Here is a 47,328-nt window from a genome sequence, read left to right as displayed (position 1 = left end):
GCCGCGGCGACGCCGGCGAGCGTGATCCGGCGCGAACCGGACAGCGCGGCCTCCAGCGGCGCGAGCGCGAGCCAGGGCAGCGCCGGCGAAGCAAGCCCTCCGGTCGCGGCGGCGACGCCCGCAATCAGGCCGGTCAGCGCCAGGGACGACAGAAGATGCGCGCGGGCGAGGTCGCCGGTCGCAGAGAGCCTGAGAGCGATCACGATCGGCGCGACCAGCCAGGCGAGGACGCCGAGCTCCAGCGCGCCCGGGGCCCCGGCGAGCGCGAGCAGCATCGGCAGCGCCGCGAAGGGCAGCACGCCGGCGGCCATATGGGTGGCGAGGAAGGTCGCGTGCCGCGTCAGCGCAGCCGAATCGTCGGACGCCGAAGGATGGACCTTCGCGGCGACGTGCCCAGCCAACGCCTTGATGGAAGCGACCTGAAGCACGCGCTTACTCCAACGGCCGCGGCGCGCCGGAGCGCATCGCGGAGGCCGCCCCGCAGGGCGACCGACACTCAATTCACGATCCGCAGACTGGCAGCGCAGGCTTAAGCGAACGCTAAAACGGCGACGCGCGGCTGTCGCCAAATGCAGTCGGCGAAGCCTGCGCGCAGCGCGCCGCCTCATACATTGACGAAAGCTTGATGAAAACTTTCGAAGGTCTGAACTGCTCCGGTCGAATGCAGCGCTTCCGGTTCAACGCGATTTAGGCGGGCGGTGCTAGCGTCTGTTCTCGACGCGCCGCAGGACGGGCGCGGGACGCGAAGTCAAGGTCTACGACGATGATGTTTCTTCTGCGAGCCGCCTTCTGGATCTGCGTGACGCTGATGATCCTGCCGGTCGCGGGTCCCAGCGCCGACGGCCCCACCGCTTCCGACAAGGCTTCGATCGACGCGCTGTCGGCGCTCGCCGCCGCCGGCGCCACCGTCTCCGACGTGAAGGGCTTCTGCGAGCGTCAGCCGGGCGCCTGCGACGTCGGCTCCCAGGCGCTGAAGCTGATGGGCGAGCGCGTCGGCGCCGGCGCCGCGATGCTTCAGGACTATCTCGGCGGCGAGGCGCCGACGGGAGCGGCCGCGACGCCTGCGGCGAAGCTCACCACGCCCGCCCGCGACACGCTCACCCCCGCCGACCGCAAGCCGGCCTGGCGCCAGCCCGCCGGCGCGCGCGCCGCCTGACCGCTTGCGCGACCGCCGGAAGCGACGGATCGGGCCCCGTCGCAGCCTTTTCCTTTGCAGCGGCGGCGCGAACGACTTACCTCGCGGGGGACAGCGAGGACGCCATGGCCGCCGGTATTGACGAGATCGTCGAGGGCTTCGAGTTCATCGACGACTGGGAGGAGCGCATCCGCTACCTCATCGAGCTCGGCCGCGAGCTCGAACCCCTGCCCGATTCGGCCCGCACCGCCGCGAACAAGGTGCAGGGCTGCGCGAGCCAGGTCTGGCTCGAGACCACCGTGGGCGACGGGCCCGACCCCGTGCTGACGTTCCGCGGCGACAGCGACGCCCATCTCGTGCGCGGGCTGGTGGCGGTGATGATCGCGCTCTATTCGGGCAAGCGCGCGGGCCAGATCCTCGCGACCGACGCCGGCCAGTTCATGGACCGCATCCAGCTCCGCGAGCATCTGACGCCGCAGCGCTCCAACGGGCTGAAGTCCATGGTCGAGCGGATCAAGCGCGAGGCGGCGGCCGCCGCCGGCGTCGCGTCCGGCGCGGCCTGAGCTAGCCGCCCGCCGTCTCAGGCCAGCCGACGATCCGGCCGCTCCGCTCCGGGCCGGCGGCGCTTTCGCCGTAGCCGTAGTGCCGCGCGAGGCTCGCGAGCGCGAGCCCGAGCACCAGCTTGCCGCCACGGGCCGGCCATCCGCGTTCGCGTTCGACGGCCTCTATGCCCTTGAGAAAGCAGCAGACGTCGAGCAGCGCGCCGGACAGCTCCGGCCCGACCGCCTGCAGCGCGCGCCCGACGCGGTCCCGCGCCGCGAGCGCCGCATCCGTGACGTCCGCGCCAGCGCCCGCGCCGCCCCGGTGCGGGCGGTCCGCGGCGACGTCCCAGTTCGCGGTGACGCGCGGGCTCATCTGGCCGCGGGAGAAGTCGGCGCGCAGGCGCTCGCCGGCCAGCACCTCGTGGGCCGCGAGCATCGGGCGGCCGTCGCGGCCCTTCCGCCTGGCGAGCCAGGCGAGCGGGCTCTCGTCGAGATTGACCAGCGCCTCGGCGGTTTCGCCGTCCACCTCGACGGCGCGGCGCTGCAGCGCCTGATGCTGCGCCCGGAAGCCGTTTTCGCCGCCCGTCTCGCGGGCCGCCCGGGCGCGACCGAGGGCGGTCGCGACGACGCGGCCGTCGGGCCGCCGCGCGATCAGCCCGCGCCGCGCGAGCGCCGTCGCGGCCGCCTCGACGACGTCGGCCGCCAGACCGCCGGGGCCGGCGGCGAGAACCCGGCGCAGCAGCCGCCTCTCCCCGGCCTCCAGTCGGACGGACGACCCAGCGGCGACGGGACGGCTCGGCGGCATCGGCGTTCTCCACAATCTATAAGCTATTATTCCTTTATAGGATTATATTCTGAAATCGACAAGATGACCACTGAGGCTCGCGCGCCAAACAAAACGCCGCCCGGACCCGAGGTCCGGACGGCGCGGCGCATCCGTCGTAAAGATTGGTCGCCGAGGGCGGCGACCCCGCGGTCAGCCGCGCTTTCCGCGCTGCTGGCCGAGGCCCATCTTCTTCGCCAGCTCCGAGCGGGCGGCGGCGTAGTTCGGCGCGACCATCGGATAGTCGGCGGGCAAGCCCCACTTCTCGCGGTACTCCTCCGGCGACATGTCGTACTGCGTGCGCAGATGACGCTTGAGCGACTTGAACTTCTTGCCGTCCTCGAGGCAGACGATGAAGTCCGGCGTCACCGACTTGCGGACCGGCACCGCGGGCTTCGGCGCCTCCGCGACCGGCTCGGCCTCGCCCTCGGAGACCCGGCTGAGAGCCACGTGCACGTCCGCGATCAGCGCGGGAAGGTCGGCCGCCGGAACGGAATTGTTGCTCACATAGGCCGACACGATATCGGCGGCCAGTTCAATGTAATTCGCGGTCGTCGCGTTCTCGCTCATTAAAAACCCCAAATCCGTCCGTTTGACCGAGCCGGAGGCTCCGCCCACAGAACCATCCGTTCCTTGAAATGACGCAAGCATCTTTTGCAGGATGCCGCACTACGACAGCATTCCCCAATCCGGGCACGCTGCATTCCTGCCTTACATAGCCAGAGATACAAACGCCGGCAAGTTGTCCTTATGCACGGCTCCACACTTATTGCGCATGACCGCGGGAACATTGGCGCATTTCGCCCGGGCGACCGCGCGCGGCTCAAAGTCGCGGCCGGAGCCCGGGCGTTCCTTGTGGCCGGAGCGGGCGCTGTCTAACGTCCGCCTCCCGCCAACGCACGCCCCGGAGCGTCTCGCCTGATGGTCGCCGCCCCCCTGCCCCCGCCGCCCGTGGCGGAACGCCGCCCGCACGTGACCGCCGCGCATGGCGTCCGCCTCGAAGACCCTTACGCGTGGCTCAGGGCGGACAACTGGCAGGAGGTGATGCGCCGACCGGAGACCCTGCCGGCCGACGTGCGCGCCTATCTCGAGGCCGAGAACGCCTACGCCAAAGCGCTGCTGGAGCCGCTCGATCCGCTGAAGGCCGCGCTGGTCGCGGAGATGCGCGGCCGGATCAAGGAGGACGACTCCACCGTTCCGACGGCCTACGGCCCGTTCGCCTACGCCGTGCGCTTCCGGACGGGCGGACAGCATCCGATCGTGGTCCGGCGTCCGGCGGACGACCCGTCCGCCGACGAATCCGTGCTGCTCGACGGCGACGGGCTGGCGGAGGGCCACGCCTTCTTCCAGCTCGGATCGTGGTCGCCCTCGCCCGACCATCGCCTGCTCGCCTGGAGCGCCGACGAGGCCGGCTCCGAGTTCCTGACCATCCGCGTGCGCGATCTCGCGACCGGCGAGGATCTGGCCGACGCCGTCCCCGACGCCACCGGCGCGGCGGTCTGGGCCGAGGACGGCTCGGGCTTCTGGTACGTGCGGCTCGACGCCCAGCACCGGGCGCTGGAGGTCTACCGCCACCGCCTCGGCGACGATCCCGCGGCTGACGAACTCGTGTTCCGCGAGGCCGAGCCCGGCTGGTTCGTCGGCGTCGACCGCACGCGCTCCGGCGCCTTCTGCGTCGTCACCGTCTCCGACCACGACACCTCGGAGGCCCATCTGATCGATCGCGCGACGCTCGACGGCGCGCCCCGGCTGGTCGAGGCCCGCAAAGCCGGAACCCGCTACGACGTGGACCACCACCCCATGCTCGAGGGCCGCTCGACGCTAATGCTGCGCACCAACGCGGACGGCGCGGTCGACTTCAAGCTGACGCTGAAGCCGGTCGACGGCGGACCGGAAAGCGACCTCGTTCCGCACCGTCCGGGCGTCTACGTGCTCGACCATGCGGTGACCGCCCGCCACGTCACGCGACTGGAGCGCGAGGACGGCCTGCCCCGAATCGTGGTGCGGGAGCTCGCGACCGGCGCCGAGCACGCGATCGCCTTCGCGGAGGAGGCCTACGCGCTCGGCATGGACGCGGGCCCGACCTTCGACACCGACCTCGTCCGCTTCGTCTACTCCTCGCCCGCGACCCCGTCCGAGACCTGGGACTACGACCTCGCCACGCGGGCGCGCACGCTGCGCAAGCGGCAGGAGGTGCCGTCGGGCCACGACCCGGAAGCCTATGTGGTGCGGCGCCTGCAGGCGCCGGCTCCCGACGGCGCGCTGGTCCCGGTCACGGTGATCCACAGACAGGGCCTCGCCCTGGACGGCCGCGCGCCCTGCCTGCTCTACGGCTACGGCGCCTACGGCATCTCGATGCCGGCGTCGTTCTCCGGCGGCCGGCTGTCGCTGGTCGACCGCGGCTTCGTCTACGCAATCGCCCACATCCGCGGCGGCGCGGACAAGGGCTGGGGCTGGTATCTCGACGGCAAGCTGGACAAGAAGACGAACACCTTCAGCGACTTCATCGCCGCGGCGGAGACTTTGGTTAATGAAAACTTCACATCGGCCGGCCGCATCGTGAGCCATGGCGGCTCGGCGGGCGGCATGCTCATGGGCGCGGTCGCGAACCTCCGGCCGGACCTGTTCGCGGGCGTTCTCGCGGAGGTGCCCTTCGTCGACGTGCTGACCACGATGATGGACGAGAGCCTGCCGCTGACTCCGCCGGAATGGCCGGAATGGGGCGATCCGATCCGCGACGCCGAGGCCTTCGCGCGCATCCGGAGCTACAGCCCGGTCGACAACGTGGCGCCGCGGCCCTACCCCGCGATCCTTGCGCTCGCCGGCCTGACCGATCCGCGCGTCACCTACTGGGAACCCGCCAAATGGGTCGCGCGCCTGCGCGCCGCGACCACGTCCGGCCGCCCGATCGCGCTCAGAACCAACATGGACGCCGGACACGGCGGCGCGTCGGGCCGCTTCGACCGGCTCGAGGAGGTCGCGCTCGCCTACGCCTTCGCGCTTGCCGCCGTCGGCCATCCCGACGCCGCGGCCGCGCCGCCTGCGTTCGGCGCCCCCGGCTGAGGCGCGGAGCGCGGCGGCCTCAGCGCGGCGTGACGGACGGGCGCCCTTCAAGCGCCGCAAGCGCGGCCTCGAATTCGTCGTCGCCGGCGAGCTTGGGCTCGGAGGCCGGCGTCGGCTCCGGTTCGGGCCGGGGTTCCGGCTCCGCATCCGGCTGGGGCTCCGGTTCAGGAGCCTCCGCCGGGTCGACCAGTTCGGCGGCGTCCTGGCCTGCGGGAGCGCTCTCCGGCTCCGCAGCCGCCGCGGGCTCGTCCGTCGTCCCGGTCGGCGCGACGTCCGCGTCGTCGTCCTCGTCGAGGCGGCCGCGCGCCGCGATGATGGTGGCGCGCAGTTCCTCGATCGAGGCGAAGCGGCGCGCGCCATGCTCGCGCTGGGCCTCGATGGAGCCGTCGGCGAAGAACCGGTAGTAGACGCCGTTGTGCTCGCCCTCGCGCACCACCTGCCGCGACGGATCGGTCTCTTCCGTCCCCTCCGAGAGAGGCGCGTCGTCAATCTCGATTTCGCGGGTCTCAGCGGTCGCCTCCGCAGCCGGGGCCTCGGGCTCGGCGGCTAGCGGCTCGTCCGCGACCTGCGGCGCCGGCGCGTCGTCCTCGACGGGCCGGGCGTCGTCGTGGTCAGGCTGGACCTCCGACTGCGCGCGCGCTTCGCGGCGGGCGCGGGCGCGGGCGAGCCATTCCGGAACGCGAGGCTCAGGCTTCTCCGGCTCGGGCGCCGGAACGGGCTCCGGCTCGACGTCCTCCGCCGTGGGTTCGAGCGGCTCCGTATCCGCCGGAGGCTCCGGCTCGTCGGCTTCGTGGCGGATTTCGTCCTGACGGTCGCGCTCGGGGCTCGTCAGCGCGCCGGCGCCATAGGCCGCGGCCAGCACGCCGCCGCCGAGAATCGGCGCCACGACGGGAGGCGTCTCAACGACGGGCGCGGCCGGCTCCGCAGGCTCCGCCGCCCTTGCGGGCGCCTGAACCCTCGGCGCGGGCTCCGTCACGCGCGGCGGCGACGGCTCGCGCCGCGAGGGAGGCGCGACCGGCTCCAGCTCCGGTTCGTGTCGGGACAGGTCGCCAAAGGCGGGCTCGGGACGCGGTTCTGCGACCGGTTCGGCCGGCGCGGCCGCCGGCGCGCGCCGAATGAACGGCAAGGCAGGGGCCTCGGACGGTGCCTCGCCCGAGCGGCTGGCGACGGCGCGGGTAAGGCGCCCGATCGCATCGGCCACCGCGCCGAGGCCGATCGCGAACGCGCCCGACCCCGCGAGATTGGCGGCGATGTCGAGCGTCGCGATCATGTCGCCGGTGACGAGCAGGAAGCCGCTCCACAGCAGCAGCAACACGCCCAGGGCGTAAAGAACGACGGACATGAGCGGCGATCCCTCGTCGTCCGGACTGATTCCAGCGGGCATGGTGCCGCCGTCGTGGTTATTAGAGCGTAAAGCCTCGAATTCTACGGCTCGGGAACGGCGAACAGCCGTTGTCCCGGCCCGAATGCGGGCCTATGTACCGCAAGCACGCCGTCCGCCGGCGCGGTCGGCTCAAGAGACATCCGTTCTGGAGATTTCCATGTCGTTCAAGCTGCCTGACCTGCCCTACGCCTACGACGCGCTCCAGCCCTACATGTCTAAGGAGACGCTGGAGTTCCATCACGACAAGCACCACAACGCCTATGTCGAGACGGGCAACAAGCTGCTCGAGGGCTCCGGGCTCGAGGGCGCGACGCTCGAGGAAGTGGTGAAGCAGAGCCACGGCAAGAACGCGCCGCTCTTCAACAACGCCGCCCAGCATTACAACCACATCCACTTCTGGCACTGGATGAAGCCGAACGGCGGCGGCGCGATTCCGGGCGCGCTGGAGAAGAAGATCGCCGAGGACCTCGGCGGCGTCGAGAAGTTCAAGACCGACTTCCAGGACGCCGGCAAGGGCCAGTTCGGCTCCGGCTGGGCCTGGCTCGCCCTCAAGGGCGGGAAGCTCGAGATCCTCAAGACCCCGAACGGCGAGAACCCGCTGATCCACGGCGCGGTCCCGCTGCTCGGCGTCGATGTGTGGGAGCACTCCTACTACATCGACTACCGCAACCGTCGTCCCGACTACCTCAAGGCGTTCATCGAGAACCTGGTGAACTGGGAATACGTCGAGAAGCTCTACGACGAAGCGAAGTGACCTTCGGAAAGGGCGGGCCGCCGCGGCCCGCCCTTTCCGGCACGATCACCGGTCGACGACGCAGACGTCCCTGTAGCGGTCGATCGGCAGGGTCCTGAAATTGACCGCCGCGCGGTAGTTTTCTCCGGGCTCAACCGCCCCCTCGTAGAGCATGCCAAGCAGCTTCGGCGCGATCTTCGCGAGGTCGCTGTAGCCCGCGGCCTTCGGGTCGATCAGGCAGGAACTCCAGGTGCGGCCGGAATCCTGGCTGACCGAAAGCGTCATGTCCTTGCGGTCCCGGCTCTTGGCGCGGCCGTTGGTCGGGTTGTCTGAGACCGGGTGCGTCATCACCCATGTGTCGCCGGCGATCGACAGGCCGGGCTGCAACGGCGGGATCGAGAGCCGTTCGTCGGTCGTGACGGTTTCGTACGTCTCCCCGCCGTCAGCGCTGACCGCCTGGATACGATAAGGCCTCCCGTCGCCACGCTCCACAAAGGCCGCCCCTCGGGGCCGCAGGCTCGCCCAGATGCGGTTTCCGCCAAGCGAACCAATCACGGTTTCCCCGCCCTGCAGCTCCGTGTCGCGCCCCTGGGTCGTCGCGCCCTCGCGCCAAGTGCGGCCGTCGTCGTCCGACAGCAGCAGCTTCGGGTAGGCCGGCACGACGATGCGGCCGCTCTCGAGCGTCAGCCCGTGCCCGGGACCAGGCTGCTTGAGCCGGGTCGATTTGCCGGGGAAGTTCATTATCTCCGGCTTCGCCCAGGTCGCTCCGCCGTCGCCCGAGCGGGTGATGTAGAGCGCGTGGTCGGCCTGCGCGTCGCAATGCTGCCGGTCCTTCTGCCCGAAGCGCACGCAGCGCACGCTGTTCTCGCCCGACACCGAGCGGTTCACGGAGAACAGCAGCAGGATTTCGCCGCCCCGGCGCACCAGCGTGGGATTGCCGGCGAGCGCTTTCGAAAAGTTCGGCGCGAGCAGATCGCGGTGATCGACGATCGTCCGTTCCGGGCTCCACGTCTTGCCGCCATCGCTCGACAGGCGCGCGACGAGGTCGATCGATCCGGAATCCGAGCAGCGGGCGATCTTGTGGTGCAGGTCGCTTTTCTTCGCCGCCGCCGCGACGAGATCCGGATACCCGTAGCGCTTCTCGACCACCGCGATCAGGACGCCGCCGTCGAGGCTCGCCAACGCCGGCGTGCGGTAGCAGGCGTCGAAGGTCGCTCGGAAAAGCGGCTTCGCCTCATCGGCCCGGACGGGCGACGCAGCCGAGAAGACGGTGATTGCGCCCATGACGAGGGCGGCGAACGCGAACCGCCCCTTGCGACGGATTGCGCCGCGGTATCTCGCTCCAGTCGCCAACCTTCGCTCTCCCGGTTCGTCGGTGCGCGCGATCAGACCGGCACAGTGTGGCGCCGCAATGGTCCGGCGGTGCCTCGCCGGACGCGAATCGTCACGTTCGCGCGACACCGCCGGCTTGCCGCGCCCGGCCCCGCGCCCTATCCAAAAGGATAATGGTAACCCGCCACCTGCAGGAGGGCTGATGAGACCGCGTCTTCCGTCGTTGTGCGCGATCGTTCTGGCGCTTCTGTGCGCGTCGCCGGCCGACGCCGCGGGATCGACCGTCCGGCGCAGCCTTGAATTGCCGAGCACGGCCCTTGGCCAGCCGCTGCGCTATTCGATCTACCTGCCCGACGGCTACGAAGCCGGCGCCCGCCGCTACCCCGTGATCTACCTGCTGCACGGCTTCGGCGGCGACGAGGTCTCGTTTTTCGACGACGGCGACCTGCAGGAGGTCGCCGACCGGCTGATCGCCTCGGGGAAGCTGCCGCCCGCCATCCTCGTCACGCCTTCCGCCAAGAAGAGCTGGTACGTGGACAACGCCGCGACGGGGCGCTGGCAGACGGCGCTCTTGGACGACCTGATCGACGGCGTCGACGCCACCTACCGCACGGTCAACGCGCGCGAGGGCCGCGCCATCGGCGGCTACTCCATGGGCGGCTATGGCGCGCTGCGCTTCGCCCTGCTGGAGCCCGACCGCTTCGTCGCCGCCGGAAGCCTGTCGGGCGCGCTGTTTCCCGACGTGAAGGCGGCGAGCGACTTCCCCGCCTTCCAGCTCGCGTTCTTCGGCCACGCCTTCGGGCCGAACTTCGATCCGAAGGCCTTCAACGCCGCGAGCCCGTGGCGGAGCCTCGCGACCGACGCCGCGGCGGCCGAAACACCGGCGCTCTACATGAGCGTCGGCAACGACGACATCAAAATCCTGCTCGCCGGCAACAACGCCTTCGACAAGGCGCTCGCCGACGCCGACATCCCGGTGGTCTACCACGTCGTTCCCGGCCGGCACGACTGGAAGCTGTGGTCCTCGGAGCTGACGCCGATGCTGAGCTTCATCGGCGAGCGCCTGAAGAGCGCGCCCCCGGCGCCGACCGCCGACCCGGCGGCCCGGATCGCGGACCGCGTCGGCGCGGCCGCCCGCGTCGAGCAGGTCGGAGCGCCGGCGACGCCCGCCGCGCCCCCGCCGCAGCCTGCGGCGAGGCCCGCCGTCCTGCCCCGGCCGTAAAGCTATTCCGCGGCCTGCGCGTTGGCGTAGCCGAGCCGCTCGTTGAGCTGGGCGATCAGGCCTTTCGCGGCTTCGGCCACCACCGTGCCCGGCGGGAAGATCGCCGAGGCGCCGGCCTCGCGCAGCGCGGGATAGTCCACCGGCGGAATGACGCCGCCGACCACGATCATGATGTCCTCGCGGCCCTCGTCCTTAAGCGCGTCGCGCAGCGCCGGCACCAGCGTCAGGTGGCCGGCCGTCATCGACGAGATTCCGACGATGTGCACGTCGTTCTCGATCGCCTGCCGGGCGGCCTCCTCCGGCGTCGCGAACAGCGGCCCGATGTCGACGTCGAAGCCGAGATCGGCGAAGGCCGAGGCGATGATCTTCTGGCCGCGGTCGTGGCCGTCCTGCCCGACCTTCGCGACCAGGATGCGCGGCCGGCGGCCGTCGGCGCGCTCGAACGCGGCGACCAGCTTCTGCACCTCTTCAATGACGCCCATGTTGCGCGCCTCCCGCTTGTAGACGCCGGAGATCGACTTGATCTCGGCGCGATGGCGGCCGAACACCTTCTCCATCGCGGTGGTGATCTCGCCGACCGTCGCCATCGCCCGCGCAGCGTCGATCGAGAGCGCGAGCAGGTTGCCGTTCCCCCGCGCGCCGTTCTCGAGCGCCGTCAGCGCGGCCTCGAGCTTGCCGGGGTCGCGCTCGGCGCGCAGACGCTCGAGCTTGGCGAACTGCGCGGCGCGCACCTCTGCGTTCTTGATCTGCCGGACGTCGAGGGTTTCGTTCTTCAGCACCTTGTAGGCGTTCACGCCGACGACGGTCTGCTCGCCCGAGTCGATCCGCGCCTGCGTGGTCGCCGCGGCCTCCTCGATGCGGAGCTTCGGCACCCCGGCCTCGATCGCCTTGGCCATGCCGCCGAGGCGGTCGATCTCGGCGATGTGCTCCAGCGCCTTGGCGGCGAGGTCGTGCGTCAGACGCTCCACATAGGCCGAGCCGCCCCAGGGGTCGATGAAGCGCGTCGTGCCGCTCTCCATCTGCAGCACGAGCTGGGTGTTGCGGGCGATGCGGGCCGAGAAGTCGGTCGGCAGCGCCAACGCCTCGTCGAAGGAGTTCGTGTGCAGCGACTGGGTTCCACCCTGCGTCGCGGCGATCGCCTCGAGGCAGGTGCGGGTGACGTTGTTGTAGACGTCCTGAGCGGTCAGCGACCAGCCGCTGGTCTGGGAGTGGGTGCGCAGGGGAAGCGACTTCGGACTCTTCGCGCCGAGGTCGGTCATGAGCTTCGTCCAGATGAGGCGCGCGGCCCGCATCTTGGCGATCTCCATGAACACGTTCATGCCGATCGCCCAGAAGAACGACAGGCGCGGCGCGAACTTGTCGATGTCGAGGCCCGCCGCCATGCCGGCCCGGACATATTCCGCGCCGTCGGCGAGCGTGTAGCCGAGCTCCAGATCCGCCGTCGCTCCCGCCTCCTGCATGTGGTAGCCGGAGATCGAGATCGAGTTGAACTTCGGCATGTTCTGCGACGTATGCGCGAAGATGTCCGCGATGATCCGCATCGAGGGCTGCGGCGGGTAGATGTAGGTGTTGCGGACCATGAACTCCTTCAGAATGTCGTTCTGAATGGTTCCGGCCAGCTTCTCCTGCGGCACCCCCTGCTCTTCCGCCGCCGCGATGAACAGGGCGAGCACCGGCAGCACCGCGCCGTTCATCGTCATCGACACGGTCATCCGGTCGAGCGGGATGCCGTCGAACAGCGTGCGCATGTCGTAGATCGAGTCGATCGCGACGCCCGCCATCCCGACGTCGCCGGCGACGCGCGGATGGTCGCTGTCGTAGCCGCGATGGGTCGCGAGGTCGAAGGCGACAGACAGGCCCATCTGGCCCGCCGCGAGGTTCGCCCGGTAGAACGCGTTGGAATCTTCCGCGGTGGAGAAGCCGGCGTACTGCCGGATCGTCCACGGCTGCGCGGCGTACATCGTCGGATAGGGGCCGCGGATGAAGGGCGGCAGGCCCGGCCAGGTGTCGAGGCCCGCGAGCCCCTGAAGGTCGTCCTCGCCGTAGAGCGGCGGCACGACGACGCCCTCGGGCGTGGTCCACGGCTCGGCGGCGGGCGCCGGCGGACTCATGTCGGGACGGCGCCAGTCGATCTTCGCGAAATCAGGCAGGCGGACGGTCATCGGGCGCCTCCGGCGCTCTGGCGGCTGGGCGACGCGGCGGCCGCGCGCAGGATGTCGAGCGCGTCGTCGCCGGCCGCGACGAAGCGGGCGACGCCCGCGGCCGCGAGCTCGTCGCGGCCCTCCTTTGGCTTGCCGGCGAGCCACACCGTCGCGCCGCGCGCCTTCAGGGCCGCGGCGAGCGCCACGCCGGCCTCGGCGTAGCCGTCGTCCGAACCGCACAGGATCGCGAGCGGGGCGCGCGTCGCGCTCCAGGCCTCGGCGACGGCCTCGGGCTCGGCGCCGACCGGCCCGTCGACGGCGTCGACGCCGCCGGCGGTGAGCAGGTTGCGGATGAAACCGGCCCGGCCGGAATGGCGCGCGATCGGCCCGACAAGCGCGAGAAACGCCGAGGGCGGCGACGGCGCCGCCTCGTTGCGGGCCCGCAGCGTCTCGAACGCCTCGGCGAGCCGCTCGACCGCGACCGGATGCGCCACCACGCTCGGGATCGGCTTCGACGCCGCGCGGATGTCCGCGAACGAGGCGCCGTCATGGAACGCGCCGACGATGGCGTCGAACCCTGCGGCGTCGTCGGTGAGCTCGACCGCGAGCGGCTTCAGCGCGGGGGCGGCCGCGACCGCGGGTCCCGCCTCCGACACGACGGCGAGAGGCGGTCCGGCCTGCGGGAACTCGCTGACGCCGACGATCGGCGCGCTGCGCCTGGCGATCGCGGCGGAGCGGGCGGCGCGGGCGTCCGCGACCCGCTGCTGCCAGCTCCCCTCGATGAGCGCGGCGAGCATGCCGCCGCCGGCCTCGACCTCGCGGAACAGGCCCCACGCGGCGTCCGCCAGCGCGTCGGTGAATGCTTCGATCGCGCCGGCCCCCGCGGACGGATCGGCCACGCGGTGGACGTTGCTTTCCTCGAGGATGATCGCCTGGGCGTTGCGCGCGATCCGGCGCGCGTCCCAGTCGGACGCGCCGAACGCGCTGGTGAAGGGCAGCACCACGATCGAGTCGGCGCCGCCGGCGCCGGCGGCGAAGGCCGCGATCGTGGTGCGGACCATGTTGGTGTGCGGATCGCGCAGCGTCATCATGCGCCGCGACGTCTCCACATGGATGTGGACCGGCCGGTCCGGCAGCCCGCTCTCGCGCCGCCACGCCGCCCACAGCAGCCGCAGCGCCCTGAGCTTCGCGATCGAGGCGAACTGCTCGGCGTCGCAGGAAAGGGTGAAGGAGACCGCGTCGGCGGCGGTTTCGACGGCCAACCCGGCCGCGACGAGGCCGCGCACATGTTCGGTCGCGGAGGCGAGCACGCCGGCGAGCTCCTGCGCCTCGCTTGCGCCGGCGTTGTGCCAGGCGCGCCCGCAGATGGTCAGCACGGGACTGTTGAAGCCGCGCCGCGAAAGCCCCTCGATCAGGCCGACGACGCGCGCGCACATCGCCTCCCAGGAGCGCGGCAGCGCGCCGGTGCGGACGAGGTCGCGCAGCACGTCGACGCCGAACAGGATCGACACCGACGCCGGATCGACCTTGCGCCGCTCCACAAGCGCGGTCGCGAGCGCCGCGCTCTGTCTGCCGCCGAACGGCGCCACGTCGAGATGGATCGGCGCGAGATCGAGCAGCACGCCCTCGAGCGCCCGGTCCAGCCGGTCCAGCGTGTCGGCGGCGACGCCCGCACTTTCGCCCGGCTCGCCGAACGCGAGCGAGAGGCCGGCCGCGCCGTTGTTGAGATCCTCGAGCGCCTGCGCGTTGGCGGCGGCCGGATCGGCGATGTCGATGCGGGTCATCGCGACCCAGCGCGCGCCGGCCGGGCGGCCGGCGACGACGCGCGGCGCGACGCGCTCCGTGATCGCGTCCACGGCGACGCCGTCGAGCGTGCGGCGGGAGATGACGCCGTCGAGCGGGCGCCCCTTCAGCGCGGCTTCGGCCGCGGCGAGCCAGGTCTCGCGGGTGGCGTTCGCGAAGTCTGCGGCGAAGGCGGTCGCCGACGCGGTGGTCGATGCGGTCGTCATGCGGCTCTCATGTCGGCGGGCGCGCCCGCTTTCATCACGTTCCGGCGGACATCATGGCGCGCGAAGAGGCCGGACCCGCGCGCCAAAGGGTACGGCGGGGGCCGGCGACGCGCCATAATGCGCCGCAGCATAAGGAGCAGCATAGCGCCGCGCGCGACACCCGGCAGATAGTATAGAGCCGAAGGGAGGAGAGCGCCGGGCCTTAGAACGATACGCCGAGCCGGCCGCGGGCGGCGTGGGTGGCGAAGCCGTCGCGGGATCCGTAGTCGTAGCCGAAATTCAGGTCCACGCCCTCGGCGAGCGACGTTCCGACGCCGAGTCCGCCGACCACGCCGCGCCCGGTCGGCGCGCCTTTCAGCGACTGGCGGATGCTCTCGCCCGCCGTGGTCGACGCGCGCAGCGGCGTGCTGTCAAAGGCCAGCATCTCGTCCGCGCCGACGAAGGCTTCGAGCTTCACGGCGTGGGTCGGGTCGACCTTGAACGAGCGCGCCGCCTTGAGCCGGAACGACCCGATCGCGGCCTGCGCCAGCCGGGAGCGGTAGCTGAAGTTCGTGGCGCCGCCGTGCTCCCTGTAGCCGGACAGGGCGTTGGCGTAGAGACCGACGCCGATCGAAGGCGAGACCTTGACGCCGTCGACGTCGACCGTGGCGCCGGCCTGCGCCGCGACGCGCGCGTTGCGCGCCACCGCCCGGCCGCGCGAGCGGTTCTCCTCAGGCCCGCGATCGATGGCGCGGAAGCCGATCACCGAGCCGCCGAACAGCAGCTTCGCGAAGGCGGAGCCCTTCTGCACGCGGCCATAGACATCCACGTGCTGGGACAGCGTGCCGCCGACGAGATCACCGGAGGACACCTCGCCGACACCCGACGCCGTCATGGCGCCGAGGACCACGCCGTTGCTGACCTCCCGGTCGACGCCGACGCGAAATTGCGACGTGTTGCCGCCGTATCCCAGACGCTCGCCGCGCTCGGCCTGACCGAACGAGGCCGCGCCGAGATCGACGAAGGTCTTCAGCTCCGTGATCGGAGCCTTCTCCTTGCGGTCGGCGTCGAGACGGCTGAAGGCCGCCTCGGTCTCCGCGTGGGCGAGAAAGATCCCGGCCTCGACCAGCGACTGGGCGCCGCGGAGGTCATCCGCTCGCGCAGGCGCCGAAAACGCCAAGGCGATCGCGCCGAGGCCGAACCCCGCGCGTGTCCAAAACGAAAGCATTCCGCGACTCCGAAGATACCGATCGGGCGGCCCGCACGGCGCGCCGACACGTGTCGTTCGCAATCGCAGTATGAACGAACATTCAGATTCCGCACCCCTCCCCGGGTAACAACCCTGTCATGCGGTATCCAGAGGGGGCTAAATGTGGTTTTTCGGACTCGGACCAGCTACCGGCGGACAACGCCATGCTGCATTGCAGCGTAACCGCTCAGGTCGCCAGCGCCGCGAGGATGCGTATCCACGAACGCGTTCCCTTTCGGAAACTTTCGAGATCGTACTTCTCGTTCGGCGAATGAATGCGGTCGTCGTCGAGCGCGAAGCCCACGAGAAGCGTGTCGAGGCCGAGCAGCCGCTTGAAGTCGCCGACGACCGGGATCGAGCCGCCCGAGCCGATCGTCACCGGCTCGGCGCCCCATTCCTCGGCGAGCGCGGTCCGCGCCTTGGCGAGCGTCGGGCTGTCGAACGGCAGCCGGATCGCGCGCGATCCCTTGTGGCCCTCGAACTCCACGGAGCAGTCGGCCGGCAGCCGCTCGCGCACGAAGGCGCGGAACGCCTGCCGCACCTGCGCGGGATCCTGGTCGCCGACCAGCCGGAACGACACCTTGGCGTGGGCCTCGGACGGAATCACCGTCTTGGCGCCGGCGCCGATGTAGCCGCCCCACAGGCCGTTGACGTCGCAGGTGGGGCGGGACTGAATCTGCTCGATCACCATCCGGTCCGGCTCGCCGGCGGGAATGGACAGCCCGATCGGACCGAGGAAGCTCTCCGCGTCGAGCCCGAGGCCGCGCCACTGCTCGCGCACCTCCTCCGGCGTCTCGGGCACGCCGTCGTAGAAGCCCGGTAGCGTCACCTTGCCGTCCGGCCCGTGCAGCGCGGCGACGATGTTCGCGACCACGTGGAGCGGGTTGCGCGCCGCCCCGCCATAGAGCCCGGAATGCAGGTCGCGGTCGGCGGCGCGGACGGTGATCTCCTCATAGACCATTCCGCGCAGCGCCGAGGTGATGGCGGGACGCCCCTCGCCCCACATCGCGGTGTCGCACACCAGCGCGACGTCGGCGGAAAGCTCGTCCTTCGCCTCCTCCAGAAAGCCCGGCAGGTTGACCGAGCCCGACTCCTCCTCGCCCTCGATCAGCAGGGTGACGCCGACCGGCAGTTCGCCGGTCGCCGCCTTCCAGCAGCGGCAGGCCTCCACGAAGGTCATGACCTGGCCTTTGTCGTCGCTCGCGCCGCGCGCCACGATGACCTTCCGGCCGTCCTTCGCCGTGACGATCTGCGGCTCGAACGGCGGCGTCGCCCACTTCTCCAGCGGGTCCACCGGCTGCACGTCGTAATGGCCGTAGAACAGCACGTGCGGAGCCGACGGCTTCGGCTGGGAGGCCAGCACGACCGGATGCCCCGGCGTCTCCCGCAGGGCGGCCTGGAAGCCGAGCGCCGCGAGGTCGCGCTTCAGCCAGTCCGCGGCCTCGCGGCAGCCGTGCTTGTAGGCGGGATCGGTCGAGATCGAGGGAATCTTCAGCAGCGCGAACAGCCGCTCCAGGCTCTTGTCGAGCCCGTCGTCGGCGGCCGCGAGCGCGCGATCGAGGTCGGACATGCGAAGCTCCTGCGGGATTGGCGTCAGGCGAGGTCGGTGTGCACGAAATCGTCGCCTTTGTAGAGCAGCGGCACGCCATGCGCCCTGGCGCAGGCGTAGGCGAAGCAGTCGCCCATGTTGAGCTGGACTCGATGCCCCGTGCCCTTGCCGTAGCGGGCGCGGGCGTTGATCGCGAGTCGGCCGATCTCTGCGGTGATGGGAATCGCTTTGATTCGCCCGGCCGTCACGAGATCATCCACGTCCCGCTCCGCCTGATCGAACGTGACACGCCGCCGCGATTGAATGGCTAGAACAGTTTCGAACAAGGCCAGAGCTGACGTGACCGCTTCGGGAGCGTCGGCGATCCGCTGCTTGAAGAGCTCTCGCTCCGGCTCGTTCAAAACGATCGCGCAAAGCGCCGAAGCATCGACGAACAGGCCCCTACTCATCGTTCAGGGCGTCGAAGAAGGCCTTATCGATGACGACGCCCGTATCCGGATAGGAGCTTACCCGATCGACGACCGCCTGCATCGCAGCCAGCCGGCGCTCCCGCTCCGCAGCCAGCGAAGCGTCGGCGAGAGCCTTCTCGCACGCCTCGCGGATCGTCTCGGTCAGACTTGTTCCCTTGGCCGCCGCAAGCTCGCGAACGATGCGGTCGGTCTCGGGATCCCTAACGTGGAAGGCCATAGCGTCTACACTCCATCCACCTACGTCTAGATGGCATGCAGGCGCTCCATTATCAACTCAGCGCTTCAGCAGGCTCCCCAACACGCCGCGCACGACCGACCGGCCGATGGCGGAGCCGGCGGAGCCCGCGATCGACTTGCCGATCTGGGCCGCGATGTTGCCGGCGGTCTGGTTGACCACGGTCCGGGTGACGTCGCGGGCGATGGTCTGGGTCGGCGTCAGCGTCTTCCCCCGGCCTGAGCCCGTGCCGAAGATCGTCTTGAAGATGCCGCCGATGCCGCCGGCGTCCGCCTCGACCGAGACCTGCTCGGCGGCGACGGTCTCCTGCGCCTTGCGGGCGAGCATCTCGTAAGCCGAATCGCGATCGACGACGTCGTCGTATCGGCCTGCGAGCGGCGACTTCTGGATCGCGGCGCGGCGCTCGTCCGGCGTCAGCGGCCCGATGCGCGCCGCGGGCGGACGGATCAGCGTGCGCTGCACGATCGACGGGACGCCCTTGGCCTCCAGCGTCGAGACCAGCGCCTCGCCGACGCCGAGCTCGGTGATGACCTGCGCGGTCTTGAGCTCGGGGTTCGGGCGGAACGTCTCCGCCGCCGCCTTCACCGCCTTCTGCTCCCGCGGCGTGAAGGCGCGCAGCGCGTGCTGGACGCGGTTGCCGAGCTGGCCCGCAACCTCCTCCGGCACGTCGATGGGGTTCTGCGTCACGAAATAGACGCCGACGCCCTTCGAGCGGATCAGCCGCACGACCTGCTCGACCTTCTCGATCAGCGCCTTCGGCGCCTCGTCGAACAGCAGGTGGGCCTCGTCGAAGAAGAACACCAGCTTCGGCTTCTCGACGTCGCCCACCTCCGGCAGGGTCTCGAACAGCTCGGACAGCAGCCACAGCAGGAAGGTGGCGTAGAGGCGCGGGCTCGCCATCAGCTTGTCGGCGGCGAGGATGTTGACGACGCCGCGGCCGTCGCGCTGCGTGCGCATGAGGTCGGCGAGCTCCAGCGCCGGCTCGCCGAAGAACTTGTCGCCGCCCTGTTGCTCCAGCACCAGCAGCTGGCGCTGCACCGCGCCCACGGTGGCCTTGGCGACGTTGCCGTACTTCGTCGTCAGCGTCGCGGCGTTCTCCGCGACATGGGCGAGCAGCGCCTGCAGGTCCTTGAGGTCGAGCAGCAGCAGCCCCTGCTCGTCGGCGACGCGGAAGACGATGTTGAGCACGCCCTCCTGCGTGTCGTTCAGATTCATCAGGCGCGCCAGCAGCAGCGGGCCCATCTCCGACACGGTGGCGCGGATCGGGTGGCCCTGCTCGCCGAACAGGTCCCAGAACACGACCGGGAACTGGTCGTTGACGTAGGGCGTCAGGCCGATCTCGTCGGCGCGCTTCTGCAGGAAGTCCTTCGGCTGGCCCATCGCGGCTATGCCGGACAGGTCGCCCTTGATGTCGGAGGCGAACACGGGCACGCCGGCGTCCGAGAAGCCCTCGGCCAGCGCCTGGAGCGTCACCGTCTTGCCGGTGCCGGTCGCGCCGGTGACGAGACCATGCCGGTTGCCGAACTTCAGCTCCAGGTACTCGCCCTTGAGCCGGGCGCCCTTGGCGTCGAAACTCGTCCCGATGAAGATCTTGCCGTCCTGAAGCATCGATTCCGTTTCGGTCATGGCAGCCGTCCTGTTCGCCGGGTTGGCGAACCTGCCACGGAGTTCCTGCGGAACCAAGATCGCGTCCGCCGTTCGGACCGCTTGTCTTCGCCGCCCCCCGGTGCTCAACATGCGCCCCACGAAACGACGGGATGAAACCTATGGACGAACTCGTGACGCGCCTTTCCGGGGCGGCCCATATCGAGCCGGCCAAGGCCGTCTCCGCGGTGAAGACGATCCTCGTGTTTCTCGACAAGGAGGCCCCGTCCGACGCGGTTCAGGAGCTCGTCCAGGCGATCCCCGGCGCCGACGCGGCGCTGTCCGAGGCCAAGGCCGAGCAGGACGATGACGCCGGGTTCGCAGGCTTCGGCGCTATGGCCGCCTATCATGCGCTGACCGCGGTCGGCCTGTCCGGGTCGGAAGTGCAGATCGTCACCAAGGAGCTGCTCGCGCACGCCCGCGAGAAGGTCGGCGAGGAAACCACCGGCCGGATCGTCGGCGCGATTCCGGGGCTTGAGGCGTTCATCTGAACGCCCGAGGGGGCAGCGACGCGCCCCGCGTTTGAGGCAGGCTCCGCGTCGCCCGCCGGGGTCCTTGCGTTCCGCAACGTGAAACTGGCCCGGGAGGCGCAGACATGTCCTACCCCATCCTCTCCATCGAAGGAATCGGCCCGGCCCTCGCCGAGAAGCTGAAGGCCGCGGGGATCGCCACCACGGCGGCCCTGCTCGAGAAGGCCAAGGATCCGAAGGGCCGCAAGGCGCTGGCGGGCGAGACCGGGATCGACGAGCGGAGGATCCTGAAGTTCGCCAACATGGCCGACCTGATGCGGATCAACGGCGTCGGCGAAGAGTATTCGGAGCTGCTCGAAGCCGCGGGCGTCGACACGGTGAAGGAGCTCAAGACACGCAACGTCACGAACCTCACCAAGGCGATGGCCGAGGTGAACGAGACGAAGAAGCTCGTCCGGCTGGCCCCGTCGGAAAAGACGGTCGAGAAGTGGGTCGAGCAGGCGAAGTCGCTGCCGCCGGTGATGACCTACTGACGCCCGCGTCTTCAGACCGGCGCGCTTTGGCCTTATGAAACGACGCTGCGGGCCGGGACCGGACCCGCAGCGTCGTTTCACGGCCAGAGCGAGCCCCCATGACATCCTCAGCCCCCTTCGCCGCCGCCCGCCTGTTCGACCGGGCCGGGGGGCCGCGCGTCATGGGCATCCTGAACGTGACGCCGGACTCGTTCTCGGACGGCGGCCGGTTCGCCGCGGTCGAGCAGGCCGCGTCCCATGCGGCCCGCATGGCGGCGGACGGCGCGGACATCATCGACATCGGCGGCGAATCGACCCGGCCGGGCTACCAGCCCGTCGACGCCGACGAGGAGATCCGTCGCGTCGTTCCCGCGATCCGCGCCGTGCGTGCGGCGACGGACGCGCCGGTGTCGATCGACACGATGAAGGCGGCCGTCGCGGAGGCCGCGCTCGACGCCGGCGCGGCGATCGTCAACGACGTGTGGGGGCTGCAGCGCGATCCCGACATCGCCCGCGTCGCCGCCGAGCGCGGCGCGCCCGTCGTCGTCATGCACCACCGCACCGAGGTCGATCCCGCGCTCGACATCGTCGAGGACATGAAGCGCTTCCTTGGCCACTCGATCGACATCGCGCTCAGGGCCGGCGTGCCGGAGCACGCGATCTGCCTCGATCCCGGCGTCGGATTCGGCAAGACGGTCGAGCAGAACCTGATCGCGATCCAGCAGGTCGGCGCGCTCGCCGGGATGGGCTTCCCGGTGCTGCTCGGGACCTCGCGCAAATCCCTGATCGGGCATATCATCCAGCGCGCCCCGGAGGAGCGGGTCCACGGCACGGTGGCGACTTCGGTGCTTGGCTGGGCCGCGGGCGCGACAGTGTTCCGCGTCCACGACATCCGCGAGAACCGGGACGCCCTTCTCGTGGCGAAAGCCGTGCTGGACGCCTGATAGTCCCCAGTTTCGTCGTCGGAGTTAAGCCGCGAGCAATACGTTTCTTCGGAGGGTGCGACCTGAAACCAGACAGCGGACGCACATGAACCGGGTTCCCGAGCGAGAGGCCGAACGCCTAACGGCGCTGCGCGCGGCGCATATCGTCGGAACGCCGGCGGACGAGGCGTTCGACTCCATCGTGGACATCGCGCAGCGGGTCTGCGGGACCGCCATCGCCTTCGTGTCGCTGCTGGACGAGAACGACGCCTGGCTGCACGCCCGGCGCGGCATCGACGACGTGACCTGCCCGCGGGAGCAGGCCCTGTGCGCGACGACGATCCTCGGCGACGACCTGCTCGTGGTCGAGGACGCGGCCCGCGACGAACGGTTCGCCCGCCTTCCGATCGTGGCGGAGCGCGGCTTCCGCTTCTACGCGGGCGCGCCGATCCTCGCCCGGCCCGGCGTCGCCTACGGCGCGGTCTGCGTGATGGACGTCGAGCCCCGCTCCCTGCCCGGCGAGGCGGCCCGCACGCTCGCCGACCTCGCGACGCTCGCCGTCCGCCTGATCGACGAGCGCCGCCGCCGCCGCGAGACCGCGGAGGCCCACCGGGCGCTGGACGAGCAGACCCGCGAGCTGGCCCTGCGCGCGCGCCGCTTCGAGCAGACTGAGCGGCTGGCACACGTCGGAGGCTGGACCTTCGACCTCGACACCAACATCGGTCAGCTGTCCGAGGAGACGAGCCGCATCACGGGGTTCACCGGGGGCGGCGACGTGCACTGGGACGACATCCTGCTGCTGCTCACGCCGGAGGATCGCGGGCGCCTCGAGGCCGACCGCCGCCGCATCGTGGAGGAGCGGCGGGCCGTCAGCAGCGAGTACCGGATTCGGACTCCCGCCGGCGACGAAAAGTGGGTCCACGTCATCGGCGACCTAGAGTGCGTCGACGGCGCGCCGCGCCGCCTGTTCGGCATCGCGCAGGACGTGTCGGAGCGGCGGCACGAAGCCGACCTGCTCGAACGCGCCGCCCAGACCGACTTCATGACCGGCCTTGCGAACCGAGCCCGGCTGAACGCCGTCGCCGAAGAGCTTCTGGCGCGCGACGGCCGGCCGTTCGGCCTGCTGCTGCTCGATCTCGACCGCCTGAAGACCGTCAACGACACGCTCGGCCACGCCCGCGGCGACGCGTTGATCCGCACGGTCGCGCACCGGCTCGCGGCGGCGGTCGACGGCGAGGGAATGGCGTTCCGCTGCGGCGGCGACGAGTTCGCAGCGGTTCTGTACGACTGTCCGAACGCGGCCGCGCTGCGCAGCGCGGCGCGCCGGCTGGCGCGGGCCGTCAACGTTCCGTTCGAGGTCGACGACCAGACCATCGTGCCGGCCGTGACGATCGGCGGGGCCCTTTCAGGCGTCGACGGCGCCGATCTGGAGACGCTGACCCAGAACGCGGATTTCGCCCTGTTCGAGGCGAAGGACAACAACCGCGGCGGCTATGTGAAGTTCAAGCCGGGCCTCAGGACGTCGATCACCCAGCGTATCACCATGGTCCGGGACATGGACGCCGCCCTGACCGAGCGGCGGATCGTCCCGCACTACCAGCCGATCGTGGAGCTCGCCACGACGCAGATTTCGAGCCTCGAGGCGCTCGCCCGCGTGCGCACGCCGAAAGGCCGGCTCCTGTCCGCCGCCGACGTCGCGCCGGGCTTGACCGACCCGAAGGTCGCCTACCAGCTCACCAACGCCATGATCGCCATGGTCACGAGCGACCTCGCGGGCTGGGACGCCGCCGGCGTCGAATGCTCGCGGGTCGCGATCAACGTCTCCATGGCGGACTTCCGGAAGGGCGATCTGGAGGCCCGGCTCAGCGCCGCGACGGCGCGGCACGGGCTTCCGCTGAGCCGGCTGACGCTCGAAGTCACCGAGACCGTGCTGCTCGACGGCGCGGACGCCAACGTGCCGCGCATGGTGCGCCGCCTCAGGGAGCGCGGCGTCCGGGTCGCGCTCGACGACTTCGGCACCGGCTTCGCCTCGCTCTCCCACCTTCGCACGCTGCCGGTCGACGTCATCAAGATCGACCGCTCGTTCACGCGCGCGATGGAGACCGACCGGCCGAGCCGCGCCATCGTGCAGGCGCTGATCGATCTGGCGCTGAAGCTGAACGTGAAGATCGTGGCGGAGGGCGTCGAGACGCCCGAGCAGGCGGAGATGCTGCAGGCGCTCGGCTGCCACTTCGCGCAGGGCTACCTGTTCGCCCGCCCGGCCTCCGCGCAGGACACGCGCCGCATGATGGCGCTGTTCGCGCGCAGCGGATCGTTGGGCGGTGGCGGCCTCGAGCGCTGGAAGGCCGTGCGTTCCTGAAGCCTTAGGCCCCGATGCGGCGGCGCGGCGCGAAGCTCGCGCGGGCGCCGGCCATGGCGCGGCCGAAGCTCGCCTGCGCCGAACCCGCGATCTCGGCCGCGCGGCCGCGCAGTTCGAGCGCGTGATCGCCGACCATGCGCCCCCAGGCGCGCTGGAGCTTGCCCTTGAGCTGCTTGACCGAGCCTTCGAAACGATCGCGGTTCATGGCGCACTCCCTGGCGAGCTGGATCGCTCGATCATCGTTTGTGCAGCTGAAACGCCGACACTGTGATGACGGTTGCAGCAGCGGGCGAAAATCGCCGCTGACTTTTGGCCCGGTCGCGCGGCGCCGGCCGGTCTGGTAGCGTTCCGGCCGCTCCCATCCAGATTCGAACGGCCCGTTGAGCTCACACGCCTTTCCCCGCGACGCGTCCGACGTCGCAGCCTTCGCCGACCGAATCCGTTCCGGAGACCGAGCCGCCCTCGCCCGGGCCATCACCTTTTCGGAATCGCGCCGCGCGGACCATCAGGCGGCGGCGCGCGCGCTGGTGCAGGAGCTGCTTCCGGCGACCGGCCACGCGATCCGCGTCGGCGTGACGGGCGTTCCGGGCGTCGGAAAGTCGACCACGATCGACACGCTCGGCAGCCGCCTCACCGCGGCCGGCCGCAAGGTCGCCGTGCTCGCGGTCGATCCCTCCTCCACCCGCACCGGCGGCTCGATCCTCGGCGACAAGACTCGGATGCAGCGGCTCGCCATGGACCGCAACGCCTATGTGCGCCCCTCCCCCTCCGCCGGCACGCTCGGCGGCGTCGCGGCGAAGACGCGCGAGAGCATGCTGCTGGCCGAGGCCGCAGGCTTCGACGTGATCCTCGTGGAGACGGTCGGCATCGGACAGTCGGAGATCACCGTCGCCGACATGACCGACGTCTTCCTCGTGCTGATGCTGCCGGGCGCGGGCGACGAGCTTCAGGGCATCAAGAAGGGCGTGCTGGAGATCGCCGACATCATCGCCGTCAACAAGGCGGACGGCGACGGCGCGGCGCGCGCCAAGTCGGCGGCGGCGGACTATCGCGGCGCGCTGCGCATCCTGTCGACGCAGGGCGGCGCCTGGACGCCGGAGGTGCTGACCATCTCCGGGCTCGCCGACGAGGGCCTCGACGGGCTCTGGGCGCGCGTGGAGGCCTGCCGCGACGCCCGCCTGCGGACCGGGGAGCTTGCGAAGCGGCGCGAGGGCCAGCAGGTGCGCTGGATGTGGACCATGGTCGAGGCCCGCTTCCGGGAGCGGCTCGCCGACGATCCCCGGCTCGCGGAGCGGGTTCCGGAGCTCGAACGCGACGTCGCCTCCGGCGCGCTGGCGCCGACGCTCGCCGCCGACGAGATCGCCCGCGTGCTGGGCTTCTGACGCCGCGACGCGGTCAGCGCTTCGGCGACCAGGCGGCGTGGGCCGCGCGGGCGGCGGCGTCGAGCAGGAAGCCGAGCGCCCCGATCACCAGCACGACCGCCGCGAGCTCGGAGTAGGCGAGCCGGTCGCGGGTATCGAGGATGAAGTAGCCGAGCCCGGCCGAGACGCCGAGCATCTCGCACGGCACCAGCACGATCCACAGGATGCCGATCGCGAGCCTCACGCCTGTCAGCACGTGGCCGGTCACGCCGGGCACGACGACGCGGGACAGGGTCTCCCAGCGCGTCGCCGCGAGGCTTTCGGCGAGCAGCAGCCACCTGCGGTCGAGCGCGCGCACGCCTGCGGCGGTGTTGAGCAGGATCGGCCACACCGCGGCGAAGGTCAGCAGGAAGTAGATCGGCGCGTCGCCGACGCCGAGCGCCATCACCGCGATCGGCATCCAGGACAGCGGCGAGATCATCCGCAGCAACTGGAACGCCGGCGTGGTGGCGGCGTCGAGCGCCTTCGACGCCCCGACCGCGAGCCCGACCGGCACGCCGATCAGCACGGCGAGGCCGAGCCCGACCGCGATCCGCTTCAGGCTGAGCGCGATGTGGGTCCAGAGATCCGGGCCGGAAGCGAGTTCGGCTAGGCTCGAAAACGCCGCGGCCGGCGCGAACAGGCGGGCGAAGGAGCCCGGCGCCGAGCCGAACTCGATCGCCGCCCACCAGATCGCGACCAGGGCGACGAGCCCGACCGCTCCGTAGACGGCGCCGTAGGAGCGCGCCCGGCGCTCGCGCGCCGCCGCCCCGCCCGCCGCGACGCGCTCCGCCCCGGCCGGAACCGCGGCTTCGCTCACGCGACGACCACCTCCTCGCGGGTCCAGGCGTCGGCGAGGCCGAAGCTCTTCAGACCGCCCGCGGCCTCGACCGCCTTGCGCACGAAACGGTCGTCGACCAGCTCGCGCGCCGCGACCGCGGGATCGAGCTCCGCGAGGAAGCGGTTGTCGCCCTCGATCGCGGTCTCCTTAAGCCGCTTCACCAGCTCCTCGGTGTAGCTCGGGAACGGATAGGGCTGGAAGTCGATGCGCCGCTCGCGCCAGTCCGGATGCCTGATCGCGCCGGACGTCACATAGGCCTCGAAGTCGGTCTCGGCCGGCGCCAGCACCTTCTCGAGCACCGCCTTCGCGTGCGGCGTGTACTTGTTCTCGCCGTCCTTCGACAGCAGAGCCGCGGTCTCGGCGCGGTTGTCGCGCGTCCAGAGCTGCGCCTTCACCATGGCGTCGACGACCTTCTGCGACCATTCCGGACGCTCGTTCAGGTCGCGCTCTTGCATGAACACGACGCAGCAGGCGTGGTCCTTCCAGACGTCCCCGGTGAAGCGCAGCACCTTGCCGACGTTGAGCGCCTCGGCCGCGGCGTTGAACGGCTCCGCCACGATGTAGCCCGCGATCTGCTTCGCCGCGAGCGCCGGAACCATGTCCGGCGGCGCCATGATGACGAGTTGCACCTCGTTCGGGGCGGGCTGTCCGCCCTTCTTCGTCACCGGCGTCAGCCCGTTCTCCTTGAGCAGGGCCTGCAGCACCACGTTGTGGATCGAGTACCAGAACGGCACCGCGACGGTCTTGCCGCCGAGTTGGCGGACGTCGGCGATGTCCGGGCCGACCGTCAGGCCGGAGCCGCCGGTGTGGTTCCACGCCACCACCTTGGCGGGCGCCTTCGAGCCGAAGCGCGCCCACACCGTGATCGGCGACAGCAGATGCACGACGTTGACCTGGCCGGAGATGAAGGCCTCGACGATCTGCGACCAGCTCCGGAACAGCACCGGCTTCTCGGCCTTGAGGCCCTCCTTGTCGAAGAAGCCCTTGCCGTGCGCGACCAGCAGCGGGGTCGCGTCGGTGATCGGCAGATATCCGATCCTCACGGGCTCGTCGGGGCTTTGCGCCCGCGCCTCGGCCGCGCGCAGCAGCGGCGCGGCGCCCGCGGCGGTGAACAGGGCGGCCAGCCGGACGGCGTCGCGGCGGGAGAAGATGAAATCGTCGGTGGGCATGGGACTGATCCGTCAGTGTCGGCGCACGGCCGAACGCAGGGCGGTGAGGATTTCGATGCGAAGCGCTCCGGTCTCGGCGATCGCCCCGTCGCGGGGATGGGGCAGATCGACCCGCCAGACCCCGACGACGCGCGCAGGAGCGCCCCCGAGCAGCACCACGCGGTCGGCGACGTTGAGCGCCTCGTCGACGTCGTGGGTGATCAGCAGCGCCGCGGCGCGCCGGCGCGCGACCACCTTGAGCAGCAGCGCCTGCATGGCGGCGCGGGTGACCTCGTCGAGCGCGCCGAAGGGCTCGTCGAGCAGCAGCACGTCCGGCTCGCGGGCGAGGCAGCGCGCGAGCGCCGCGCGCTGCGCCATGCCGCCGGAGAGCGCTGCGGGATGGAGCCGGCGCGCCGGCTCGAGCCCGACCTCGGCGATCGCGGCGTCCACCAGCGCCCGCCGCTGGGCGGCGGAGCGCTTCGGCTGCCGGCGGAAATCGAGGCCGAAGGCGACATTGCCCTCGAGCGTCAGCCACGGCAGCAGCGCCGGGTCCTGAAACGCCACCGCGACGCGCGGATGCGGGGCGGCGAGATCCGCGCCGCCTGCGAGCACGCGTCCCGAACTCGGCTTCTGCAGGCCGCCCAGCACCCGCAGCAGGCTCGACTTGCCGACGCCGCTCTGGCCGAGCACCGCGACGATCTCGCCCGGCGCGACCGCGAGCTCCAGATCGGCGAGCACCGGGGCCGGCGCGCCGGGATAGCGAATCGAGACCCCGCGCGCCTCGAGCGCGGCCCCCGCCCCGCTCACGCCGCGCGGCCCGCGTCGCGCTGCGCCGCGAGCGCCGCCTTCAACTGCACGAGGCTCGGCGTGATCACCGGCAGGAAGGCCGCCTCTCGCCAGCGCCGCGCGAAGCCCGCGCCGGGCTCGGTCAGGTAGCATTTGCCGCCGTTCGCCTGCAGCTCCAGCAGGGCCGCGGCGGTCGCGGCGTCGCAGAGCGCGATGCGCAAACTGAACAGCTCCGCCGGCCGGCCCTTGAACGAACCGTCGTCGAGGCCGTCGTAAAGCGCGCGGGTAGCCCCGGCGAGCCGTTCGCCGACGGCGTCGATCTCCGGCTGCAGCACGTGGCGGCCCGCGCCTGCGGCGGCGCGCGCCTCGGCGAGCGCGCGGCGGGCGAGGCCGATCGACATGCCGCACTGAAGCCCGAGGAAGGCCGGCCGCACCGCCGGCAGCCACGCCTGCGCGTCCGGCGCGATGACATCGTCCCGCGCGATGGACACGTCGGACAGCCGGATCGCCGCCGTCGCGGTCGCGCGCATGCCCATCAGGTCGAGATCGGGCGAGCGCTCGACGCCAGGGACATCATGCGCGATCGAGGCGACGAAGGGCTTTCCGTCCCGCCGCTCGACCGCCGCGGCGACCACATAGTTGCCCTGCTGCAGGTTGGTGACCCACGGCAGCTTTCCGCTCAGGCGGAAACCGCCGCCCTCCGGTTCGGCCGCGATCTGAAGCTCCTCGAGCCCGGCGAGGAACTTCATCGCGTTCGACAGCCCGGTCGCGCCCGCGACCTCGCCGGCGAACAGGCTTTCGAGCAGCCGCTCGCGGAGAGCGCCGTTCGGGCTCTGCAGCAGATACTCGATGTAGGTCCGATGGCCCCAGGTCACGAAGCCCGCCGCGAGCGACAGCTCCGACACCTGCGCGAGCGCCTCGACGGCGTCGGAGAGCGCGCCCCCGGCCCCGCCGGCGTCCCGCGCCGCGCCGATCCGGAACAGCCCGGAACGGCCGAGCCGGCGCAGCAACTCGGCGGGCTCGGCGGCTCCGGCGTCGAGCGCCGGGGCCGCGTCGTCGAGCCAGCCGGCGAGATCGCGGTCAAGCGTCATGGCTGTCGGTCACTCGGCCGCGCGCGCTTTCGCGCCATCCCAGCGGAAGGCTTCGAGCTGCGGGTTGAGCGGCGGCTGGCCGAGATTGTTGGCGAAGTTGCACAGCGTCGCGAGGCTGACGCCGAGCACGACCTCGAGCGCGGCCTGGTCGTCGTAGCCCGCGTCCTTGAACGCCGCGAGGTCGGCGTCCGCCACCTTGCCGCGGGTCGCGATGACCGCGTTGGTGAAGGCCTGGACGGCGTCCAGTTTGGGATCGCCCGTGCCGCCGAGCGCGCGCAGCGCCTCGACCTTGGGCTCCTCGATCCCGGCCTTGGCGAGCGCGACCTTGGTGTGGCCCGCGACGCAGAAGCCGCAGCCGTGGGTCGCGGCCGCGGTGATCTGCACGACCTCCCGCTCGGCGAGGCTGAGCGACGCCCGGCCGTTGATGCCCCCGACCGTCAGATAGGCCTCGAGCGCGGTCGGCGCGTTGGCCAGAACCCGCAGCAGGTTCGGCAGGAAGCCGCTGGCCTTCTCGGCCTTCTCAAGCAAGGGCTTCGCCGCCTCGGGCGCGTCCTCGATGGTGCGAAGCGGAAGTCTGCTCACGCGATTATCCTCGTCCAGATCCGAAATCCCATGGCGAAGCCGCCCGCCGGACCAGCCGGACGCGCAGCGACGCCACCCTACGCCAGATCGGCGGGGAAGCGGGCTCACAATAGGGAGCAACGTCGCACATTTAAACAATCATTTTTGTAGAAATATGGAAGAAGCCCCATGCGGGCTTTGGCGCCGGCCGCGGCTCGACAGCCGCGACCTGCGATGCGACGCTAAATCCGCGGGGGCGACGCGTCGGAACGGCATCGGACAGGGACCCATGGCGAAATTCGTGCTCTGCGCGCTCGGGGCTCTCGCGCTCGCCCTTGTCGCGGGCCCGGCGCGGGCGGAGGATCCGGTGACGGGCACATGGTCGCCGACCTGCGCGCCCTCCCCCGAGCGGGAGATCGACAACAAGCTGGAAACCATCGTGTTCTTCCAGGGCGCCGTGAAGTTCCGCGACCAGGAATGCACGATCGACGGCTGGGGGAAGAAGCGCAAACAGTTCCGGAGCGAGATCACCTGCTTCGCGAGGAAGGGCGGCAAGCCGGCGACCTACACGATCGCGGTCCAGCCCGAAGGGAAAAAACTGCGCGTCTCCGTGAGCGACCGCATGTACAAGCAGTTCGTCGAACGCTGCGACCTGTAGCGCCTGCGCCTGAAACGAAGGACGAAAGCTTGGCCCTGAACGACTGGAAGAAGCACCCCGGCGGCGGATTGGCGATCAACCCCATCGTCGGCTACGAGACCGCCGCCATGGTCGACGGCATGGCCGGCATGATCCGGCTGGAGTTCGCGCTCGACCCGACGATGCAGCGCAGCGACGCCGTCCAGCTCGTCGCGACGCCGAAACAGCTCGAGGACCTCATCCTCGCTCTGCGCGACCTCGCCGACAATCTGAACGTCTCGCAGGCCGTCGGCAGGCCGGCGGGCAAGCTGAGCTGACCGAACCCCGGCGCGGCTTCCGAAAGCATCGCGCCACCACGACATGCGGCCTGCCCTCGGCGGTCCGCATACGACCTCGGATCAGATTGTGCGGGAAATGGTGCCCGGGGGCGGATTCGAACCACCGACACGCGGATTTTCAGTCCGCTGCTCTACCAACTGAGCTACCCGGGCGGGGCTGGCGCGCCGGTTCGGCGTGCGAGCGAGCCGCCTTATAGGGGGTCGTCCGCGGGCTGTCCAGACGTCCCGCGCGCGCTCTTCACAGCAGCAGGATTCCGACCGCGATGGTCGCGACGGTCAGCGGCGCGCCGACCCGGAGATAGGTCCAGAACGACAGCTCCACCCCAAGCTTGCGCGCGCGCTCGGCGACGATGAGATTCGCGACCGAGCCCACCAGCGTGAGGTTGCCGGCGAGCGTCGAGGCCATGGCGACGACGAGCCACGCCCGCTGCGGATCGGCGAGCGGCGCGACGAAAGGCTCCAGCACCAGCACGGCCGGCACGTTGCTGACGACGTTCGAGAGCGCCGCGGTGACGAGGCTGAGGGTCGCCACATGGTCGAGGCCGAGGCCCGCGACCCAAGCGACGAGTTCGGGCGTGACCGCCACCTTCTTCAGCCCGGCGGTGACGACGAACAGTCCGGCGAACATAACCAGCAGCGGCCAGTCGATCTCGGCCCAGACGCGCGCCGGACGGATTCGGCGCGTCAGCAGCAGCGCGGCGCCGGCGATGATCGCCGCGGTCGCGACCGGCGCGACGGCGAGGAACGCGGCGATCATCGCGGCCGTGACGAGCGCCGTCTTCGCGGCCAGCGGCCGGTTGACCCGCGCCGGCGCCGCGTCGCCCGCCGGCGCGGGGAACCGGACGCCGGCGAAGAACTCGCGGCGGAACGACAGCGCGACCGCCGCGAAGGCGAGCGCGAGTCCGACCGCGGCCACCGGCGCAAGCGCGGCCGCGAAGTCGAGATAGGGCGCGCCCGACAGCGATCCGATGATCATGTTCTGCGGATTGCCCGTGATGGTCGCGACGCTGCCGATGTTCGAGGAGACGGCGATCGCGATCGCGTAAGGGACCGGGTTCCGGCCGAGCCTGAGCGCGAGCGTCACGACGAGCGGCGTCAGCACCACGCAGATCGTGTCGTTGACGAGGAAGGCCGACAGCACGCCCGAAGCCGCGACCACCGCGGCGAGCAGCGTCAGCGGCCGCCGCACGCGGGCGACGACGGCGCGGATCGCGAGCTCGAAGAAGCCGGACAGCTGGAGATTCGCGGCCACGATCATCATGCCGAGCAGCAGGACGATCGTGTCGTAGTCGATCGCCGCGAACACCTCGTCATGGCTGAGCGCGCCGAGGCCGAACATCAGCGCGCCGCCGACGAGCGCCGCGCCCGCCCGGTCGATCCTGAGCGGCGGCGCGGCCCCGAAGGCGACGACCGCGTAGGTCGCGACGAACACGGCGATGGCGGCGAGGGATACGACGTCGTGAGGCACGGGGGACCGCCAGCGGGATGCGCGGACGAGGCTCCGCGGCGGCCTAACTAGACGACCGCCGCCGGAACGCAACGTCCCGGCGCGTCAGCGGCCTTCGGCGTCGTCCGAAGGCGGAAGCGCGTCGTCGTCGGTTTCGGCCGCCGGCACGGCGTAGACGCCCTTCAGCCAGCGCGACAGGTCGATGTCGGCGCAGCGCTTCGAGCAGAAGGGGTGGAACTCGGCGAGCGACATCTTGCTGCAGATCGGGCACGGCCGCGCCGCCGGACGCCGCGGCGCTTCGGGCGTCGCGGTCATGCGCGCGCCGTCCATCCGCGGTGCAGCGGATAGCCCTCGCCCGCGAGCAGGTTCGCGGTCTCGCACAAAGGCAGGCCGACGACGGCGCCGTAGGAGCCGGTCAGCTTCGCCACGAACGCGCCGGCGAGCCCCTGGATCGCGTAGCCGCCCGCCTTGCCGCGCCATTCGCCGGACGCGAGGTAGGCCTCGATTTCCTTCTCCGGCAACCGCCGGAAACGGACACGCGTCTCGACCAGGCGGCTGCGCAGGCCGCCCTTGCGCGTGGTCAGGCAGATCGCGGTCTGGACGCGGTGGGCGCGGCCCGAAAGCAGGCGCAGGCAGTCCGCCGCCTCCTCCTCCGTCTCCGCCTTCGGCAGGATGCGCCGCCCGACGGCGACGACCGTGTCGGCGCCCAGCACCAGCGCGTTCGCGAGTTCGGGATCCTGCGCGGCCATGACGGCGCCGGCGCGGGTCTTGGCCTCGGCGAGCCGCAAGGCCAGCGTCCGCGGGCGCTCGTTGCGCTCCGGCGTCTCGTCGACCGTGGTCGGCAGCAGGGCCGCAGGCTCGACGCCGATCTGCTCCAGAAGCGCGAGGCGGCGCGGGCTGGCGGAGGCGAGGACGAGTTTCACGCGATCCGTCACCAGGCTTGCGGGTTCAACGGGCGGGGGCCGGCGTCGGGACGTCCCGGCCCGCTCCGCTCACTTGAAGCGGTACGTGATGCGACCCTTGGTCAGGTCGTAGGGCGTCATCTCGACCAGGATTTTGTCGCCTGCGAGGACTCGGATGCGGTTCTTGCGCATGCGGCCGGCGGTGTGGGCGATGATCTCGTGGTCGTTCTCGAGCTTCACCCGGAAGGTCGCGTTCGGCAGGAGCTCGATCACGGTTCCCGGGAATTCGAGCAGCTCTTCTTTCGACATGTGCTCTCGGCGGTGCGTACGGCCGAAACGCCGCACGATGCGGTGGTCGGTCGCAGTGAATACGATAGGGAGACGGGGTGATACCGGAATCCAGATGGTTCCACAACTCGGCAGACGCAAGCCCGTGAAGCGGAGCCCGCCTCACACCCGCGCCTTGGCCGCGTAGCGGAAACGGTCGCGGACGCGGTCGACGAGCGTGTCGCGCACCGCACGGTAGGCGTTGAGGGTCTGCTCGCGCGACCCGCCGGCGGCGAGCGTCGGGTCCATGGTCGGCCAGTATTCGACCTCGACGGGATAGCGCGCGGTGAGGTCCAGCGCGGCGTGGTGGGCCTCCGGCGCCAGCGTCACGATCAGATCGAAGTTCAGGTCTTCGAGATCTTCGAGCGAATGCGGCCTGTGCTTGCCAATCGTCAGGCCGAGTTCGTCCAGCGCCGCCTCGACGAAGGGATCGTTCTCGCCAGGTCGGACGCCGGCGGAGGCGACGTAGAGCGAACGGCCGAAGTAATGCTTGGCCAGCACCTCGGCCATCACCGAGCGGATGACGTTCTGCCCGCACATGAAGAGCACCGACTGGGGGCGCCCCGCCTCAGGCCCGCCTTCGGCCACGGAACGTCAACCCTTCCAGCTGAGGGCGGCGATCAGCGTGAACAGGCGCCGGGCGGTGTTGTGGTCGGTCTCGATCTTGCCGGCGAGCCGCTCGACGAGCACCTGCGCGCCCTCATCGTGCAGCCCGCGCCGTCCCATGTCGATAGCCTCGATCTGGCTCGGGCTCGAGGTGCGGATCGCGGCGTAGTAGCTCTCGCAGATCAGGAAGTAATCCTTGAGGATCTTCAGGAACGGCGTCAGCGAGAGAAAATGCGTCACCACGTCGTCGCCGCCCGCCGTTCCCACGTTGAGCGCGAGCTTGCGGTCGATCAGGCCGATCCGCAACGTGAAAGGCCCGTTCTCGGCGCCCGCCGGCGCGAACACGTTGTCGGTGACGAGATCGTAGATCGCGACCTGCCGCTCGTGCTCGATCTCCGGCGCCGCCCGGCCGATCGACGCCTCGTCGAGCGTCACCGAAACGAGCTTGCGGTTGGCGTCGGGAGCCGCGTCGGTCATCGCCGCTTTCGGTCCTAGTTCATACGGATCGCGACCGAGCGCGCATGGCCGTGCAGGCCTTCGGCCTCCCCGAGCCGCATGGCCGCCTCGCCCAGCGCCCGGAGCTGTTCCGGGCCGCAGCGCAGGATCGACGTCCGCTTCAGGAAATCAAGCACTCCGAGACCGGAGGCGAAGCGCGCGGTGCGCGCGGTCGGCAGCACATGGTTGGAGCCGCCGACATAGTCGCCGATCGCCTCGGGGGTGTGCGGCCCGAGGAAGATCGCGCCGGCGTGGCGCACCCGCTCGCTGAGGCCGTCGGCGTCCTCGGCGATGATCTCGAGATGCTCGGCCGCGATGCGGTCGGCGAGCGCGGGCGCGTCCGCGATGTCGTCGACGACGATGATCGCGCCGAAGTCGCGCCAGCTCGCGCTCGCGATCTCGCGCCGGGGCAAAACAGCGAGCTGGCGCTCGACCGCGGCCTCGACCGCGTCGCCGAGGCTCGCGTCGCTGGTGATCAGCAGGGACTGCGCCGCGACGTCATGCTCGGCCTGGGCCAGCAGGTCGGCCGCGATCCAGTCGGGATTGCCGGTGTGGTCGGCGATCACCAGCACCTCGGACGGTCCCGCGATCATGTCGATGCCGACGGTCCCGAACACCCGCCGCTTGGCCGCGGCGACGAAGGCGTTGCCGGGGCCGACGATCTTCGCGACCGGGCGGACCGTGGCGGTGCCGTAGGCGAGCGCGCCGATCGCCTGCGCGCCGCCGATGCGGAACACCTCGTCGACGCCCGCGAGCTTCGCCGCGGCGAGCACCAGCGGCGACAGCTTCCCGTCCGGCGAAGGCACCACCATGGCGACGCGGCCGACGCCCGCGACCTTGGCGGGGGCGGCGTTCATCAGCACCGAGGACGGATAGGCCGCGGTGCCGCCGGGAACATAGAGGCCGACGCTGTCGACCGCGGTCCAACGATGCCCGAGCTGCACGCCGATCGGGTCGTGATAGGTCTCGTTCGCCGGCATCTGGCGGCGGTGATGCGCCTCGATTCGGTCGCGCGCGAAGGCGAGCGCCTTCAGCGTCTCGGGATCGCAGGCGCCTTCGGCGGCGTCGATCTCCTCCGCCGTGACGCGGATGCCGGTCTTTTCGAGGTCGATCCGGTCGAAGCGCCGGGAATGGTCCACGAGCGCCGCGTCGCCGCGGACGCGGACGTCCTCGAGAATGGCGGCGACGGCGGCGTCGACGTCTTCCGCCACCTCGCGCTTCGCCGCGAGCAGCGCGTCGAAGCGTTCGGCGAAGTCGGCGTCGCGCGTGGAAAGTCGGATCGCCATGGCGTCAGGCCCCGGTGTCGTGGGCGGGCTCGGCCGAGGCCGCCCAGACCGGGCCGAGATCGGCGGCCTGGGCTTCGACGCACTCGACGTCGAGCTGGAGGCTCGCGCCGCCCGAGAAAACGAACTCGATCACCCCCGACGGCTCGTCCGACGCCGTGAAGCCGATCGCAAGCAGGTTCAGCACCGCGTCCGGCTGCGAACGGTCGACGCCGCGCGCGCGCACGGCGGTGACGCGGTCGAAATGCGCGGCGGTCCGCCGGCGGCGCACCTCGCCGGGCGCGCGCCGGTCGACGCGGTTGCCGACGAAGGCCAGCCGCCGCTCGCGCGGCAGATAGACGATGTCGCCGACCTTGAGCACGAAGTCCTGCAGATGCGCCGACAGCACGGCGAGATCCTCGTCGTCGAGGGCGAGGAGCTTGAGCGGAGCGTCGGCGTCGGGGTCTGTCATGGCTCTTGCGGCGTCACGGCGGGCTGATGCGCACAGGTAGCGGCCGGCGGCCGCTACGGCAACCGGCCGCGCGAGGCCCCGTTCGCCGCCGTCAGCCCGAGACGCGCTCGATCGAGGCGCCGCAGCGGGAGAGCTTGGCCTCCAGCCGCTCGAACCCGCGGTCGAGATGGTAGACGCGGTTGACCATCGTTTCGCCTTCCGCGACCAGGCCCGCGATCACCAGCGAGACCGACGCGCGCAGGTCAGTCGCCATCACCGGCGCGCCCTTCAGCCGGTCGACGCCCTCGATCACGGCGGTGTCGCCGTCGAGCTGGATGCGGGCGCCGAGACGCGCCAGCTCCTGCACGTGCATGAAGCGGTTCTCGAAGATCGTCTCGGTGATGGTCGAGGAGCCCCGGGCGCGCGCCGTCAGCGCCATGAGCTGGGCCTGCAGGTCGGTCGGGAAGCCGGGATAGGGCGCGGTCGTCACGTTGACCGGGCCGATCCCGTGGCCGTTGCGGGCGACGCGCACGCCGTCGTTGAGCTGGGTGATCTCGGCGCCGGCCTCGACCAGCACGTCGAAGGCGGCGTCGAGCAGGTCGCGCCGCGCGCCCTCCAGCACCACGTCGCCGCCGGCCATGGCGACGGCGATGGCGTAGGTGCCGGTCTCGATCCGGTCCGGCAGCACGCTGTGCCGCGCGCCGTGCAAGCGCTCGACGCCTGAGACCACGATGGTGGAGGTTCCCGCGCCCTCGATCTTCGCCCCCATCTTGATGAGGCAGTCGGCGAGATCGACGATCTCGGGCTCGCGGGCGGCGTTCTCGATCACGGTCTCGCCGCGCGCGAGCGCCGCCGCCATCAGGATGGTGTGGGTGGCGCCGACCGAGACCTTCGGGAACGTGACCCGCCCGCCACGGAGCCCGCCGGGGGCCTTCGCGATGACGTAGCCGCGGTCGATCTCGAGCTCGACCCCGAGCGCCTTCAGTCCGGTAAGGAAGAAATCGACCGGCCGCGTGCCGATGGCGCAGCCGCCCGGCAGCGACACCGTGGCCTCGCCCATGCGCGCCAGCAGCGGGCCGATGACCCAGAAGCTCGCCCGCATCTTGGACACGAGATCATAGGGAGCGGTGGTGTCGACGATCTCGCGCGCGGTGAGGCGCACGGTCTCGCCGAGGAACTCGTCCTGGCCGGCGCGCTTGCCCTCCACCGTCACCTCGACGCCGTGGTTGCCGAGGATGCGCTTCAGCAGCGCGACGTCGGCGAGACGCGGGACGTTGTCGAGGATCAGGGTCTCGTCCGTTAGGAGGCTCGCGATCATCAGCGGCAGCGCCGCGTTCTTCGCGCCCGAGATCGGTATGCGGCCGACGAGCGGGGGACCGCCCGTGATGCGGATGCGGTCCATCGGACCTCCTCGACAGTCTGGACGCGGACGCGGAAACGGGGGACGGCCGCGCGAAAGCGTGGGTCTAGCGCAAGCGCCGCGCCCGCACAAACGGCGGCGCCGGCGCGGTCAGCCGCCGTCTCCGCCGCCCTCCTCCCGCGACGCCGCCGCCTCCTTGCGGCCGCGCGCCTGCGCCTTGCGCTTCTTGAGATTCGCGCGCAGCGCCGCGGCCGCGCGCTCGCGCCGCTCGGCCTCGCGGCGTTCGGCGTCGGGTCCGCGGCCGGGCGCGGCGGGCGGCTTGGGCGAATCGGAGCTCATCAGAGCCCAAGATTACAGCAGATCGGCGCGCGGCGGCGGGCCTCGCCGCCGGACGCCTCCCGCGAGCCCCGTGCAAGCGCCTTCGCGCGGCATGGTTGCCGGCGGGTGAACGGCCGTGCTCCGCGTCTTCGGCGCCCGCGCGCGCCGCCCCAAGAACGCCAGAGATTCCGATGGTGAAGAAAGCTCGAATTTACGTCTCGTTTGAATTTCATTTAACTTGGATTTACGTCGACTTTTAATCGCATCGTATAGGTCTGCACCCAGACTGCTCTTCGAACCGGGGGATCGCTCCCCCACCAAGTATTCGACCGCCGGCGGCGCAAGAACCGGGCGGACGGAAGGACGAAGGATCAGGTCCGATGGCGCGTTACGAGATGTCTTCGATCGACTGTGGCGCGATGGGCGCGGCGGCGACCGGCACGGTGCTGTTCCAGCTCGGGCTGATGTACGCCGTCGGCCGTTCCGTCCCGGTCGACCGGGTGGCGGCGCACAAGTGGTTCAATCTCGCCGCCCGCGAGGGCGTCGCCGAGGCCGCCCGGCTGCGCAAGGAGCTGGCGCTCGAGATGGCGGCGGACGAGATCGCGGAGGCGCAGCGCGCCGCCCGCCGCTGGCTCGGCCTCGCCTGACGCGGCCGCCCCGCCCTTCACAGCGGCCCGGCTCGCACTCGGACAAGGCCGAAGCCCCGCCCGTTGCCCGTCCCAAGGCGCTCGACGGACGCTCCAACGAACGCCGCTCGCGGCCGCCGTGGCGCGCCGGCGCGGACGCCGCCCGGCGCCATGAACGCCCCCTGCCCTGCGAGGCGCTTCCCACGCCGCTCGCGGCCGTTGACCCCGGCCCGCGCTTCGCGTACCCCTCGCTGCGCCGGAGACGTGGCCGAGAGGCTGAAGGCACTCGTTTGCTAAATGAGCAGACCTGGAAACGGGTCTCGAGGGTTCGAATCCCTCCGTCTCCGCCACCTTATTTTATTAAATAAAATCAATACGTTATCCGAAGGGTCGCAACGATTTTGGAAGTAGGAGTTGGGAGCCGCCCTTGGGAGTTGCGCCCTTACATGCTCCGCTTCTGTTCCTATCCTGCCGCCTATGCGGTTGACGGCCTTCCCTAGGGCGATCTGTCGAGTCGCCTGCACGCAATGCAAGCGGGCTGGTTCCTACAGGCTTGCGTTGAGGCGCGTGAGCTCTGCGACGCCGCGGAGGTAGACGTCGTAGCGCTCGGCGCTGCGAAGACGGACGTGGATTACGCCTTCCCCCTGCATGAGGGTCGCGCCATCGAACTCCAGGCCCTCGCAGGTGACGAGCTCCACGCCGGCAACCCGGAATGCTGCTGGCCGGCTGCTGCTTCGACCTTCGTTCGGAGGGGCGGCTGCGCGAGCGGGTCCACTTGAATCGGGCCTCGCTCCCGCGACCTGCGGACGGGCGAGCAAGCACGCCGCCCAGCGCCCTTACCCCCCCAACTAGATCGCCCGCCCCCCACAGCTCCGCCGTCCTAGCTTTCCTGATACGCGAGTGATATATCAGTCCTCGGCCACGTGGCCGGCGGCCGAGCGCCTGAGGAGGAGGAGAGCATGGAACTCGCCCAGACAACCATGTCCGAACGGCAGCGCGCCTACCGGGCGAATTACCGACAGCGCGTGGCGGGCTGGTACAATGGCCTGCTGCACATCGCGATCATCTACGTGATCGGCTTCACGGCGCTCTACATCTACCTGTCGAACCTCGAAGCTCCGACGTGGGCGGAGCTTGCGACCGTTCCGGTCACCTTCCTGTTCTGCAATTTCGTCGAGTGGTGGATCCACCGCTACGTCATGCACCGGCCGTCAAAGAATCCGGTGGCGCGCGCGGTCTACAATCGCCACACGCTACAGCATCATCAGTTCTTCACCGAGAAGGAGATGCGGTTCGCCGACCACCGCGACTACCGCGTCACATTCTTTCCGCCCTACGCGCTCGCGGCCTTCACGCTGATGTCGATCCCCGGCGCCATCCTGCTCGGCTGGCTGTTCTCCGCCAATGTCGGCTGGCTGTTCATCACCACCACGACCTCGATCTACATGATCTACGAGTTCATGCATTTCTGCTGCCACGTCGACGACAACTGGTTCGTGAGAAACATGCCGTTCATCAACACCAATCGTCGGCACCACACCGCCCATCACGACCAGTCGATCATGATGGAGCGCAACATGAACCTGACCTTTCCGATCATGGACTGGCTGTTCGGCACCTCCGATCTCAACCGAGGCCTGATCGGGACGCTGTTCAACGGCTACTCGACCAAGCACGTGAAGACGGACATGCGGAAGACCGCGCGGACGCCGCGGGCTCCGGGAACCGCCAAGCCAGACGCTTACGCCCAGCCCGCCGAATGAGGTCGACCGGCGCGACGGTCGCGCCGGTCCGCCGTAGCGAGGACGTGGAGCACAATGGATACGATCGAACCGAACATCTTTGCGCTGGCATGGTTTGCGCTGTTCGCGAGCGTCGCGGGGCTGGGCTTCTATGTGCTGGCCGGGGCGTTTCCGCTGTCCACCCGCGACGATCTCAAGGTCCATCCGGCCGGCGTCCCGCTCGCGATCGTCAACGCGGCGGCGTTCGTCACGCTCGCCGTTGGAAGCGGGATCTACGCGGCGGCCGAGCTTCGCTGGACCAGCATCGTGATCGTGGCGGGGCTCGCGCTGCTGTTCGCGCCGGGGATCTTCAACCTCTGGCCGGCGCGCTGGCGCGACGGCGCGGCGGGACTTGCGATTCTGCTCGCTGGCACGGTCCTCGCGATTGCGGCCTTGCACATCGTCGGCGGCGTCTACTCCGCCTGACAGCCCACAAGAATGAGGGAGAGGACGATGCCGTTTCCGGTGAAGATGGGGCTTACGATCGTGGTGCTGCTCGCCGCTGCCGCGGGCTGGTTCTACATGGGGCACCTCGGAAAGACCGGGCCTCAGCTTGCCCTGATGTTCCTGGGCCCGTTTACGGGCGTGAGCTTGTGGATCTTCCCCGAGGTCATGCGGTCCAAGGCCGACAACACGCCGAGAGGCCGGGACGCGGCGGGGCGCGCGCGATGAAGACCTATATCGGCGACCGCACCATCGACGGCATCCTGGTGACCGTGGACGGCGAACCGCTCCAGCCGCGCGACGACCTCAAGGACTACGCCGGCGCCGACTTCGAATGGAGCTACGAGGGGCCGGCCCCGCGGCAGCTCGCCTTCGCGATCCTGACGGATCATTTCGGCGACTGGAAACGGGCCGAGGCCCTGACGGAGCGTTTCATGCGGGACGTTGTGGCGAACTTCCAGAACGAGTGGGAGATGTCGACCGCCGACATCGACGGAGTCGTGTCGACCTACGACGCCGCGGCCGCCTAGCCGCCTCTGTCGCGCGCCGCCGGTTCCGCCGAAGAGGCTCGTCCTCCTATCGGCGAGCCGCCGCCGCCGCGAAACGAGTCGGCGTTCATTCGCCTCATGCGACGGTTCCTCCCGAAAGCAGCCGACATGATCGAAGCCTCGTCTTCAGAAAAGCGCGAGAAGCGCACAGTGACGCAGATCCGCGCTTCCAAGACCACCCGCGAGAAGATGGTCTACATGTCGGTGCCGGACTACACCTCCGCGAAATGGGCCGAGATGGCGGGCGTCGACGTCGCGGTGGTTGGCGACAGCCTGGCGATGATCGCCCATGGCCACGCCAACACCGTGCCCGCCACGATGGACATGATGGTGATGCACGCGCAGGCGATCCGCCGCGGGGCGCCCGATACGTTCACGCTCGGCTGCATGCCCTACCAGAGCTACAACACGATCGACCGGGCGCTCGTAAACGCCACGCGCTTCATGCAGGACGCGCTCACCGACGCCGTGAAGCCGCAGGGCGGCAAAAGCCAGGCGCAGATCCTGAAGGCGCTGGTGGATGCGGGAATCCCGACCGCATCCCATATCGGCCTGACGCCGCACACGGTCGCGACCTTCGGCGGCTTCAAGATCCAGGGGAAGACCGCGGACGCGGCCTTCAAGATCCTCGAGGACGCGCTCGCGATCGAAGACGCCGGCTGCTTCATGCTGGAGTTCGAGGCGGTGCCGGCGCCGATCGCCAAGCTCATCTCCGAGCAGTTGACGATCCCGACGATCGGCATTGGGGCCGGGGTCGGCACGGACGGCCAGATCCTGCTCTGCCACGATCTGCTCGGGGTCTTCACCGACTTCAAGCCCAAATTTACCAAGCGCTACGCAAGGCTCACCGAGATCGCGGTGGCGGGGATCAAAGAGTATGTGCGCGAGGTCAAGACCGGCGCGTTTCCCGACGACGACCATTCGTACGGGATCAACGAGGCGGAATACGAGAAGTTCTCCGCCATGGTCGAGAACCGCCGGCAGGTCTGAGGCGGCCCTTCTGGCCAAGCTCCGATCCGAGACCAGGCGACGTCACACGTCGAGCGTCTTCCTGGCGAAGCTCTCGATGTAGTCCATCAACCGGTCGGATCCCGCGGCTGCGGCCGCGCCGTCGCGCGCCGCGATCGCCTCGGCGACCTCGGCGTGCAGCCGCGCAGAAAGCCCGAGGTCGCCGACTTCCTTATAGTGCTGGTACCAGAAGCGCCGCGACAGGGCGGTCATGTTGGAGATCGCGCGCGCCGCGAACTCGTTGCGGGCCGTCGCCGAGACCAGGTCGTTAAACTCGCGGTCGAGCCGCATGAAGGCGAGGTCGTCGGCGGCCGCGGCGGCGGAGCGCATGCCCTGCGCGATCGCCGCGAAACGCGCCCTCTCGCCGGCGTCCGACCGTTCGGCCGAAAGCCGCGCCAGCAAGGATTCGAGCACCCGCCTCGTCTCCAGCAGGCGCAGCTGCGACTTCAGGTTCACCTCCGAAACCAGAATGCCGCGGCGGGGAGCGACGATCACCAACCCGTCGCGGGCGAGCCGCTGAAGGGCCTCGCGGATCGGGGTCCTGCCGAAGCCGAGTCTTTGCGCGAGCGCCATCTCGCTCAGGAAGACGCCGGGCGGAAGCTGCAGGGTGCTGATGAGCTCTTCCAAGATCACATAGGCCCGGTCGGTCAGCGTCCCGCCGTCCACAGGCTGCGCGGGCGCGGGGCGCTCTGCGGCGGGACGCTCGACCGCCGGACGCGTGGCAGCTGGACGCTTGGCCGCCGGACGCGATCGCACCTTCGTCACGCTCATGGCTTCCCGGCTTCCTCGCGACGGTTTGTTCGTCCGTGACGGTTGGCTTAGCACGCCGCCAACAGCTCCAAAAGAGAAGCGCGGCAGACTGGAAGACTACTAATATATCAGTTGCATCTCTGATCTTTCGGAAATAGCGTCCGGGGGTAAGAGGCCCAAAGGGCCCGAGGCTTTAAGCCACGCAACCGGGGAGGATGCGGCCATGACGGATATCTCGCTGCCAGCGGGAGGCGCCGCCGCGCCTGCCGGAGCGTCGTCGGCCACGACGGCAAGCGACGTGATGATCGCGGCGCGGCTCGACCGCCTGCCGATGACCGGCTACCAGAAGATGATCTTCGCGATCATCGCGACCGCCTGGTTCTTCGATTCGATCGACCTCGGCTCGCTGACCTTCCTGCTCGGTTCGATCAAGGCCGAATTCAACCTCTCGACCGCGCAGGCCGGCTTCCTGTCGTCGATGAGCTTCCTCGGCATGTTCCTCGGCGCCGCGGTCTCCGGAATGGCGGCCGACCGCATCGGCCGCAAGCTCGTGTTCCAGATCTCGATGATCTTCTGGGGCGCCGGCAGCCTGTGGTGCTATTTCGCGCCCGATCCCACGACGCTCGGCTACGCCCGTCTGCTGCTCGGTTTCGGCATGGGCATGGAATTCCCCGTCGCCCTTGCGATCGTGTCGGAATTCGTTCCGACGGCGAAGCGCGGCCGCTACCTCGCGATCCTCGAGGGGTTCTGGCCGATCGGCTTCATCGCGGCGGGCCTGCTCAGCTGGTTCTTCCTCACGCATTTCACCTGGCGCGAGATGTTCCTGTGCCAGGCGGTCCCGGCGCTGTTCCTGTTCGTCGTGCGCTTCTTCGTGCCGGAGAGCCCGCGTTGGCTGGCCGACCGGGGCCGCGTGGACGAGGCCGAGAGGGTCATGTCGCACATCGAGCGCAAGGTGGCGGCGCGTCTGCCGGCCGGGGCCAGCCTCGGCGAGCCGAAGCCGGTCGCGGCCATAACGCGCGGTCAGCGCCGGTTCTCGTTCATGGAGCTCTGGACGGGCGAATACGCCAGCCGCACCGTGATGATCTGGCTGGTCTGGTTCTTCGCGCTGCTCGGCTTCTACGGTCTCACCACTTGGCTCGGCGCGCTGCTGCAGGCGCAGGGGTTCACCAACACCAAGTCGACCGAATACGTCGTGCTGATCGCGCTGGCGGGCATTCCGGGCTTCATCACCGCGGCCTGGCTGGTCGACGCCTGGGGGCGCAAGGGCACGTGCGCGCTCATGCTGATCGGCTCTGCGGTCGCGGCCTTCGCCTATGGCAACGCGCCGTCATTCGCTATGTTGATCGTGTTCGGCCTCATCATGCAGTTCTTCCTGTTCGGCATGTGGTCGACGCTTTACGCCTACACCCCGGAACTCTACCCGACGCGCGCGCGAGCGACCGGCGCGGGGTGCGCCTCGGCGGTGGGCCGCATCGGCTCGCTGATTGGACCATCGGTCATCGGGGTGGTCTTGCCGACGCTTGGCTCGGCCGGCGTGTTTGCGCTCGGGGCCGGCTCCTTCGTGATCGCCGCGATCGCGGTGTTGACGCTCGGCGTCGAGACCAAGGGAAAGTCGCTCGAGGAAATCTCCGGCTGACTGGTCCTGGGCGCCCGGCGTCGTCGGGCGCGGCATGTGCAGGGACAGCGCCGTCCGACGCAGCGAAACGATCCCCGCACGGACCGACGAGAGGCGGCGATGACCGCAGGCATCGCCGCGCTGGCGCAGCGTACCATGCCTCCTATCGGTCATGACCCTCAAGCGCGTCGATCGGACGTTGCGACGGACGTGCTGAAGGTCCCGGCGACGGCGCTCGTAATGAGTCGTTCGCGTCGCCTTCGGCTCAGGGCCTCAGGTGGCTATCACAACGCCCGCAAGCCGCGACGTTGGTCGAGGTGGCTTGTGGCGCGAGAGCCCCGACCCGCAGATCTCGACATAGAACCGCAACGCGCCCCGCATTAAATTAGAATAAGTATAATTTCAGTATTTCACCCCTCAGAATGGGTACGATGCGTCCATCTCGTGTGGCAGCCCGGAAACGATCTCAAAATTTTCGGCAATCAATCCAACAAAAGATTTGAGGATTCTTGAGAAATACGCTCCTCCTCCCGAGGGACGGATCGCAGGCCGATCCGACGCGCTCGGGGAAACTGGAATGACATCGTGGTTTAAGCGTCGGCGATCTATCAATCTATGGTTGGGCGCTTCGCTGGCGGCGCTGTGCGTGGCGGCCGAGAGGCAGGACGCGCTGGCGCAAGACGCAACCGAGCTCCAGGAAATCCATGTCGAGGGCCGCGGCGGCGGGGTCGAAACGGCTGAGGGCCCTGTCGACGGCTACGTCGCCTCGCGCAGCGCGACCGGCTCCAAGACCGACACCCCGCTGGTCGAGACGCCGCAGTCGATCTCGATCGTGACCCGCGACGAGTTCGAGGACCGCGGCGCGACCACGCTGCAGGAGGTGCTCGCCTACACGCCGGGCGTGGCCTCTTTCTCAGGCGGGCGGTCGCTCTATCTCGACGAATTCGACATTCGCGGCTTCTCCTCCGAGAACGGCAATCTCGGCCAGCTCCGCGACGGCATGAAACTGCAGGCCAACGTCTATGACGGCTCGCAGGAGGTCTACGGCCTCGAGCGCGTGGAGGTACTGAAGGGACCGGCGTCGATCCTTTACGGCCAGCTCGCGCCGGGCGGCGTAATCAACTCGATCTCCAAGCGGCCGACCTTCACGCCGCAGGGCGAGATCAACCTCACAGGCGGCAGCTTCGACACCAAGCAGTTTTCGGGCGACGTGTCCGGCCCGATCGGCGGCGAGGGCAGCGACTGGGCCTTCCGCCTCACCGGCCTCGTGCGCGACGCGAACACCTGGATCGACCACGTTCCTGACGATAAGCGCTACATCGCGCCGGCGCTGACCTGGAAGCCGAGCGATGACACGTCGCTGACGGTGCTGGCGTATTACCAGGAGATCCGTACCCGCTTCGTCGCGCCGCTCGACGCCGTCAGCACGCTGTTCCCTAACGCCGCCGGCAACAAAATCGATCGCGACTTCTTCATCGGCAACACGGATTTCGACAGGTACAATATCAACTCCGGCGCCATTGGGTATATTTTTGATCACGCCTTCAACGAGAACATCTCGTTTAGTTCTCGCGCACGGTATTTTGAGGCCAAGTCCGATTGGGACTATCTGACGTCCCGCGGGTTTATAGAAGCTGCGAATCCGAACCGTCTATACCGCGGACGCAGCGAGCGAAAAGAACATTCCAAGGTTTGGACGACCGACAATCATTTGCAGTTTAATTTTAAAACTGGTCCGGTTGAGCATACGGCGGTTGCTGGCGTGGATTATGCCCGGCAGGATTATGACACCAGCCGCTTCCGGGACAATTTCGGCGGATGGATTGACGTCGAAACCGGCGAAGAGCAGGGACCTGAGAACGGGGCATACGCTTTCAAGCGTGGCTTCGACCGGAGCATCGATCAGGTGGGAATCTACCTACAGGAGCAGATGAAGATCGCCGAAAAACTTGTGGTGGTCGGCGGCGTCCGGCACGACTGGGCCAAGACCCGGCTCGATTATGACGACCCGCTCGTCTTCGGCGAGTACCCGACGCAGAAGGACGACAAGACGACCTTCCGTTTCGGGGCGGTCTATCTCGCGCCTTATGGCTTCGCGCCCTACGTGTCCTATAGCGAGTCCTTCGCGCCGGCGGTCGCAAGCGAGCGCACCAGTCCGGACCCGCTGAAGCCGACCACCGGCGAGCAGTACGAAGGCGGCGTCAGGTGGACTTCGCCGGATAACAAGACGTTGCTCACGGCGTCGATCTATCGGATCGAGCAGGAAAATGTGGTGACGGGCCCCGTTGGAGCACTGCGCCAGTCGGGCTTGATCCGTTCCAAGGGCTTCGAGTTCGAGGGTAAGTCGGAGATCGACGCGCTGCGCCTCTCTGCAGCCTATTCCTACACTAATGCAAAGACTATCAAGGACGAAGATCCGACTTTCGTTGGTGAGCAACTGGCTACCGTGCCGAAGCACCAAGCGTCGCTTTGGGCGCTTTACGACTTCACCTCGATCGGTGGTCGAGGTCTCGAGGTTGGCGCTGGCGTGCGCTACTTCGGAAAGACCAACCTGCCCGGCGTAAGCAAGAAAATATCCGAATATGTTACCATAGATGCCGTTGCAAAACTTGATCTTGGAAAAATAAGTCAGTCGATGACCGGCTTCTACGCTCAGGTTAACGCGCAAAACCTTCTCAACAAGAAGACGCTGTCCTGCGCCCTTGCCGCCCAAGGCTGCGACTACGGCGCCCCTCGCACCGTACTTGCCACCGTGTCCTACAAGTGGTGAACGCGGGCCGCCGCAGGGCGCTCGCCTTTCTTGCGGCGGGCG

Annotated in this window: 48 protein-coding genes, 2 tRNA genes and 1 pseudogene; 21 read left to right on the top strand and 30 right to left on the bottom strand. The window is 69.7% G+C overall.

The window, feature by feature from the left end; translation table 11 throughout:
* Nucleotides 1–428: pseudogene (locus ACFSCV_RS08350) on the bottom strand (PAS domain-containing sensor histidine kinase); the annotation flags it as partial.
* 335 nt (nucleotides 429–763) lie between these two features.
* Between ACFSCV_RS08350 and ACFSCV_RS08345 the strand changes: the two are divergent.
* Both ACFSCV_RS08345 and ACFSCV_RS08340 read left to right on the top strand, forming a co-directional pair.
* Nucleotides 764–1,156: a DUF5330 domain-containing protein gene (locus ACFSCV_RS08345; protein ID WP_378798814.1), complete on the top strand. Its 393-nt coding sequence runs from the start codon at nucleotides 764–766 to the stop codon at nucleotides 1,154–1,156.
* 104 nt (nucleotides 1,157–1,260) lie between these two features.
* Complete coding sequence (locus ACFSCV_RS08340) at nucleotides 1,261–1,698, top strand: SufE family protein (RefSeq protein ID WP_378798812.1); 438 nt, start codon at nucleotides 1,261–1,263, stop codon at nucleotides 1,696–1,698.
* Between the two features lies 1 nt (nucleotide 1,699).
* Here ACFSCV_RS08340 and ACFSCV_RS08335 read toward each other — a convergent pair whose 3' ends face one another.
* A complete protein-coding gene (locus ACFSCV_RS08335) occupies nucleotides 1,700–2,482 on the bottom strand; it encodes a DUF6456 domain-containing protein (protein WP_378798810.1) in 783 nt (260 codons plus the stop codon).
* 171 nt (nucleotides 2,483–2,653) lie between these two features.
* Nucleotides 2,654–3,070 carry a Ros/MucR family transcriptional regulator gene (locus ACFSCV_RS08330; RefSeq protein WP_378798808.1) on the bottom strand — a complete coding sequence of 139 codons (417 nt, stop codon included), beginning with the start codon at nucleotides 3,068–3,070 and terminating at the stop codon, nucleotides 2,654–2,656.
* A 351-nt stretch (nucleotides 3,071–3,421) separates the two neighbouring features.
* Here ACFSCV_RS08330 and ACFSCV_RS08325 point away from each other — a divergent pair, with 351 nt between their 5' ends.
* Nucleotides 3,422–5,563: a S9 family peptidase gene (locus ACFSCV_RS08325; protein WP_378798806.1), complete on the top strand. Its 2,142-nt coding sequence runs from the start codon at nucleotides 3,422–3,424 to the stop codon at nucleotides 5,561–5,563.
* Nucleotides 5,564–5,582: 19 nt separating this feature from the next.
* On the opposite strand, the gene ACFSCV_RS08320 is transcribed toward ACFSCV_RS08325, so the two are convergent.
* Nucleotides 5,583–6,905: a hypothetical protein gene (locus tag ACFSCV_RS08320; RefSeq protein ID WP_378798804.1), complete on the bottom strand. Its 1,323-nt coding sequence runs from the start codon at nucleotides 6,903–6,905 to the stop codon at nucleotides 5,583–5,585.
* A 199-nt stretch (nucleotides 6,906–7,104) separates the two neighbouring features.
* Here ACFSCV_RS08320 and ACFSCV_RS08315 point away from each other — a divergent pair, with 199 nt between their 5' ends.
* The gene (locus ACFSCV_RS08315) at nucleotides 7,105–7,701 is read left to right on the top strand and encodes a superoxide dismutase (protein WP_271200185.1); all 597 of its coding nucleotides are present in this window, start codon (nucleotides 7,105–7,107) and stop codon (nucleotides 7,699–7,701) included.
* Nucleotides 7,702–7,746: 45 nt separating this feature from the next.
* Here the strand turns inward: ACFSCV_RS08315 and ACFSCV_RS08310 are convergent, their stop codons facing one another.
* The gene (locus ACFSCV_RS08310; RefSeq protein ID WP_378798802.1) at nucleotides 7,747–8,964 is read right to left on the bottom strand and encodes an exo-alpha-sialidase; all 1,218 of its coding nucleotides are present in this window, start codon (nucleotides 8,962–8,964) and stop codon (nucleotides 7,747–7,749) included.
* A gap of 250 nt (nucleotides 8,965–9,214) precedes the next feature.
* On the opposite strand from ACFSCV_RS08310, the gene ACFSCV_RS08305 reads away from it, so the two are divergent.
* Nucleotides 9,215–10,234: an alpha/beta hydrolase gene (locus tag ACFSCV_RS08305; RefSeq protein ID WP_378798800.1), complete on the top strand. Its 1,020-nt coding sequence runs from the start codon at nucleotides 9,215–9,217 to the stop codon at nucleotides 10,232–10,234.
* A 2-nt stretch (nucleotides 10,235–10,236) separates the two neighbouring features.
* Here ACFSCV_RS08305 and scpA read toward each other — a convergent pair whose 3' ends face one another.
* From scpA to ACFSCV_RS08270, 7 genes are all read right to left on the bottom strand, one after another.
* Nucleotides 10,237–12,396, bottom strand: coding sequence for a methylmalonyl-CoA mutase (scpA, locus tag ACFSCV_RS08300; protein WP_378798798.1), 2,160 nt, complete (start codon nucleotides 12,394–12,396; stop codon nucleotides 10,237–10,239).
* Nucleotides 12,393–14,384, bottom strand: a complete 1,992-nt coding sequence (locus tag ACFSCV_RS08295; RefSeq protein ID WP_378798796.1) for a methylmalonyl-CoA mutase family protein — start codon at nucleotides 14,382–14,384, stop codon at nucleotides 12,393–12,395. Before ACFSCV_RS08295 ends, scpA begins: the two co-directional genes overlap by 4 nt.
* 202 nt (nucleotides 14,385–14,586) lie before the next feature.
* On the bottom strand, nucleotides 14,587–15,591 hold the full coding sequence (locus tag ACFSCV_RS08290) for an autotransporter domain-containing protein (RefSeq protein ID WP_378798794.1): 1,005 nt from the start codon (nucleotides 15,589–15,591) through the stop codon (nucleotides 14,587–14,589).
* A gap of 208 nt (nucleotides 15,592–15,799) precedes the next feature.
* Nucleotides 15,800–17,182, bottom strand: a complete 1,383-nt coding sequence (locus ACFSCV_RS08285; protein ID WP_378798792.1) for a dipeptidase — start codon at nucleotides 17,180–17,182, stop codon at nucleotides 15,800–15,802.
* 23 nt (nucleotides 17,183–17,205) lie between these two features.
* A complete protein-coding gene (locus tag ACFSCV_RS08280) occupies nucleotides 17,206–17,610 on the bottom strand; it encodes a type II toxin-antitoxin system VapC family toxin (RefSeq protein WP_378798790.1) in 405 nt (134 codons plus the stop codon).
* On the bottom strand, nucleotides 17,603–17,848 hold the full coding sequence (locus ACFSCV_RS08275) for a type II toxin-antitoxin system VapB family antitoxin (RefSeq protein WP_378798788.1): 246 nt from the start codon (nucleotides 17,846–17,848) through the stop codon (nucleotides 17,603–17,605). The genes ACFSCV_RS08280 and ACFSCV_RS08275 overlap by 8 nt, the downstream gene beginning before the upstream one ends.
* A gap of 57 nt (nucleotides 17,849–17,905) precedes the next feature.
* Nucleotides 17,906–19,492 carry a helicase HerA-like domain-containing protein gene (locus ACFSCV_RS08270; RefSeq protein WP_378798786.1) on the bottom strand — a complete coding sequence of 529 codons (1,587 nt, stop codon included), beginning with the start codon at nucleotides 19,490–19,492 and terminating at the stop codon, nucleotides 17,906–17,908.
* Nucleotides 19,493–19,632: 140 nt separating this feature from the next.
* Here ACFSCV_RS08270 and ACFSCV_RS08265 point away from each other — a divergent pair, with 140 nt between their 5' ends.
* From ACFSCV_RS08265 to ACFSCV_RS08250, 4 genes are all read left to right on the top strand, one after another.
* Entirely contained in the window at nucleotides 19,633–20,001 is a 369-nt protein-coding gene (locus ACFSCV_RS08265; protein WP_378798784.1) for a hypothetical protein, read from the top strand.
* Nucleotides 20,002–20,105: 104 nt separating this feature from the next.
* Complete coding sequence (locus ACFSCV_RS08260; RefSeq protein ID WP_378798782.1) at nucleotides 20,106–20,513, top strand: DUF4332 domain-containing protein; 408 nt, start codon at nucleotides 20,106–20,108, stop codon at nucleotides 20,511–20,513.
* 98 nt (nucleotides 20,514–20,611) lie between these two features.
* Entirely contained in the window at nucleotides 20,612–21,436 is an 825-nt protein-coding gene (gene folP / locus ACFSCV_RS08255; RefSeq protein WP_378798780.1) for a dihydropteroate synthase, read from the top strand.
* Nucleotides 21,437–21,521: 85 nt separating this feature from the next.
* Complete coding sequence (locus tag ACFSCV_RS08250; RefSeq protein ID WP_378798778.1) at nucleotides 21,522–23,774, top strand: putative bifunctional diguanylate cyclase/phosphodiesterase; 2,253 nt, start codon at nucleotides 21,522–21,524, stop codon at nucleotides 23,772–23,774.
* 4 nt (nucleotides 23,775–23,778) lie between these two features.
* Here the strand turns inward: ACFSCV_RS08250 and ACFSCV_RS08245 are convergent, their stop codons facing one another.
* Nucleotides 23,779–23,979, bottom strand: coding sequence for a CsbD family protein (locus ACFSCV_RS08245; RefSeq protein ID WP_378798777.1), 201 nt, complete (start codon nucleotides 23,977–23,979; stop codon nucleotides 23,779–23,781).
* Nucleotides 23,980–24,154: 175 nt separating this feature from the next.
* Here ACFSCV_RS08245 and meaB point away from each other — a divergent pair, with 175 nt between their 5' ends.
* Nucleotides 24,155–25,156: a methylmalonyl Co-A mutase-associated GTPase MeaB gene (gene meaB / locus ACFSCV_RS08240; RefSeq protein WP_378798775.1), complete on the top strand. Its 1,002-nt coding sequence runs from the start codon at nucleotides 24,155–24,157 to the stop codon at nucleotides 25,154–25,156.
* A 13-nt stretch (nucleotides 25,157–25,169) separates the two neighbouring features.
* Here the strand turns inward: meaB and ACFSCV_RS08235 are convergent, their stop codons facing one another.
* From ACFSCV_RS08235 to ACFSCV_RS08215, 5 genes are read right to left on the bottom strand one after another with little or no spacing between them, the layout of a single operon-like run.
* Nucleotides 25,170–25,994: an ABC transporter permease gene (locus ACFSCV_RS08235; protein WP_378798773.1), complete on the bottom strand. Its 825-nt coding sequence runs from the start codon at nucleotides 25,992–25,994 to the stop codon at nucleotides 25,170–25,172.
* Nucleotides 25,991–27,184, bottom strand: coding sequence for an ABC transporter substrate-binding protein (locus ACFSCV_RS08230; RefSeq protein WP_378798771.1), 1,194 nt, complete (start codon nucleotides 27,182–27,184; stop codon nucleotides 25,991–25,993). The genes ACFSCV_RS08235 and ACFSCV_RS08230 overlap by 4 nt, the downstream gene beginning before the upstream one ends.
* A gap of 12 nt (nucleotides 27,185–27,196) precedes the next feature.
* Nucleotides 27,197–27,970, bottom strand: coding sequence for an ABC transporter ATP-binding protein (locus ACFSCV_RS08225; protein WP_378798769.1), 774 nt, complete (start codon nucleotides 27,968–27,970; stop codon nucleotides 27,197–27,199).
* On the bottom strand, nucleotides 27,967–29,040 hold the full coding sequence (locus ACFSCV_RS08220; RefSeq protein WP_378798767.1) for an acyl-CoA dehydrogenase family protein: 1,074 nt from the start codon (nucleotides 29,038–29,040) through the stop codon (nucleotides 27,967–27,969). The genes ACFSCV_RS08225 and ACFSCV_RS08220 overlap by 4 nt, the downstream gene beginning before the upstream one ends.
* A gap of 9 nt (nucleotides 29,041–29,049) precedes the next feature.
* The gene (locus tag ACFSCV_RS08215; protein WP_378798765.1) at nucleotides 29,050–29,622 is read right to left on the bottom strand and encodes a carboxymuconolactone decarboxylase family protein; all 573 of its coding nucleotides are present in this window, start codon (nucleotides 29,620–29,622) and stop codon (nucleotides 29,050–29,052) included.
* 268 nt (nucleotides 29,623–29,890) lie between these two features.
* Here ACFSCV_RS08215 and ACFSCV_RS08210 point away from each other — a divergent pair, with 268 nt between their 5' ends.
* The gene (locus ACFSCV_RS08210) at nucleotides 29,891–30,259 is read left to right on the top strand and encodes a hypothetical protein (protein ID WP_378798763.1); all 369 of its coding nucleotides are present in this window, start codon (nucleotides 29,891–29,893) and stop codon (nucleotides 30,257–30,259) included.
* A gap of 29 nt (nucleotides 30,260–30,288) precedes the next feature.
* Nucleotides 30,289–30,555: a hypothetical protein gene (locus ACFSCV_RS08205; protein WP_271200207.1), complete on the top strand. Its 267-nt coding sequence runs from the start codon at nucleotides 30,289–30,291 to the stop codon at nucleotides 30,553–30,555.
* A gap of 98 nt (nucleotides 30,556–30,653) precedes the next feature.
* Here ACFSCV_RS08205 and ACFSCV_RS08200 read toward each other — a convergent pair.
* From ACFSCV_RS08200 to ACFSCV_RS08150, 11 genes are all read right to left on the bottom strand, one after another.
* A tRNA-Phe gene (locus ACFSCV_RS08200) sits at nucleotides 30,654–30,729 on the bottom strand.
* An 85-nt stretch (nucleotides 30,730–30,814) separates the two neighbouring features.
* Complete coding sequence (locus ACFSCV_RS08195; RefSeq protein WP_378798761.1) at nucleotides 30,815–32,044, bottom strand: anion transporter; 1,230 nt, start codon at nucleotides 32,042–32,044, stop codon at nucleotides 30,815–30,817.
* 84 nt (nucleotides 32,045–32,128) lie between these two features.
* Nucleotides 32,129–32,338, bottom strand: a complete 210-nt coding sequence (yacG, locus tag ACFSCV_RS08190; protein ID WP_378798759.1) for a DNA gyrase inhibitor YacG — start codon at nucleotides 32,336–32,338, stop codon at nucleotides 32,129–32,131.
* Nucleotides 32,335–32,958, bottom strand: a complete 624-nt coding sequence (locus ACFSCV_RS08185) for a Maf family nucleotide pyrophosphatase (protein WP_378798757.1) — start codon at nucleotides 32,956–32,958, stop codon at nucleotides 32,335–32,337. Before ACFSCV_RS08185 ends, yacG begins: the two co-directional genes overlap by 4 nt.
* 57 nt (nucleotides 32,959–33,015) lie before the next feature.
* Nucleotides 33,016–33,234 (bottom strand): translation initiation factor IF-1, encoded by a 219-nt coding sequence (gene infA / locus ACFSCV_RS08180; protein WP_128777136.1) that lies wholly within the window; start codon nucleotides 33,232–33,234, stop codon nucleotides 33,016–33,018.
* Nucleotides 33,235–33,375: 141 nt separating this feature from the next.
* Nucleotides 33,376–33,792, bottom strand: coding sequence for an arsenate-mycothiol transferase ArsC (locus ACFSCV_RS08175; protein ID WP_378798755.1), 417 nt, complete (start codon nucleotides 33,790–33,792; stop codon nucleotides 33,376–33,378).
* A gap of 54 nt (nucleotides 33,793–33,846) precedes the next feature.
* On the bottom strand, nucleotides 33,847–34,335 hold the full coding sequence (locus ACFSCV_RS08170) for a UPF0262 family protein (protein WP_378798753.1): 489 nt from the start codon (nucleotides 34,333–34,335) through the stop codon (nucleotides 33,847–33,849).
* Nucleotides 34,336–34,349: 14 nt separating this feature from the next.
* Nucleotides 34,350–35,639, bottom strand: coding sequence for a histidinol dehydrogenase (gene hisD, locus ACFSCV_RS08165; RefSeq protein ID WP_378798751.1), 1,290 nt, complete (start codon nucleotides 35,637–35,639; stop codon nucleotides 34,350–34,352).
* A gap of 4 nt (nucleotides 35,640–35,643) precedes the next feature.
* Nucleotides 35,644–36,087 (bottom strand): DUF2948 family protein, encoded by a 444-nt coding sequence (locus ACFSCV_RS08160; RefSeq protein WP_378798749.1) that lies wholly within the window; start codon nucleotides 36,085–36,087, stop codon nucleotides 35,644–35,646.
* A gap of 91 nt (nucleotides 36,088–36,178) precedes the next feature.
* Entirely contained in the window at nucleotides 36,179–37,468 is a 1,290-nt protein-coding gene (gene murA / locus ACFSCV_RS08155; RefSeq protein WP_378798747.1) for a UDP-N-acetylglucosamine 1-carboxyvinyltransferase, read from the bottom strand.
* 108 nt (nucleotides 37,469–37,576) lie between these two features.
* Complete coding sequence (locus ACFSCV_RS08150; RefSeq protein ID WP_378798745.1) at nucleotides 37,577–37,765, bottom strand: hypothetical protein; 189 nt, start codon at nucleotides 37,763–37,765, stop codon at nucleotides 37,577–37,579.
* Between the two features lie 359 nt (nucleotides 37,766–38,124).
* Between ACFSCV_RS08150 and ACFSCV_RS08145 the strand changes: the two genes are divergently transcribed.
* From ACFSCV_RS08145 to panB, 7 genes are all read left to right on the top strand, one after another.
* Entirely contained in the window at nucleotides 38,125–38,391 is a 267-nt protein-coding gene (locus tag ACFSCV_RS08145; RefSeq protein ID WP_378798743.1) for an SEL1-like repeat protein, read from the top strand.
* A 237-nt stretch (nucleotides 38,392–38,628) separates the two neighbouring features.
* Nucleotides 38,629–38,720, top strand: a tRNA-Ser gene (locus ACFSCV_RS08140).
* Nucleotides 38,721–39,329: 609 nt separating this feature from the next.
* Nucleotides 39,330–40,133 carry a sterol desaturase family protein gene (locus ACFSCV_RS08135; RefSeq protein ID WP_378798742.1) on the top strand — a complete coding sequence of 268 codons (804 nt, stop codon included), beginning with the start codon at nucleotides 39,330–39,332 and terminating at the stop codon, nucleotides 40,131–40,133.
* A 54-nt stretch (nucleotides 40,134–40,187) separates the two neighbouring features.
* The gene (locus ACFSCV_RS08130; protein WP_378798740.1) at nucleotides 40,188–40,577 is read left to right on the top strand and encodes a hypothetical protein; all 390 of its coding nucleotides are present in this window, start codon (nucleotides 40,188–40,190) and stop codon (nucleotides 40,575–40,577) included.
* Between the two features lie 27 nt (nucleotides 40,578–40,604).
* Complete coding sequence (locus tag ACFSCV_RS08125) at nucleotides 40,605–40,823, top strand: hypothetical protein (RefSeq protein WP_378798738.1); 219 nt, start codon at nucleotides 40,605–40,607, stop codon at nucleotides 40,821–40,823.
* Nucleotides 40,820–41,125: a DUF6166 domain-containing protein gene (locus ACFSCV_RS08120; RefSeq protein WP_378798736.1), complete on the top strand. Its 306-nt coding sequence runs from the start codon at nucleotides 40,820–40,822 to the stop codon at nucleotides 41,123–41,125. Before ACFSCV_RS08125 ends, ACFSCV_RS08120 begins: the two co-directional genes overlap by 4 nt.
* A gap of 168 nt (nucleotides 41,126–41,293) precedes the next feature.
* Nucleotides 41,294–42,133, top strand: a complete 840-nt coding sequence (panB, locus tag ACFSCV_RS08115; RefSeq protein ID WP_378798734.1) for a 3-methyl-2-oxobutanoate hydroxymethyltransferase — start codon at nucleotides 41,294–41,296, stop codon at nucleotides 42,131–42,133.
* A gap of 42 nt (nucleotides 42,134–42,175) precedes the next feature.
* Here the strand turns inward: panB and ACFSCV_RS08110 are convergent, their stop codons facing one another.
* On the bottom strand, nucleotides 42,176–42,922 hold the full coding sequence (locus tag ACFSCV_RS08110) for a GntR family transcriptional regulator (RefSeq protein ID WP_378798732.1): 747 nt from the start codon (nucleotides 42,920–42,922) through the stop codon (nucleotides 42,176–42,178).
* A 202-nt stretch (nucleotides 42,923–43,124) separates the two neighbouring features.
* On the opposite strand from ACFSCV_RS08110, the gene ACFSCV_RS08105 reads away from it, so the two are divergent.
* A complete protein-coding gene (locus ACFSCV_RS08105) occupies nucleotides 43,125–44,537 on the top strand; it encodes an MFS transporter (protein WP_378798730.1) in 1,413 nt (470 codons plus the stop codon).
* A 556-nt stretch (nucleotides 44,538–45,093) separates the two neighbouring features.
* On the top strand, nucleotides 45,094–47,286 hold the full coding sequence (locus tag ACFSCV_RS08100; protein WP_378798728.1) for a TonB-dependent siderophore receptor: 2,193 nt from the start codon (nucleotides 45,094–45,096) through the stop codon (nucleotides 47,284–47,286).
* The last annotated feature ends 42 nt before the right edge of the window (nucleotides 47,287–47,328 follow it).

This window comes from Methylopila henanensis (assembly GCF_042681025.1).
In the GTDB taxonomy this organism is placed as follows: Bacteria; Pseudomonadota; Alphaproteobacteria; order Rhizobiales; family Methylopilaceae; genus Methylopila; species Methylopila henanensis.
The sequence above is the reverse complement of the archived record's forward strand: the minus strand, read 5'-3'. Positions and strand labels throughout refer to the sequence as shown.

Excerpts from the sequence above, each read along its gene's own strand:
- ACFSCV_RS08245 (WP_378798777.1), bottom strand. The coding sequence starts at position 23,979 with ATGAACCGCGATCGTTTCGAAGGCTCGGTCAAGCAGCTCAAGGGCAAG.
- ACFSCV_RS08290 (WP_378798794.1), bottom strand. The coding sequence starts at position 15,591 with ATGCTTTCGTTTTGGACACGCGCGGGGTTCGGCCTCGGCGCGATCGCC.
- ACFSCV_RS08170 (WP_378798753.1), bottom strand. The coding sequence starts at position 34,335 with ATGACCGACGCGGCTCCCGACGCCAACCGCAAGCTCGTTTCGGTGACG.
- ACFSCV_RS08320 (WP_378798804.1), bottom strand. The coding sequence starts at position 6,905 with ATGTCCGTCGTTCTTTACGCCCTGGGCGTGTTGCTGCTGCTGTGGAGC.
- ACFSCV_RS08230 (WP_378798771.1), bottom strand. The coding sequence starts at position 27,184 with ATGCCCACCGACGATTTCATCTTCTCCCGCCGCGACGCCGTCCGGCTG.
- ACFSCV_RS08265 (WP_378798784.1), top strand. The coding sequence starts at position 19,633 with ATGGACGAACTCGTGACGCGCCTTTCCGGGGCGGCCCATATCGAGCCG.
- ACFSCV_RS08120 (WP_378798736.1), top strand. The coding sequence starts at position 40,820 with ATGAAGACCTATATCGGCGACCGCACCATCGACGGCATCCTGGTGACC.
- ACFSCV_RS08150 (WP_378798745.1), bottom strand. The coding sequence starts at position 37,765 with ATGAGCTCCGATTCGCCCAAGCCGCCCGCCGCGCCCGGCCGCGGACCC.
- ACFSCV_RS08145 (WP_378798743.1), top strand. The coding sequence starts at position 38,125 with ATGGCGCGTTACGAGATGTCTTCGATCGACTGTGGCGCGATGGGCGCG.
- infA (WP_128777136.1), bottom strand. The coding sequence starts at position 33,234 with ATGTCGAAAGAAGAGCTGCTCGAATTCCCGGGAACCGTGATCGAGCTC.
- ACFSCV_RS08250 (WP_378798778.1), top strand. The coding sequence starts at position 21,522 with ATGAACCGGGTTCCCGAGCGAGAGGCCGAACGCCTAACGGCGCTGCGC.
- ACFSCV_RS08275 (WP_378798788.1), bottom strand. The coding sequence starts at position 17,848 with ATGGCCTTCCACGTTAGGGATCCCGAGACCGACCGCATCGTTCGCGAG.
- ACFSCV_RS08160 (WP_378798749.1), bottom strand. The coding sequence starts at position 36,087 with ATGACAGACCCCGACGCCGACGCTCCGCTCAAGCTCCTCGCCCTCGAC.
- yacG (WP_378798759.1), bottom strand. The coding sequence starts at position 32,338 with ATGACCGCGACGCCCGAAGCGCCGCGGCGTCCGGCGGCGCGGCCGTGC.
- ACFSCV_RS08310 (WP_378798802.1), bottom strand. The coding sequence starts at position 8,964 with ATGGGCGCAATCACCGTCTTCTCGGCTGCGTCGCCCGTCCGGGCCGAT.
- ACFSCV_RS08325 (WP_378798806.1), top strand. The coding sequence starts at position 3,422 with ATGGTCGCCGCCCCCCTGCCCCCGCCGCCCGTGGCGGAACGCCGCCCG.
- murA (WP_378798747.1), bottom strand. The coding sequence starts at position 37,468 with ATGGACCGCATCCGCATCACGGGCGGTCCCCCGCTCGTCGGCCGCATA.
- ACFSCV_RS08135 (WP_378798742.1), top strand. The coding sequence starts at position 39,330 with ATGGAACTCGCCCAGACAACCATGTCCGAACGGCAGCGCGCCTACCGG.
- ACFSCV_RS08270 (WP_378798786.1), bottom strand. The coding sequence starts at position 19,492 with ATGACCGAAACGGAATCGATGCTTCAGGACGGCAAGATCTTCATCGGG.
- ACFSCV_RS08315 (WP_271200185.1), top strand. The coding sequence starts at position 7,105 with ATGTCGTTCAAGCTGCCTGACCTGCCCTACGCCTACGACGCGCTCCAG.
- hisD (WP_378798751.1), bottom strand. The coding sequence starts at position 35,639 with ATGGCGATCCGACTTTCCACGCGCGACGCCGACTTCGCCGAACGCTTC.
- ACFSCV_RS08130 (WP_378798740.1), top strand. The coding sequence starts at position 40,188 with ATGGATACGATCGAACCGAACATCTTTGCGCTGGCATGGTTTGCGCTG.
- ACFSCV_RS08175 (WP_378798755.1), bottom strand. The coding sequence starts at position 33,792 with ATGTGCGGGCAGAACGTCATCCGCTCGGTGATGGCCGAGGTGCTGGCC.
- ACFSCV_RS08285 (WP_378798792.1), bottom strand. The coding sequence starts at position 17,182 with ATGTCCGACCTCGATCGCGCGCTCGCGGCCGCCGACGACGGGCTCGAC.
- ACFSCV_RS08210 (WP_378798763.1), top strand. The coding sequence starts at position 29,891 with ATGGCGAAATTCGTGCTCTGCGCGCTCGGGGCTCTCGCGCTCGCCCTT.
- ACFSCV_RS08335 (WP_378798810.1), bottom strand. The coding sequence starts at position 2,482 with ATGCCGCCGAGCCGTCCCGTCGCCGCTGGGTCGTCCGTCCGACTGGAG.
- ACFSCV_RS08305 (WP_378798800.1), top strand. The coding sequence starts at position 9,215 with ATGAGACCGCGTCTTCCGTCGTTGTGCGCGATCGTTCTGGCGCTTCTG.
- ACFSCV_RS08345 (WP_378798814.1), top strand. The coding sequence starts at position 764 with ATGATGTTTCTTCTGCGAGCCGCCTTCTGGATCTGCGTGACGCTGATG.
- ACFSCV_RS08110 (WP_378798732.1), bottom strand. The coding sequence starts at position 42,922 with ATGAGCGTGACGAAGGTGCGATCGCGTCCGGCGGCCAAGCGTCCAGCT.
- ACFSCV_RS08105 (WP_378798730.1), top strand. The coding sequence starts at position 43,125 with ATGACGGATATCTCGCTGCCAGCGGGAGGCGCCGCCGCGCCTGCCGGA.
- ACFSCV_RS08330 (WP_378798808.1), bottom strand. The coding sequence starts at position 3,070 with ATGAGCGAGAACGCGACGACCGCGAATTACATTGAACTGGCCGCCGAT.
- folP (WP_378798780.1), top strand. The coding sequence starts at position 20,612 with ATGACATCCTCAGCCCCCTTCGCCGCCGCCCGCCTGTTCGACCGGGCC.
- ACFSCV_RS08280 (WP_378798790.1), bottom strand. The coding sequence starts at position 17,610 with ATGAGTAGGGGCCTGTTCGTCGATGCTTCGGCGCTTTGCGCGATCGTT.
- ACFSCV_RS08125 (WP_378798738.1), top strand. The coding sequence starts at position 40,605 with ATGCCGTTTCCGGTGAAGATGGGGCTTACGATCGTGGTGCTGCTCGCC.
- ACFSCV_RS08100 (WP_378798728.1), top strand. The coding sequence starts at position 45,094 with ATGACATCGTGGTTTAAGCGTCGGCGATCTATCAATCTATGGTTGGGC.
- ACFSCV_RS08295 (WP_378798796.1), bottom strand. The coding sequence starts at position 14,384 with ATGACGACCGCATCGACCACCGCGTCGGCGACCGCCTTCGCCGCAGAC.
- ACFSCV_RS08260 (WP_378798782.1), top strand. The coding sequence starts at position 20,106 with ATGTCCTACCCCATCCTCTCCATCGAAGGAATCGGCCCGGCCCTCGCC.
- ACFSCV_RS08220 (WP_378798767.1), bottom strand. The coding sequence starts at position 29,040 with ATGACGCTTGACCGCGATCTCGCCGGCTGGCTCGACGACGCGGCCCCG.
- ACFSCV_RS08340 (WP_378798812.1), top strand. The coding sequence starts at position 1,261 with ATGGCCGCCGGTATTGACGAGATCGTCGAGGGCTTCGAGTTCATCGAC.
- scpA (WP_378798798.1), bottom strand. The coding sequence starts at position 12,396 with ATGACCGTCCGCCTGCCTGATTTCGCGAAGATCGACTGGCGCCGTCCC.